Origin of the sequence: Xanthomonas prunicola (assembly GCF_002846205.1) — a bacterium.
Lineage (GTDB): Bacteria > Pseudomonadota > Gammaproteobacteria > Xanthomonadales > Xanthomonadaceae > Xanthomonas > Xanthomonas prunicola.
The window spans coordinates 1199118-1254884 of sequence record NZ_PHKV01000001.1 but is presented as its reverse complement, the minus strand read 5'-3'; the positions used below and the strand labels follow the sequence as shown (position 1 = coordinate 1254884).

Annotated in this window: 52 protein-coding genes (2 of these 52 running past the window's edge); 23 read left to right on the top strand and 29 right to left on the bottom strand. The window is 64.5% G+C overall.

Going from position 1 to position 55767, the window contains the following annotated elements; genetic code table 11:
• The 3 genes in view from XpruCFBP8353_RS05575 to XpruCFBP8353_RS05565 are tightly spaced (at most 10 nt apart) and all read right to left on the bottom strand, a layout consistent with a single transcriptional unit that may run on beyond the window.
• On the bottom strand, positions 1 to 656 hold the 5' portion of the coding sequence (locus XpruCFBP8353_RS05575) for an OmpA family protein (protein ID WP_101362263.1). It extends 19 nt beyond the left edge of the window; the window shows 656 of its 675 coding nt (coding positions 1-656); the start codon lies at positions 654 to 656; its stop codon lies off the left edge, out of view.
• Positions 653 to 3310, bottom strand: a complete 2658-nt coding sequence (locus XpruCFBP8353_RS05570) for a DUF802 domain-containing protein (RefSeq protein ID WP_101362262.1) — start codon at positions 3308 to 3310, stop codon at positions 653 to 655. Before XpruCFBP8353_RS05570 ends, XpruCFBP8353_RS05575 begins: the two co-directional genes overlap by 4 nt.
• Positions 3311 to 3320: 10 nt before the next feature.
• Positions 3321 to 4058: a DUF3348 domain-containing protein gene (locus XpruCFBP8353_RS05565; protein ID WP_162300949.1), complete on the bottom strand. Its 738-nt coding sequence runs from the start codon at positions 4056 to 4058 to the stop codon at positions 3321 to 3323.
• A 347-nt stretch (positions 4059 to 4405) separates the two neighbouring features.
• On the opposite strand from XpruCFBP8353_RS05565, the gene XpruCFBP8353_RS05560 reads away from it, so the two are divergent.
• Complete coding sequence (locus XpruCFBP8353_RS05560) at positions 4406 to 4663, top strand: hypothetical protein (protein ID WP_101362260.1); 258 nt, start codon at positions 4406 to 4408, stop codon at positions 4661 to 4663.
• Between the two features lie 376 nt (positions 4664 to 5039).
• On the opposite strand, the gene XpruCFBP8353_RS05550 is transcribed toward XpruCFBP8353_RS05560, so the two are convergent.
• Both XpruCFBP8353_RS05550 and XpruCFBP8353_RS05545 read right to left on the bottom strand, forming a co-directional pair.
• On the bottom strand, positions 5040 to 5261 hold the full coding sequence (locus XpruCFBP8353_RS05550; protein WP_101362258.1) for a hypothetical protein: 222 nt from the start codon (positions 5259 to 5261) through the stop codon (positions 5040 to 5042).
• Between the two features lie 9 nt (positions 5262 to 5270).
• A complete protein-coding gene (locus XpruCFBP8353_RS05545; protein ID WP_101362257.1) occupies positions 5271 to 5621 on the bottom strand; it encodes a YkgJ family cysteine cluster protein in 351 nt (116 codons plus the stop codon).
• A gap of 356 nt (positions 5622 to 5977) precedes the next feature.
• Here XpruCFBP8353_RS05545 and XpruCFBP8353_RS23905 point away from each other — a divergent pair, with 356 nt between their 5' ends.
• The gene (locus XpruCFBP8353_RS23905; RefSeq protein ID WP_165786135.1) at positions 5978 to 6145 is read left to right on the top strand and encodes a hypothetical protein; all 168 of its coding nucleotides are present in this window, start codon (positions 5978 to 5980) and stop codon (positions 6143 to 6145) included.
• An 87-nt stretch (positions 6146 to 6232) separates the two neighbouring features.
• On the opposite strand, the gene XpruCFBP8353_RS05535 is transcribed toward XpruCFBP8353_RS23905, so the two are convergent.
• The gene (locus XpruCFBP8353_RS05535; protein ID WP_101362255.1) at positions 6233 to 7396 is read right to left on the bottom strand and encodes a zinc-dependent alcohol dehydrogenase; all 1164 of its coding nucleotides are present in this window, start codon (positions 7394 to 7396) and stop codon (positions 6233 to 6235) included.
• 267 nt (positions 7397 to 7663) lie between these two features.
• Between XpruCFBP8353_RS05535 and XpruCFBP8353_RS05530 the strand changes: the two genes are divergently transcribed.
• Positions 7664 to 8278: a DUF4142 domain-containing protein gene (locus tag XpruCFBP8353_RS05530; RefSeq protein WP_101362254.1), complete on the top strand. Its 615-nt coding sequence runs from the start codon at positions 7664 to 7666 to the stop codon at positions 8276 to 8278.
• Positions 8279 to 8678: 400 nt separating this feature from the next.
• Here XpruCFBP8353_RS05530 and XpruCFBP8353_RS05525 read toward each other — a convergent pair whose 3' ends face one another.
• Entirely contained in the window at positions 8679 to 9545 is an 867-nt protein-coding gene (locus tag XpruCFBP8353_RS05525) for an SDR family oxidoreductase (protein WP_101362253.1), read from the bottom strand.
• A gap of 227 nt (positions 9546 to 9772) precedes the next feature.
• Here XpruCFBP8353_RS05525 and XpruCFBP8353_RS05520 point away from each other — a divergent pair, with 227 nt between their 5' ends.
• Complete coding sequence (locus tag XpruCFBP8353_RS05520; protein WP_101362252.1) at positions 9773 to 10414, top strand: DUF6766 family protein; 642 nt, start codon at positions 9773 to 9775, stop codon at positions 10412 to 10414.
• A 172-nt stretch (positions 10415 to 10586) separates the two neighbouring features.
• The gene (locus XpruCFBP8353_RS05515) at positions 10587 to 10772 is read left to right on the top strand and encodes a hypothetical protein (RefSeq protein WP_101362251.1); all 186 of its coding nucleotides are present in this window, start codon (positions 10587 to 10589) and stop codon (positions 10770 to 10772) included.
• Between the two features lie 86 nt (positions 10773 to 10858).
• Here XpruCFBP8353_RS05515 and cydB read toward each other — a convergent pair whose 3' ends face one another.
• The 3 genes from cydB to XpruCFBP8353_RS24605 all read right to left on the bottom strand — a co-directional run bounded on the left by cydB (position 10859) and on the right by XpruCFBP8353_RS24605 (position 13783).
• Positions 10859 to 11881 (bottom strand): cytochrome d ubiquinol oxidase subunit II, encoded by a 1023-nt coding sequence (gene cydB, locus XpruCFBP8353_RS05510; protein ID WP_101362250.1) that lies wholly within the window; start codon positions 11879 to 11881, stop codon positions 10859 to 10861.
• Positions 11872 to 13281, bottom strand: coding sequence for a cytochrome ubiquinol oxidase subunit I (locus XpruCFBP8353_RS05505; RefSeq protein WP_101362249.1), 1410 nt, complete (start codon positions 13279 to 13281; stop codon positions 11872 to 11874). Before XpruCFBP8353_RS05505 ends, cydB begins: the two co-directional genes overlap by 10 nt.
• 310 nt (positions 13282 to 13591) lie before the next feature.
• Positions 13592 to 13783, bottom strand: coding sequence for a hypothetical protein (locus tag XpruCFBP8353_RS24605; RefSeq protein WP_101362248.1), 192 nt, complete (start codon positions 13781 to 13783; stop codon positions 13592 to 13594).
• A gap of 382 nt (positions 13784 to 14165) precedes the next feature.
• Here XpruCFBP8353_RS24605 and XpruCFBP8353_RS05490 point away from each other — a divergent pair, with 382 nt between their 5' ends.
• Positions 14166 to 15449 carry a sigma-54-dependent transcriptional regulator gene (locus XpruCFBP8353_RS05490; protein ID WP_101362247.1) on the top strand — a complete coding sequence of 428 codons (1284 nt, stop codon included), beginning with the start codon at positions 14166 to 14168 and terminating at the stop codon, positions 15447 to 15449.
• Complete coding sequence (locus XpruCFBP8353_RS05485) at positions 15446 to 15691, top strand: hypothetical protein (RefSeq protein ID WP_162300948.1); 246 nt, start codon at positions 15446 to 15448, stop codon at positions 15689 to 15691. The genes XpruCFBP8353_RS05490 and XpruCFBP8353_RS05485 overlap by 4 nt, the downstream gene beginning before the upstream one ends.
• A gap of 100 nt (positions 15692 to 15791) precedes the next feature.
• Here the strand turns inward: XpruCFBP8353_RS05485 and XpruCFBP8353_RS05480 are convergent, their stop codons facing one another.
• A complete protein-coding gene (locus XpruCFBP8353_RS05480; protein WP_101362246.1) occupies positions 15792 to 16691 on the bottom strand; it encodes a manganese catalase family protein in 900 nt (299 codons plus the stop codon).
• A gap of 131 nt (positions 16692 to 16822) precedes the next feature.
• Positions 16823 to 17329 carry a YciE/YciF ferroxidase family protein gene (locus tag XpruCFBP8353_RS05475; protein ID WP_101362245.1) on the bottom strand — a complete coding sequence of 169 codons (507 nt, stop codon included), beginning with the start codon at positions 17327 to 17329 and terminating at the stop codon, positions 16823 to 16825.
• Positions 17330 to 17785: 456 nt separating this feature from the next.
• Here XpruCFBP8353_RS05475 and XpruCFBP8353_RS05470 point away from each other — a divergent pair, with 456 nt between their 5' ends.
• A complete protein-coding gene (locus XpruCFBP8353_RS05470; protein ID WP_101362244.1) occupies positions 17786 to 17980 on the top strand; it encodes a hypothetical protein in 195 nt (64 codons plus the stop codon).
• Positions 17981 to 18300: 320 nt separating this feature from the next.
• Here the strand turns inward: XpruCFBP8353_RS05470 and XpruCFBP8353_RS05460 are convergent, their stop codons facing one another.
• Complete coding sequence (locus tag XpruCFBP8353_RS05460) at positions 18301 to 19509, bottom strand: FAD-dependent oxidoreductase (protein ID WP_101362243.1); 1209 nt, start codon at positions 19507 to 19509, stop codon at positions 18301 to 18303.
• 323 nt (positions 19510 to 19832) lie between these two features.
• Between XpruCFBP8353_RS05460 and XpruCFBP8353_RS05455 the strand changes: the two genes are divergently transcribed.
• The 4 genes from XpruCFBP8353_RS05455 (at position 19833) to XpruCFBP8353_RS05440 (ending at position 24218) form a co-directional block, all read left to right on the top strand.
• Positions 19833 to 21128, top strand: coding sequence for a sensor histidine kinase (locus tag XpruCFBP8353_RS05455; protein WP_101362497.1), 1296 nt, complete (start codon positions 19833 to 19835; stop codon positions 21126 to 21128).
• Positions 21125 to 21901, top strand: a complete 777-nt coding sequence (locus XpruCFBP8353_RS05450; protein WP_101362242.1) for a LytR/AlgR family response regulator transcription factor — start codon at positions 21125 to 21127, stop codon at positions 21899 to 21901. The genes XpruCFBP8353_RS05455 and XpruCFBP8353_RS05450 overlap by 4 nt, the downstream gene beginning before the upstream one ends.
• Positions 21902 to 22082: 181 nt before the next feature.
• Complete coding sequence (locus XpruCFBP8353_RS05445) at positions 22083 to 22457, top strand: hypothetical protein (RefSeq protein ID WP_101362241.1); 375 nt, start codon at positions 22083 to 22085, stop codon at positions 22455 to 22457.
• A gap of 165 nt (positions 22458 to 22622) precedes the next feature.
• On the top strand, positions 22623 to 24218 hold the full coding sequence (locus XpruCFBP8353_RS05440) for an APC family permease (protein WP_101362240.1): 1596 nt from the start codon (positions 22623 to 22625) through the stop codon (positions 24216 to 24218).
• Positions 24219 to 24403: 185 nt separating this feature from the next.
• Here the strand turns inward: XpruCFBP8353_RS05440 and XpruCFBP8353_RS05435 are convergent, their stop codons facing one another.
• Entirely contained in the window at positions 24404 to 25090 is a 687-nt protein-coding gene (locus XpruCFBP8353_RS05435; RefSeq protein WP_101362496.1) for a hypothetical protein, read from the bottom strand.
• Positions 25091 to 25562: 472 nt separating this feature from the next.
• Here XpruCFBP8353_RS05435 and XpruCFBP8353_RS05430 point away from each other — a divergent pair, with 472 nt between their 5' ends.
• Positions 25563 to 26489 carry an oxygenase MpaB family protein gene (locus XpruCFBP8353_RS05430; RefSeq protein WP_101362239.1) on the top strand — a complete coding sequence of 309 codons (927 nt, stop codon included), beginning with the start codon at positions 25563 to 25565 and terminating at the stop codon, positions 26487 to 26489.
• 241 nt (positions 26490 to 26730) lie between these two features.
• Here XpruCFBP8353_RS05430 and XpruCFBP8353_RS05425 read toward each other — a convergent pair whose 3' ends face one another.
• The 6 genes from XpruCFBP8353_RS05425 to XpruCFBP8353_RS05405 all read right to left on the bottom strand — a co-directional run bounded on the left by XpruCFBP8353_RS05425 (position 26731) and on the right by XpruCFBP8353_RS05405 (position 32827).
• On the bottom strand, positions 26731 to 28800 hold the full coding sequence (locus XpruCFBP8353_RS05425) for a M13 family metallopeptidase (protein WP_101362495.1): 2070 nt from the start codon (positions 28798 to 28800) through the stop codon (positions 26731 to 26733).
• A 150-nt stretch (positions 28801 to 28950) separates the two neighbouring features.
• Positions 28951 to 29646, bottom strand: coding sequence for a glycosyltransferase (locus XpruCFBP8353_RS05420; RefSeq protein WP_101362238.1), 696 nt, complete (start codon positions 29644 to 29646; stop codon positions 28951 to 28953).
• An 88-nt stretch (positions 29647 to 29734) separates the two neighbouring features.
• Entirely contained in the window at positions 29735 to 29875 is a 141-nt protein-coding gene (locus tag XpruCFBP8353_RS23690) for a hypothetical protein (protein ID WP_157935115.1), read from the bottom strand.
• A 50-nt stretch (positions 29876 to 29925) separates the two neighbouring features.
• Complete coding sequence (locus tag XpruCFBP8353_RS05415) at positions 29926 to 30921, bottom strand: aldo/keto reductase (RefSeq protein WP_101362237.1); 996 nt, start codon at positions 30919 to 30921, stop codon at positions 29926 to 29928.
• Positions 30922 to 31061: 140 nt separating this feature from the next.
• Positions 31062 to 31631 carry a flavodoxin family protein gene (locus XpruCFBP8353_RS05410; RefSeq protein ID WP_101362236.1) on the bottom strand — a complete coding sequence of 190 codons (570 nt, stop codon included), beginning with the start codon at positions 31629 to 31631 and terminating at the stop codon, positions 31062 to 31064.
• Positions 31632 to 31930: 299 nt separating this feature from the next.
• The gene (locus tag XpruCFBP8353_RS05405; protein ID WP_101362235.1) at positions 31931 to 32827 is read right to left on the bottom strand and encodes a LysR family transcriptional regulator; all 897 of its coding nucleotides are present in this window, start codon (positions 32825 to 32827) and stop codon (positions 31931 to 31933) included.
• Between the two features lie 106 nt (positions 32828 to 32933).
• Between XpruCFBP8353_RS05405 and XpruCFBP8353_RS05400 the strand changes: the two genes are divergently transcribed.
• The 4 genes from XpruCFBP8353_RS05400 to XpruCFBP8353_RS05385 all read left to right on the top strand — a co-directional run bounded on the left by XpruCFBP8353_RS05400 (position 32934) and on the right by XpruCFBP8353_RS05385 (position 37407).
• A complete protein-coding gene (locus XpruCFBP8353_RS05400) occupies positions 32934 to 33344 on the top strand; it encodes a DoxX family protein (protein WP_101362234.1) in 411 nt (136 codons plus the stop codon).
• A 28-nt stretch (positions 33345 to 33372) separates the two neighbouring features.
• Positions 33373 to 34191, top strand: coding sequence for a dioxygenase family protein (locus XpruCFBP8353_RS05395; RefSeq protein WP_101362233.1), 819 nt, complete (start codon positions 33373 to 33375; stop codon positions 34189 to 34191).
• A 207-nt stretch (positions 34192 to 34398) separates the two neighbouring features.
• Positions 34399 to 35643: a putative DNA modification/repair radical SAM protein gene (locus XpruCFBP8353_RS05390; protein ID WP_101362232.1), complete on the top strand. Its 1245-nt coding sequence runs from the start codon at positions 34399 to 34401 to the stop codon at positions 35641 to 35643.
• A gap of 318 nt (positions 35644 to 35961) precedes the next feature.
• Complete coding sequence (locus XpruCFBP8353_RS05385) at positions 35962 to 37407, top strand: UdgX family uracil-DNA binding protein (RefSeq protein WP_101362231.1); 1446 nt, start codon at positions 35962 to 35964, stop codon at positions 37405 to 37407.
• A 501-nt stretch (positions 37408 to 37908) separates the two neighbouring features.
• Here XpruCFBP8353_RS05385 and XpruCFBP8353_RS05380 read toward each other — a convergent pair.
• Positions 37909 to 38466 carry a fasciclin domain-containing protein gene (locus tag XpruCFBP8353_RS05380; protein ID WP_162300947.1) on the bottom strand — a complete coding sequence of 186 codons (558 nt, stop codon included), beginning with the start codon at positions 38464 to 38466 and terminating at the stop codon, positions 37909 to 37911.
• A 436-nt stretch (positions 38467 to 38902) separates the two neighbouring features.
• On the opposite strand from XpruCFBP8353_RS05380, the gene XpruCFBP8353_RS05375 reads away from it, so the two are divergent.
• From XpruCFBP8353_RS05375 to XpruCFBP8353_RS05360, 4 genes are all read left to right on the top strand, one after another.
• Positions 38903 to 39511, top strand: coding sequence for a hypothetical protein (locus XpruCFBP8353_RS05375; protein WP_243391044.1), 609 nt, complete (start codon positions 38903 to 38905; stop codon positions 39509 to 39511).
• A 466-nt stretch (positions 39512 to 39977) separates the two neighbouring features.
• A complete protein-coding gene (locus XpruCFBP8353_RS05370; RefSeq protein WP_101362230.1) occupies positions 39978 to 41615 on the top strand; it encodes a Na+/H+ antiporter in 1638 nt (545 codons plus the stop codon).
• A 270-nt stretch (positions 41616 to 41885) separates the two neighbouring features.
• Positions 41886 to 42830 (top strand): ABC transporter ATP-binding protein, encoded by a 945-nt coding sequence (locus tag XpruCFBP8353_RS05365; RefSeq protein WP_101362229.1) that lies wholly within the window; start codon positions 41886 to 41888, stop codon positions 42828 to 42830.
• Positions 42827 to 43588, top strand: coding sequence for an ABC transporter permease (locus XpruCFBP8353_RS05360; protein ID WP_101362228.1), 762 nt, complete (start codon positions 42827 to 42829; stop codon positions 43586 to 43588). The genes XpruCFBP8353_RS05365 and XpruCFBP8353_RS05360 overlap by 4 nt, the downstream gene beginning before the upstream one ends.
• Positions 43589 to 43731: 143 nt before the next feature.
• Here XpruCFBP8353_RS05360 and XpruCFBP8353_RS05355 read toward each other — a convergent pair whose 3' ends face one another.
• Positions 43732 to 43998, bottom strand: a complete 267-nt coding sequence (locus XpruCFBP8353_RS05355) for a DUF3297 family protein (RefSeq protein WP_101362227.1) — start codon at positions 43996 to 43998, stop codon at positions 43732 to 43734.
• Positions 43999 to 44161: 163 nt separating this feature from the next.
• Here XpruCFBP8353_RS05355 and XpruCFBP8353_RS05350 point away from each other — a divergent pair, with 163 nt between their 5' ends.
• Positions 44162 to 44698: a DUF6630 family protein gene (locus tag XpruCFBP8353_RS05350; protein ID WP_029217742.1), complete on the top strand. Its 537-nt coding sequence runs from the start codon at positions 44162 to 44164 to the stop codon at positions 44696 to 44698.
• A gap of 57 nt (positions 44699 to 44755) precedes the next feature.
• Here the strand turns inward: XpruCFBP8353_RS05350 and XpruCFBP8353_RS05345 are convergent, their stop codons facing one another.
• The 3 genes from XpruCFBP8353_RS05345 to XpruCFBP8353_RS05335 form a co-directional block, all read right to left on the bottom strand.
• The gene (locus XpruCFBP8353_RS05345; protein ID WP_101362226.1) at positions 44756 to 46861 is read right to left on the bottom strand and encodes a protease pro-enzyme activation domain-containing protein; all 2106 of its coding nucleotides are present in this window, start codon (positions 46859 to 46861) and stop codon (positions 44756 to 44758) included.
• 100 nt (positions 46862 to 46961) lie between these two features.
• Positions 46962 to 48869 (bottom strand): S8 family peptidase, encoded by a 1908-nt coding sequence (locus tag XpruCFBP8353_RS05340; RefSeq protein ID WP_101362225.1) that lies wholly within the window; start codon positions 48867 to 48869, stop codon positions 46962 to 46964.
• Positions 48870 to 48916: 47 nt separating this feature from the next.
• Positions 48917 to 51928, bottom strand: coding sequence for an adhesin (locus XpruCFBP8353_RS05335; RefSeq protein WP_101362224.1), 3012 nt, complete (start codon positions 51926 to 51928; stop codon positions 48917 to 48919).
• Positions 51929 to 52133: 205 nt separating this feature from the next.
• Between XpruCFBP8353_RS05335 and XpruCFBP8353_RS05330 the strand changes: the two genes are divergently transcribed.
• Positions 52134 to 53510, top strand: coding sequence for a sensor histidine kinase (locus XpruCFBP8353_RS05330; RefSeq protein ID WP_101362223.1), 1377 nt, complete (start codon positions 52134 to 52136; stop codon positions 53508 to 53510).
• Here the strand turns inward: XpruCFBP8353_RS05330 and XpruCFBP8353_RS05325 are convergent.
• From XpruCFBP8353_RS05325 to motB, 4 genes are all read right to left on the bottom strand, one after another.
• Positions 53492 to 54181, bottom strand: a complete 690-nt coding sequence (locus XpruCFBP8353_RS05325; protein WP_101362222.1) for a response regulator transcription factor — start codon at positions 54179 to 54181, stop codon at positions 53492 to 53494. The two genes, XpruCFBP8353_RS05330 and XpruCFBP8353_RS05325, sit on opposite strands and share 19 nt — an antisense overlap.
• Before the next feature lie 215 nt (positions 54182 to 54396).
• Complete coding sequence (locus XpruCFBP8353_RS05320) at positions 54397 to 54681, bottom strand: DUF4031 domain-containing protein (protein WP_010372155.1); 285 nt, start codon at positions 54679 to 54681, stop codon at positions 54397 to 54399.
• 8 nt (positions 54682 to 54689) lie between these two features.
• On the bottom strand, positions 54690 to 55259 hold the full coding sequence (locus tag XpruCFBP8353_RS05315; RefSeq protein WP_101362221.1) for a hypothetical protein: 570 nt from the start codon (positions 55257 to 55259) through the stop codon (positions 54690 to 54692).
• A gap of 242 nt (positions 55260 to 55501) precedes the next feature.
• Positions 55502 to 55767 carry the final stretch of a flagellar motor protein MotB gene (gene motB, locus XpruCFBP8353_RS05310; RefSeq protein ID WP_101362220.1) on the bottom strand. The gene runs 874 nt beyond the window's last position, so only the last 266 of its 1140 coding nucleotides appear in the window; its start codon lies beyond the right edge, outside the window; it ends in the stop codon at positions 55502 to 55504.

Below are 55767 nucleotides of genomic sequence, written 5' to 3'. Positions count from 1 at the left end.
GCTGCGGGCCGAGTCGATGCCCCTTTGCGCGACGATGACGGCCGCGCGATCGGCGCGATCTCCACGCGTCGGTTCTTTGCGCGGCGGGTTTCGTCGGCGTTGGAATCTACCGGTTGCTGCGAGCCGAATGCGGCCGCAAACACAGAGGATGCGGGTACGCCTTCGGCGATCAAGGCACGCGTGACCGTGAGCGCGCGTTGCGCGGACAATTCCCAGTTGTCGGCGTAGCGACGGTTGCCGCCCAGCACCGGGCGGTCGTCGGTAAAGCCGCTGACCATCAGGATCTCTTCGCGCGCGCGCAGGTAGTGCGCCAATGGCGCGGCGAGCGACTTCAACACCTCGCGTCCTTCGGGCTGCAGTTCATCGGAGTTGAACGCGAACAGCACATTGCCGCGAATGCCGATACGGCCATCGACCAGGGTCACGCGGCCGGCGGCCAGCGGTGCGGCCAGTGCCTGTTCCAGCGTCTGGCGACGTTGCGCTTCGGCCTGACGTTGTTTGACGGCTTCGTCCAGGCGGCTAGACAGCTGCAACTGCACACCGATCACGCCGACCAGGATCAGCACGAACGCGCCCAGCAAAACCGACATCAGGTCGCCGAACGCTGCCCAGATCGGGGTGCCCAGCTCGCCGTCGTTTTCGATCTCGTCGCTCATGCTGTTTCTGCTTCGCCGGTCTCGCTACGTCCGCGATCGAGCTGGCGCAGTTCTTCGATGATCTGCTTCTGCGACAGCATGCTGAGGTCGACCACTTCGCGCGCCTGCGCAACGTAATAGGCAAGCTGGTCGTCGCTGCGTGCCAGCGACGCATCCAATGCAGTGGCGACATGCTGTAGCCGCGCGTTGAGCTCGCTGGTGGTGCCACTGAAGAGCTGCACCGCCATGCCGAAGGCTTCGCCCAGGCTGGCGACTTCCACCGCACTGCCGCTGACATGTGCGGCCACCGCGCCGAGCTTGCCGGTTTCGCTGCCGATCTGCTCGGTGAGCTGGTTGCCCACGCGCTGCAGTAGGTCGGCCGAGGTGGTGACCAATGCATCCACCGCTTCGCGTTGCTCGGTCGAGGCGTGATTGACCGCGTTGAGCAAGGTGTCCAAGGTCGCAAGCAGCTTGCTGCGTTCTTCCAACATGGCGACGTCGCGCACCATGCTTTCGGACAGGCTTTGGCGTAGCTCGGCGACGACGTCGGCTGCGGCTTTCGGCGCTTCGGAGGCGATCTGCATCAGGCGTGACACTTCGGTGATCGTCGCGCTCGCCTGTGCCTGCGCCTGCGTCGACAGCTCGCTGGCGGTGCGGGCCAGGGTGTCGCAGATGGCTTGCTGTTGCTGGGCGACGCGCTCGCCGGTCTGTTCCCATTGTGCGGTCAAGGCGGTGCTCATCGCGCCGAAGCGCTCGCTCCACAACGCCAGGCGCTCGGTGTCACGGGTTTCCAGGGCCGTCTGCAGGTCGGTGTGCGATTGCTGCAAGGTGCCGACCAGGGCCGCCGCATGCGTGTCGAAACTGGCGGTGGCCGCGGCCAGTGCGCTGTGGTGTTGGCTGGACAACGTCGCGCTGGCCTGTTGTTGCTGGGCCAGTGCATCGCTCCACACGCTGGCGGTGTCGCTGCTGGATTGTTCCATGCGCTGTGAGACCGCATCCACCAACGCGGCGGAACGTGCCTCGAAGGTGCTGACGAATTGCGCGAGCGTGTTTTGCAAGTCCTGGGTGAGCGCGTGATTGGCGCGCTGCTGTTCGGTCACCGCGGTCGTCCATGTTGCCGCTGCAGTGGCGGTGCTGGTTTCGAAGCCGCTGCTCAACCCGTCCAGCTGCTGCTGCACGGCCTGCTGCACGCCTTCGTGCAATGCGCTGGTTTGCTGCGCCAGTTGCTCAAGGGTGGCGTGCAGTTGCGTGCCGAGCGCTTTGGTGGCGCGTTGCTGTTCGGCAAGCACGGCGGCCCAGGTGTCGGCAGTGGCCGCGGTGCTGCGGGCAAAACCATCGTCGAGTGCGCTCAATTGCTGCTGCACGGCCTGGGTGACGCTGTCCTGCACGGCAACGCTGCGCTGGTCGATCTGTTCCAGCGTGCCCTGCAACTGCTCGGTCAATGTGTGCTGCGTGCGTTCCTGCGCGGCCAACGCCACCTGCCAGTGTTCGGCGGCCGTGCGTGCGCTCTGCTCGATGGCTGCACTCACCCCGAGCAACTGCTGTTGCACGGCGCTGCTCACGCCCTCCTGCAAGGCAACACTGTGCCCGGCAATCTGTTCCAGCGTGGTCTGCAGCTGCGCGTTGTGGGTCTGCTGGGCGCGCTCCTGCGCAGCCAGTGCCGTACTCCAGTGCTCGGCTGCAGTGCTGGCGCTGGTCTGGAAGCCATGGGTGATACCGTCCAACTGTTGCTGCACGGCTTGGGTGACGTGCGCCTGCAATGCGGCGGTGTCGCGCGCGATGCTGGTCATGGTGGCTTCCATCGCCGGCTGCAACGCCGCACCGACGGCGCGTGCGCTTTCGGCGACACCGGCCTGCAGCGATTGCTCCATTGCGGTGGCCAGCCGCGCATAGGCCGCTTCGCTTTTTGCGTGAAAGTCCGCCTGCTGTGCGGCCAGGCGTTCTTCGGCAGCAATGCTGTGCTGCTCGATGTTGTGCATCAGCGCCTGCAGCCGGTCGATCAAGGCCGGCATCAAGGCGCTTTGCTGCTGCTGCAGCTTGAACGCTTCGCCACGTTGATGCGCATCCGAATGCGGATGCAGCTCGGAGGCGATTTTCAGATCCAGCCGCTGCACCGCCTGCAGGCGCTCGCGCCGGCACAGTGCCGACAGCAGACCCAGCATGGCCGATGTCGCCACGCCGGCAATCGAGGTGCCGAATGCAAATGCCAGGCCTTCCACCGGTGCGGCGAGCGAGCCGCGGATGGCCTGCAGGTCGGTGGCGCTCTGCAATGCAAAACCGGTGCCCTTGAGCGTGGCCATCATGCCGAGCAGCGTTCCGAGCATGCCGAGCAACACCAGCAAGCCGACCAGATACGGCGTCAGCGCCGGTGCCGGCAACGCGACGCGCTCGCCCTTGATGCGCAGGCGCACGGCATTGCGCAGGCTCGGGTGAACCGCCTGCAGCCATTCGCTTAATGCCGAAGGTGCAGTGATCAGTCCGTCGACTGCCGCTTCCAGCGTCGCAGTGGCCTGGCGGTAGCGATACAGCTCCAGTGCGCCGGCCACGTAACAAGCGCCGATCACCGCTGCGACGCAGGCGCCGAGCGGGTTGGAGCCGAGATAGCCGATGCCGACCCAGCAAACAGCCAACAGGCCGACGAGAAACACACACACGTGTACGAGAGTTCTGAACATGACGTCCCAGTTAGCGGGTACGAAGCGCTGCAAGCAGGCCTTCGATCGGGTGAAAACGAACATCCAGTTCGGCGAGCAACACGCTCTGCATGTCTTTGCGGAAGACCTCCAGCCAGCCATCGGACACCGCGCGTGGTGCGGCATCGTCATCGGCTGGCGGGTAGTGCGCCGGCGCCGCATCGCGCAAGCGTTCGAAATGTGCGCCAAGCAGGCTCGGCACGGTGTTCAACAAGCTCTGCTCGCGCGGGCTCAGGGTCAGCTCCATCACCGCGTCCACTTCGGCCAGCCGAGCCATGTCGGTGGAGACCACTGCAAGCAGATCACGCAGGCGCCCGCGCAAATCGCCGGTGGCGGTGCGCATGGCGCGTTGCATGGCCAGGTAATGTTGGCGGAACGGCGCGTAGTCGGGCGAAGCGGCGGGTGCGTCTGCGACTACGGCATTGCGGGCCTCGGCACGCATGCGCACAACCAGCGCGTCCAACTCGGCCACGCTGCTGGTGGCCAGCCCGCTGCGCACGCGTGCGCAAGCCTGCGCATCGAGCGGGCGCGGTTCGGGCAGGTCGTCGGTGTCGGGGAGCTTGCCGTCTAGCGCCTTGGACACAGCAACTGCCCGCGTCCAATCGATCCACTGGCTCAGCCTGTCGGCCAGCGCATGGTTGGATTGGGCGATGTGCGCATCGCTGAGGCGAGCAAGCAGGCGAATGAACGCCGGGCCCGACAAGGGCGCCCGTGGAGAAACTTTCGCCATTCTTCCGTTCAAAAACCGGGCATTTTACACGGGAATGCGCACAGCTCGGCCTGGTGCGCGGCAGCTGACGACAAACCGCAGGGGCCACCTGTGGTGGCATTCAGCCGTTCAGCCGAGCTGGTGTGGGGCGGCGAGCGAACATGTGGCGGCCGGCTCGCCCCCTGCGCGACACTCGGCCGGCCCGCACTGGCGGTGGTATAGGCAGCCCCAACCGCAAGGCGCCGCGGCAAACACCTGTGAGCTCCGTAACCAATTCAGGTTCAGATGTGCTGCCGTTTGGCTGACCCGGTTTTGTAAGGTGAACAGGTATAAGCTGCGGTCCGGGAAATCCCCAACGAGGTAACCTAATGGACCGCTCCGACAGACAACTGTCCGATCTGCTGGTCTTGGAGCTGCAAGGGTTCCACGATGCCTATGGCAATGGGCCGGACTTCTGGGACGCATATCAACGCATCATGGGCATCGCGGCGCAGGCCGGCGGCAACATGATCGCACTGGCCAACGAAATGGCCTCTCTGGCGCAACGGCTTGGCGCGACCAAGCGCGCAGAGCTGCTGTCACCGTCGATTCCTTCGCGGGATGGCTGCGCCTACACCGAAGCATGATGTTTGAGTTCTGGCTGCTGCGGTAGTGGCGTGCTCGTGCAGGTGCCTGCAGGGTGACGCAGATCAGCAGCTGCCGTCGTCGCGTTGTTGTGGTGATCGCTATGCCTCTCGCATCTGCTCTGCGATCGCGGCGGGATGCGACTACGCTCCCGAGATAAACCCGGTGACGCAGCACGTGAGGCGCTGTATCGATCTGCATGCAGCGGCAAATGCGGGGCAGATCGCCATCGCCGACGTCCCTGCAAGGCAGGCATTGGACCAGGTGATCAGGGCGCTGCACCGTGCGATGCGATCCCTGCAGTCGCCCAGCCGGTGTTGTGCTGCAGATGGTGCAGCTGAAGCGACAGGCGCAGCACGCCTGCTCCCCCTGCGCCGCTTACTTGGCGTCGGCTTCGACGGCCGGTTTGATTGCAGCTGCCGGCGCAGACTCTGGCGCGTCGCGCTTCTTTTCGCGACGCAGCGGTGTATCGCCTAATCGTTCGATTGCGCCACCGGATTGCTGAAACGCTGCCAGATCGGCGGCTAAACGCTGTTCCGACAAGCGCGGCTTGCCTGGCTGGTTACTGACGGTCATCGACTGGCGGCGGGAATTATTCATCGCGAATCCTCATGCGTTGTACAGCGTCAAGGGAATGCCCCGGCGGCGTTGGTCGTCGTAGGTGGCACGCACGTCGCGGCAATACGGGCCGGACATGACGAAACGCCGACAGATCGCCGGCCGCGTCTCGTAGATCGAGCAACACATGCGCGCAGCGTCGATGGCCACGCACCAGCCTTCCTCGTCGCGCGCCATCACGTGCCAGCCCTGTGGCGTCACGCTGGTGAGATGCTGTGGAATGCGGTCGGATGGATCGACCATGACGGTGAGCCGGCAACAGACGGCGTCGCAGCGTTCGCAGAGATTGTCGATGGAAAAGGCCAGATAGAATGAGGGCGACACCGGATTCCGGCCGCCTATGCACCATACACCCTGGACGCGTCAGGGTGTGAACCGACGCCGCGCAGCAGCAGGTGTGCTGGGCAACTGGATGGTCCGCGCTGTTGGGAGCCGGAATTTCCAGGCCATTGCTGCCTGCGGCAAGCAACATACCTGCAGGCGGCGTTCCGTGTGGAAGCACAGCCCAGCAACGATGCGCCGTTTGTCCGAGATGGCCGCCTGGCTGTGCCGCATCCGGCGGTAGTGCGTCGCCGCAGCGGTTGCAGTGCGTGTGGCGCATCACGTTGCCTTTGTCGTTGATGCGCGAAGACGCTTTCACCTGTGCCAACACGGCGCGCCGTAGCGTGGACATCCGCATCACCCATCAGGAAAGCGCAATGCGTACATCCAATCAGATTCCGTCCACGCACGATCAAGCCAACGGTCACGATCAGGCGCAGCACGACAAGAAAAAGCAGGACGCGCTGCAAGACGAAGCGGTGGAAGAAACCTTCCCGGCCAGTGATCCCGTATCGCCGTTCGTGCCGGCCAAACCGCTGGATTGAGCCTGTTCGGCAGCGCGCAACCGCAGTACAGAAACGCAGACGGCGCACTCGATGACCGCGCCGTCTGCATCTGCAACATTGCTGCGCTTACGGCGTGAGCACGACCTTGCGGCAATCGTCCTGTTTCTTGTCGAATAGTTCGTAGCCACGCGCTGCGTCAGCCAGCGGCATGCGGTGCGAAATAATCGAGCTGGGCTTGAGCTGACCATTGCCGATGCATTCCAGCAGATGCGGCATATGCTTTTGCACATGCGTCTGGCCCATCTTGAAGGTCAGGCCCTTGTCGAACGCATCGCCAAACATGAAGGCGTGGATGAAACCGGCATACACGCCCGGCACGCTCACCACACCGCAGCGACGGGTCGCGGCAATGCATTGCCGGATCGCCACGCCGCTGCTGCCTTCCAGCTTCAAATTGGTGAGCGCTGTTTCGATTGCGCTGCCTTCGGCTTCGAAGCCGACCGCCTCAATGCTGGCGTCCACGCCGCGGCCATCGGTTTGCGAGACGATCACATCGGCCGGATCGTCGATGTCGTCGAAGTTGATCGGAATCACGCCATAGGTCTTGGATGCGAAGTCGAGGCGATACGCGTGTCGGTCGACCATGAAGATACGTTCGGCCCCCAGCATGCGGCAACACGCTGCGGCCATCAGGCCGACCGGACCCGCGCCGAAGATGGCAACGGTAGAACCCTGTTTGACGCCGGCATCGATCACCGCCTGGTAGCCGGTCGGCAGGATGTCGGACAAGAACAGCACCTGCTCGTCGTGCAAGGCATCCGGTACCACCAGTGGGCCGACATTGGCCTTGGGCACGCGCACATATTCGGCCTGGCCACCGGATAAACCACCGTACAAATGGCTGAAACCGAACAGCGCTGCAGGCGGGCGCATGTCCTTGTGATTGAGCGCAGCGCCCTTGCCGGTATTGGTGGTTTCGCAGGCCGAAAATTCCTGCAGAACGCAATGGAAACAGCGCCCGCAGGCGACTACGAATGGAATGACCACGCGGTCGCCGGGTTTGACTGCCGTGACATCCGGGCCAACCTCTTCGACGATGCCCATGAATTCGTGGCCAAGGATGTCACCGGGACGCAGGTCGGGAATCTTGCCGCGGTACAGATGCAGATCCGAACCGCAAATGGCGGTGGCGGTAACGCGCAGGATCAGGTCGTCGCGTTCGACCAATAACGGATCGGGCACGGTTTCGACGCGCACATCGTGTGCGCCGTGGTAGTTGAGGGCAAGCATATCTATTGTCTCCTGTGGACGTGAGGACGCGGCAACGACCTTCAGTGTTTGTGCGATCGCGTTAAGCCTGTCAGCACGGCACGTGGGCGCGGTGTGCACGCGCTCGCTCACCGACGCCCCGTTGATGCGCAGGTCACGTCTGGATAACTCCCGCGCTCGCACGCTCATTCGACGCGCTGGAACGCGGGCATTTAGCTGACGCAACCATGCGGACTCGACAATCACCGACCAAGCGCGAGGAAAGCGCGCGATCAACAGGAGACAGCAATGGGAATTTTCAAGATGGTGACGGCAGGCGCAGTGGGCTACGTCGCGTACAAGGCTTGGCAGCGTCGTCAGGGCCTGGCAAGCGATGCACAGGGCCGGCAGCAACATGCAGTAGCGGTGGTCGGTGCAACGCCACCGCACGGCGATCCGTTGCGCGACAGCGTGGACGACTCGCGCGACCGCAAGCAGGCGCTGGGTGCGCTAGCCGTGTTCAATGAGAACGAGCGCACGCTCGCACAGCTGGCGGTGGTGAAGGGAGTGGAAGGAGAGGTGCTCGCGTTCGCGCGCAAGATGGATGAGGCCCATAGTGCCGCGCTGACCGACCTTAGCCGTTTTGCTCCGGACCGAAATGGCACGCTTGGCCAAGCCGCCGCCGTAGGCGCAGAGGGTGCGCGCAAACGCCTGCAAAATCTGCATGGGCAGCAGTTCGCATCGCAGTATCTGCAGTCCAGCGTGGAAAGCCACGAGCAGGCCTTGGCCTTGCTCGATACGCAGCTGAGCAGCGAGCCGGGCTCCAGTGACCTGGGCAAGGAGTTGCAGCGCGCACGCGAAACCATTGCCGAGCATCTGGAACACGCCAGGGCGCTGCGTGCCAAGCAAGGCCAGCCGCACTGATCGCGCGTCATGTCGGAGATCAGAACGATGGCGCAGCCTGCTATAAACGCGCTACTCGTACGCGCTGCGCAGATTCGGCAACGTGATCACTACGTTGCATGATGAATGACAACCGGGCTGAATGATGTATGCGAGAACCAAGACAGGCAGCGAACGTTGCCTGTTTTTTGGTGAAAAACCGAGAGGAATTACACGGTTGAGTTGTTCTTCAAAGACTTCGAGCCCAGCGTGTTGCGTCTGCTTGGTCACCCGGCACGCAACTGCGCTTATAGTGCTACGTATGCAAGAGAAGGCGGCACCAACCATGCTAGTGATCGCCAAAGGTTAGACACGCGAAGCGAAAAGCCCGCATCGCTCCAGAAGCGACACGGGCCTGGTAACAGTGCGGCGGCGGGCGGCGTTACAGCGTTACCGCGCCACCAGAGATCGTCAGCAAGGTGCCCGAGGTGTAACTGGCCGTATCGGCCGCCAGCATGACGTAAGCCGATGCCAGTTCAACCGGCTGACCAGGGCGCCCCATCGGCGTTTGCGAGCCGAAGTTTTCAACCGACTCTTCGTCCATGCCGGAGGGGATGAACGGCGTCCAGATCGGGCCCGGCAGCACCGCATTGACGCGGATGTTCTTGTCCGCCAACACGCCGGCCAGGCCGATGGTGAGGTTGGCCAGCGCGCCCTTGGTTGCGGCATAGGGCAGGATATTCGGAGTGGGTTTCTTCGACTGCACCGAGGCGGTGTTGATAATGGATCCGCCATCGGTCATCAATGGCACCGACAAGCGCACCAGGTTGAAGACCGCATGCACGTTGGTGTCGAACGTTTTGCGCCACTCGTCTAGAGTGATGTCGTCGAAACTTTCGAAATACTTCTGGTAACCGGCGTTATTGACCAGAATATCCAGGCCGCCCAGTGTGCTATTGACCTTGTCGATCAATCCTACGGCCTGACCGGGATCGCTGATGTCGCAGCCCACCAACAGTGCCTTGACGCCGGCCTTTTCGATCAATGCGCCGATCCGCGCTGCATCTTCTTGCTCGTCGGGCAGATAGGCAATTGCCACATCGGCCCCTTCTCGTGCATAGGCAATGGCGACCGCGGCGCCAATGCCGCTGTCGCCGCCCGTGATCAACGCGCGCTTGCCCTTCAGCTGGCCGTGGCCCACATAGCTATCTTCGCCATGATCCGGGCGCGGGTCCATTTTTTCGGTGCGGCCGGGAAAGCTCTGTTGCTGCGGCTTGAAGGGCGGGCGTGGATAGGTGGGTACAGGCATTGTTGTCTCCTGACGGTAGGATCGTTGATGAGCCTCAGTGTGGTCACGCAAACGTAAACATCCGGGCTAGGCGATGTCGGCGTCGTGTGTGTGCCATATCGCGGCATGCCCGCTACATCCATCTCATCGAGGATGTTGGTGCGAGCGGTGCAAGGTGGATGCACACAAACTTCATGCGTTTTTTGCCGACGACGCTCGATACTGCGCGCATCGTCAGGAGGTCATCCATGTTCTTGCGCCGGAATGGGCTGTCGTTGTGTCTGCTTGGGCTGACCGTGTTCTTTATTGGGTGCCAAATCTACGCGGGGCTGCACGCTTACAATGACGAGTTACGCGAACAGGGGCAGCCCACGCTGTTGCTCTTTGCGTATCTGCACAGCCCGCATTTCATGTCTGCACTGTTCGAGAACTGGGAGAGCGAATTCTTGCAGATGGGCATGTATGTGTTGCTCACCGTGAAGTTGCGTCAGGTGGGCTCTGCCGAATCGCGTCCACTCGATCCTGCCGACGAAACCACCGAGATCAAACCCGGAGCCACGCCCTGGCCGGTGCGCGTCGGTGGATTGTGGCGACGCCTGTACGACCACTCGCTGGCGATCGCGTTTGGCGCGTTGTTCCTGATGAGCTTCGTGCTGCACCTGGTGGGGAGTTGGCGGCTGGAGGTGCTGGAACATGCGCAGAAGGGGTTGCCACCGCTCACGATTTTCGCGCACTTCACCAGCGCGTCGTTCTGGTTCGAATCCATGCAGAACTGGCAGAGCGAATTCCTGGCGGTGTTCTCGCTGGTGGTGTTGACCATCTGGTTACGGCAAAAAGACTCTCCGCAGTCGAAGCCGGTGGAGGCGCCGCATTCGCAGACTGGCGGGTAGAGCAGCAATCACATCTGTAGCGCGGTCGCCAGACGCTCGTAGCAGGGCATCTGCCTTCATGTGATCACCACATCAATCAGCACGCACTTCACGCCGCCACCTGGCTCCGTTCACTACGGTGCAATGCCTGCCCGCCTAGCGTTGGATCACAACGAACAGTCAGGAGAAGAGCGTGGGTAGCGAACCGAAGAAGCCGTGGGGTCCGGCGGATGATCAGAAAAAGCCGTTCACGCCGCAGGAGCGTCGCAATGAGGATGTCGAATGGAAAGCGCATGACATGCCCGACGAAGACCGTGACGTAAACAAGGCCGACCCCGAGCACGACTATGAGCGACCGGATGGCTCGGAAAAACGCTGACGCACATCAGCAGCATCACCAGCGCCCGCATCTGTGTGTGTGCCTGTGCGTATTGCATCTTGCACGTGTCTCAGTCCCGCACCATCTCAGTGGTGATGGTGATAACCGACGTCGGCGGCGATCTTGCCGCGGAACACACGGTACGACCACACGGTATAGCCGAGCACCAGCGGTAGCAGGATCACCAGGCCCACCATCGGGAAGATTTGCGACGACGGTGGCGATGCTGCCTGCCAGATGGTGTAACTCGGCGGCACCAGGTAAGGCCACATCCCCAGCACCAGGCCGATAAAGCCCAGCACGAAGATCGCCAGGGTGAGCAAAAACGGCGAGGCATCGCTGCGCGAGCTGGCGCTGCTGCGCCACAGTGCGAGCGCGACGACCGCGGTGATCAGCGGAATTGGCGAGAGCCACCAAAAATTGCCGTGTTCGAACCAGCGCGCCATCACATGCGAGCTCAGGAACGGCAACCACGCGCTGACCAGCACCACGAACGTCACCACCACACCCACCAGCGGTTTGGTCAGTTGCCTTGCCAAGGTGTGTGTGCGGCCTTCGGTCTTGAGAATCAGCCAGGTGCTACCGAGCAGCGCATAACCAAACACCAGCGCGGCACCGGTGAGGATGGTGAACGGGCTGAACCAGCCGAACACGCCACCGGTATAGCGCCCGTTCTCCAGCGGCATGCCTTCCACCAGCGCACCCAGGATGATGCCTTGTGCGAAAGCGGTCAGGATCGAACCGGCAATAAACGACAACGTCCACAGCCGACGCGAGCGCTGCGCCTTGAAGCGGAACTCGAACGCCACGCCGCGGAACACCAGCGCCATCACCATCAACAGCACCGGGAGATACAGGCCGGACAAGATCACCGCATACGCCGTGGGAAAGGCGGCGAACAGACCAGCACCGCCAAGCACCAGCCAGGTCTCGTTGCCGTCCCAGATCGGCGCGGCCGTGTTCATCATCAGGTCCACTTCCTGCTCGTCACGCGCGAACGGTGCCAGCATGCCCAGGCCGAGCACGAAGCCGTCCAGCACCACGTACATCAGCACGCCGAAGCCAATCACGCCGAACCACACCACCGGCAGCCAGTAACTCAGTTCCATGGCGTGTTCTCCTGTTCCAGTGACGTGTCTGCCGCAGACAGCGGGCGTGCCGGCGTGTGCTCGCCACCGGCCACATCCGGACCGCCGCGGCTCGCTTGCGGCCCGGCGCGCACCAGCTTGGTCAGATAAAAGATGCCGAAGCCGAACACGAAGGCATAGCCCAAGACGTACACCAGCAGCGACACCGCCACCGTCACAGGCGACTGCGGGCCCACTGCATCGGCAGTGCGCAGCAGCCCGTACACCACCCATGGCTGGCGCCCGATCTCGGTGACAAACCAGCCAGCCACCAACGCCATGAATCCGGCGGGCAACATGAGGTTCCAGGCCAGGATCAGCGCCTTGGCATGCAAGCGTCCGCGCCACCACGCAAGGGCCGAGATCCAGGCCAGCACCAACATCGCCATGCCCAGACCCACCATGATGCGGAAGGCGAAGAACACCGGCGCCACCGGCGGCCGTTGATCGCGCGGCACCGAGGTCAGTGGCGCGATGTCGCCGTCTGCGCTATGGGTCAGGATCAGGCTTCCCAGTCGCGGGATGGCCACCTCGTAATCGTTGCGCTCGGCCTCGGCGTTGGGCAGCGCAAACACCACCAACGGCACCCCGGCACCATTGCCTTCGCTATGCCAGTGCGCCTCCATCGCGGCCACCTTGAGCGGCTGATGTTCCAGCGTATTGAGTCCGTGCTGGTCGCCCACCAGGACCTGGATCGGAAGCACGATGGCGGCAAATGCCACAGATAAGCGCAACATGCGCGCGCCTGCATCCACATGCAGTCCCTTGCGCACGTAATGAGCGCCGACGCCGCCAACCACGAAGCAGGTGGTGATGAACGAACCCAGCGCCATGTGCACCAGTCGATACGGAAACGACGGATTGAAGATGATCTGCATCCAGCTGACCGGCTGCACGATGCCGTTGACCAGCGCGTAGCCGCGCGGGGTGTGCAGCCAGCTGTTGGACGACAGGATCCAGAAGGTAGACACCAGCGTGCCGATCGCCACCATGCAGGTCGCGAAAAAATGGAGACGCTCCGAGACGCGGTCCCAGCCGAACAGCATCACACCCAGGAAGCTGGCCTCCAGGAAGAACGCAGTAAGCACCTCGTAGCTCAGCAGCGGACCGATCACACTGCCGGCGATGCGGCTCAGCTCGGGCCAGTTGGCGCCGAACTGGAACGCCATCACGATGCCGCTCACTACGCCCATCCCGAACGACACCGCAAAGATCCGCAACCAGAAAAAATACAGTCGCTTCCATGCTTCCTCGTGCGTGCGCAGCCAGCGCCATTCCAGAAAGCCCAGCAGATTCGCCAGACCAATGGTGAACGCGGGAAACAGCACATGGAAGGAAATGACGAAGGCGAACTGGATACGGGACAGCAGCAGCGCTTCCACAGGTCTCTCCTAACGCCGGGCGGTGTGGCGGCCGTGCCAGCACAGGGGCAGCGGCATGGGCGCCAGCCGGGTGATGACACGCGTAACTGGCAACGGTAGCGTGCGCGAGCGGGCACGCTTGGCGGCGAATGCAAGCCACCGCATTGCGCCGCTTGCAGCGGATAGCGACGAGCCTGCGCGCATCACGCGCAAAAAAGAGTGACCGAGCGCACCGTGCGTAACGGCGCCGGCGCGCTAGGCACACCAGGCAGTCTACGAGTGCGATGCGCGAATCAAGCAAATATAACCGCAAGTCGCATCATGCTCCGCGTCAATGGCGCAGGCAGCGCGGCACCAGCCAATCGGCGAGGATGGCATTCATCGCGTCCGGGATCAGGCATAGGGCGTCGTGTACCGCCTTGATCGCTTCTGCGTCAGTCAGGTGGGCGCGCGTTGCACGCAGCAGGCTGTGGATAAACCAGCGTGCCCAACACGGTTTTCTGACGGGTTCATGCGGTATCACTGTGGCGTCGGCTTATGGCGGCCCCGGCTGATATCCTGGCACCAATGCACACACGCAAGCGAGCTGAACCCGCGCTCGACCAGCGCGGCCCCTGCCTTCGGACTGGTTTGGTTGCCGCTGCAAACCTTGCACTCCTTGGCGTTTCGGCATTTTCGAGACGGCAACCAGTCACGACCATGACGCTTGGCACTAGCGCAATCGAGCGCTTCCATGCGTACTTCGCCCACAGTCATCACGGCGGGCTCGACTTGGGGGAGAGCGCTGCACCATTCACAGACCGTGACAGCAGCATGCAATTTCCGATGTGGTGTGTCAGCGTATTTCCTGCGGCCGTCACAATTCTCAACTGACCATCTATTAGTCATTTCGGACAGAAGCGCTCATGGACCGTCTTTCCTGCGCCATCATCGACGACGACGTGGAGTTCTGCGATCAGGTGGTTGAACTCGCCACCGATAGCGGCTTCCGTGCCAAGGGCATCCACACCCTTGGCGAAGCCAGCCGCTGGCTGGACAGCAACTTTCCCGACCTGTTGGTGGTGGATGTTGGCCTGCCAGACGGCAGCGGTTTCGATCTGATCGAACGGCTCGACCCGGATCACACCCCACAGATCGTCGTGGTGTCGGGCGATTACGCTCGCGAAACCCAGGGCCGTGCAAAGCAGTTCGGGGTGAGCGAATTCTTGACCAAGCCATTCGCCCCGGAGCGTCTGGAGCGTGTGCTTGGCGGGTTGCGCGAAGCGCAACAAGGCAACCTGGGCATTGTCGGCAACAGCGACAGCATCGCGATGCTACGCAAGGACATCGTGCGTGTCGCGCCGACCGATTTGAATGTGCTGGTGACCGGCGAAACCGGTACCGGCAAGGATCTGGTCGCACGCGCCATCCACCGCGTGTCCGGTCGTAGCGGCCGCTTCGTGCCAGTCAACTGCGGCGCCATTCCGGAGGAGTTGCTGGCCAGCCAGTTGTTCGGCCACGAGCGCGGCAGCTTCACCGGCGCCGACCGTCGGCACGCCGGGTTCCTGGAGCAGGCCGCAGGCGGCACGCTGTTCCTGGACGAAATCGGCGAGATGCCCAAGCGGCTGCAGGTGTATCTGCTGCGGGCGATCGAATCGCGCAGTTTCATGCGCGTGGGCGGCAACGAAGAAATTGCACTGGACGCGCGCATCGTGGCAGCGACGCATCAGCATGTGCAGCGCGAGCAGGCGGTGCTACGCGAAGACCTGTTCTACCGTCTCAACGAATATCCGATCCAGGTGCCGCCGCTGCGCGAGCGCCGTGGCGATGCGCGCCTGTTGGGGCTGCGCGTGATCGACGAGCTCAACGTCAAGTACGGCAAACGTAAATTGCCGACCAAGTCGCTGCTGCGCTATCTGGCGTACCACGCCTGGCCGGGCAACGTGCGCGAGCTGCGCTCGTTTATCCACTATCTGTATCTGCGTTCCGACGGCGATCTGTTGAGTGCGCCGGATGTGGAGCAGACCGTGCCGCAGGCCGACGAAGACGGCTTGCTGATTCCTGCCGGCTGGACCATGCGTCAGGCCGAAGACGCCATGATCGAATCGGCATTGGCACGCACGCGCTTCAACAAGAAGGCGGCGGCGCGCGAACTGGGCATCAGCGTGCGTACGCTGCACAACCGACTGAGCGACAAGGACGCGTCGTGAACGATGCTGCATCGCAGGGGCGGCAGCGCGCGCTGCTGCATGAGCTGCGTAACCGTCTCAACGTGATGGGCTTTGCGCTGTATGCCTTGCGAGGCGACACCTCCAAACCGATGGAGACGCTACGCACGGCGCATCAATCGGCCACTGCCTTGCTCAACCAGTTGGGCGAGCAGGAGCGTGCGCAGGCGCAGGGACGTCAGGCGCCGGACGATGCGCCGCCGCGGGACACCGTGGATCGATAACGCTGGATGCCGGTGCCGGGTCCAGTCGTTGGCGCAGCGGACCACTTGCGGTGTCGCGCCGGTGGCCGACCGAAGGTGGGCGCCGTGGCACCCACCGGATTCAGCGCTGAATGTCGCCGGTCGTCGAACCGGCACCCGGGCCCGCGCCCAGATCCGCACCGGTGACGCGGTCCAACTCTGGGTTGGACATCAGCCGTTGCGACATGGCTGCCACCGCCCTGGCCTGGGTTGCATCCAGCGCCACCGATGCGGTGCCGTCGCCGCCGTCCACGCAGGCCTGTTCGTCGCGGTCGGCCACCATCTCCCACTGCTCGCCGGAATTCCATGGGCCGACCTTGTCGCCCTCGCCTTGGGACATGTTGTAGTAGATGTCGGTGAAACGCGGATCGCCCGGCAACTTGCCCGGGGGGAAGTTCGGCTCGATCGCATACAGCGCCTTTTCGAACGACTTCTGATGCGCCACTTCGCGTGTCATCAGAAAGCGCAGGGCATCGACGATGCCGGGGTCGCTGGTGACGGTGATCAAGCGCTCGTAGACCAGCTTGGCGCGCGCCTCGGCGGCGATGTTGGAGCGCATGTCGGCGGTCGGACAGCCGATCGAATCCACATACACGGCCGTCCACGGCGTGCCGGCCGAGTTCACCAGTGCCGGCCCGCCACCGTACAGGATCTGCTGGGTGTGGCTGGTACTGTTCTGGGTCATGCTGCGCATGTCCATGGCCTCTTCCATGCCCTCGGACAGCACCGCCTTCGGCCCCTGATTGAGCATGGCGATGATCGAACCGATGATTTCCAGATGGCTGAGTTCTTCGGTGGCGATATCGAACAACAGATCCTTGCGGCCAGGATCGCTCTCGCCCAGCGCCTGGGTGAAGTAGCGCATCGCAGCGGCAAGCTCGCCTTGCGGCCCGCCGAACTGCTCCAGCATCAGCGTGGCCAGCTCCGGATTGGGCGCGGCAACGCGCACTGTGTACATCAAACGCTTGTTATGCATGAACATGAAGTGTTCCCTGGCTGGCGCTCCTGCAACTACGCCGCCTTTGCGGCGTGCAGATACGGGGAAGCGGTGGCTTAAAAAGAGGCCCGCATGGGCTGCGGGCCTGTGCTGGGCGGTAGGCCCTACGCAGTGGGTCAGGCGGCCTTGCTGGCCTTGGCCGCTTTCTGATTGCCGCCTTGCTCTGCCAGCAGGGTCAGTTTTTCATCGGTGGCTTTTTCTTCTTCCAGCGTTGCCAGCAGCAGCGGCAGCGCATCGGCATAGCCGAGTTGCCTGGCCATCGCTGCGATGGTGCCGTAAGAAGCGATTTCGTAATGCTCCACCTTCTGCGCCCCACCAATGAGCGCGGCATCGCGGACCGGGCCGGCTTCGATGTCTTCGATCACCTCGCGGCTTTCTTCGACCAGGCCTTCCATTGCCGCGCACCTGATGCGTTTGAGCTTGATGCCCAGCACCTCGACCACCTGGTCGATGCGTTCGATCTGGCCCTGGGTTTCTTCCAGATGGGTTTCGAACGCGCTTTTCAATTTCGGTTCGGTCGCCGCACGTACCAGGCGCGGCAGCGACTTGGTGAGTTGTTTTTCGGCGCTGTAGATATCCGACAGCTCGTGGATGAAGAGTTCTTCGACAGTCTTGATCGCCATGGGTGATTCCTGATGTTGGTCAAAGGTTGAACATGGCGGTCACCGCTGAGCGGTAAAGCGTTCTGGTTGTTCGCGTTCGATAAAACGCGAGCACGATTGCTTTCCGGCGCGCGATCTCCACTGTGGGATGGCGCGCTTGCGCCCGGCCGTTACCGCGTAATCGCCAAGCTAGTCCTGCGAGTGTTAGTGCTATCGGTAGGCAGGGTGATCCCGATGCGAGAACGACCTGTGCCATAACGCCCTGCGTACACGCATCGCTCACGCAGGTGCCAGGCAGCGCCCGCGTTGACTGGCAGTGATTGCTGCGTGGGCGGGGCGCATCGCGGTCGCCTGCGCTGGGCCGCAGGAATGCGCAGCGGCGTTACCACGGATGCGTTCTCGCCGAGAGATGGATCGGCCGCGCGTGGGCAACGCCGATGGGTTACAACAGTGAGCGAACTTTCTGCGAGACACGCGATGACGCCGTTGGACAAACCATTACGCCGCGAACTGCAGATCGGCGAGCAGGCATACACCTTGATCATCGATCCGCAAGGTTTGAAGTTGGTTGAGAAAGGCAAGCGCAAAGGCGTGACCTTGCGCTGGGACGATCTGGTCAGCGGCGATGCCGCGCTAGCCAGTGCATTGCAGGCGTCGCTTGAAGACCATTAGCGCCGCGATGCGGAACGGCATTTAGAGCGCTGACAGAACACCTGCACACACCGCCAGGCGAGCGCGGCGGGTGCTGAGTGCAGCATGTATGACGCATGCACTGCGATTCGCGCGCGCCGTACATGCATACCTGCAGAGGGATTATCAGGTGTTTAGCTGCTCTTGGCGTCTATCGATCCTCAGACGACCAGCGCAAGCGCAGTGGTCGGCTTGGCATGACCCTCCGAAGCGGCGGCGTCTGGCAGACGCCACTGCATATCCCAGCAAGCGCACACACCTTGGTGCACTCCGCACGCAGTCCATCGATGCGTGCGCACCGCTCAGCCTGTTGCGAACAGCTTTGCCAGCTCGCGCACCGCCGCTTCCGATGCTGCGCGATCAGGCGTGCCGTCTGCATTATTGAAGTCGTGCGCGCCTTGCGCTTGCACCAGCAGGCCGTCGCGCCGCGGCACCACGTTGAGATTGTGGCCGCGCCAGACCAGCCCATAGGTGACTTCCGGTTGCGGGATCAGGCGCGCTGTCTGTCCGCGCACCGGAATCACGCTCTCATCGCCCAACAAGGCGCGCGCACCGTAACCGGTGGCGTTGATCAGAATCTTCTCGTGCAGGTCGCCGAACTGGCGCGGGTGCTCGAACTCCCGCGTGTAGAGCTCGCCGCCTGCCTGCAGAAAATCCTCCATCAACAAGCGTGCGTAGGCGCTAAGGTTGAAGGTGAGCTGGCTGTAGCGGCGCACGAACGGCACCGGAAACGGATGGCTGCCGGCCGCCACCGGTTGCGAGTCCGGGCCGAGATCATCGATCAGGTCGCGTTCCAGCGACGGATAGTTCGGTTCATGCGCTTCGGTAGAGACGACGGGTTGATCGAACGGCACGTCCGAGAGCACGTAGCCATCGCGCCATTCAATCGGCTCGCCGGGCAGGCCCAGTAAGGTTTGATAACGGCGAAACGACGTGCGCGCCATCTCTTCCCAACGCGTCTTGAAATCGGCAGTGGCGTATTCGCTGGTGCAGACGCGCGAATCCGGCGACCACACGCCGGTGGCATAGAACGAGCGCACTTCCGGAAGCCGCTCGCGCGCATAGATGCGCACGCGCAGGCCGGAGCGCTGCGCCACCAGGGCGGTGGTCAGGCCGATCGCGCCGCAGCCGATCACCGCCAACTCGCGCGCAGCGGGGTCGGCCGCTCGCACCAGCCGCAGCGCCTGTTCGGCCGCGCCCCAGGAGAGCGACCACCCGCTGCCGCCATGCCCGTAGTTGTGCACCACCGTCTTGCGGCCGATGCGCTCGGCTTCGATCCGCGGCCCCTGCGCACGGAATGGGCGCGTGCAACCGTTGATGGCGATGATGCGGTCGACCGAGGCGCGTATCGGTGCCAGTGCAGGTGCGGTAGCGAACGGCAGCGGCAGTGCGCCGGATGCCGGCAACGCAATGGACGGCGCGATGGCAGCCTTGCCGGTGGCAGCCCAGCTGCCGGTCGAAGCGGCCGCAAGCGCAAGGCCTGCGCTGTGCAGAAAATGACGGCGGTGCATGCGACTCCTGCGAGGTGATGTGGAGGTGGGTCGACCCGCTGCGATGGGAGCGGCGCCGGCATCCAGCGGCAATGCCGGCCGACGCCAACGCATCGCCGCTGGCAGCACAGCGTGCTCGGCCGCACGCAACCCGGCAAGCGTCTGGTTGCCTGCCTCTGGCGAGCATACCGCGCAGGTCCCGGCCTGCGGACCGGCCAGGCCAGGTTTCGTCCTGCGATCCCGGCATTTGAGGTGACGTTGGGGGCCATTCGTCGCCGGGGGCTTTCGCAGTGGCACGCGGCGGCTATGCTCGCTCCCGTCCCATCTCCGACGAGTTGCCGCCTGTGTCTGCCAGCGTCTTTCTGATCGTGCGTATCGTGTTCGCCTGGGCCGCCGCGTTGGTGGTGGCCGGCATCATGTGGGCGCAGGTGTTCGGCTCGGTCGGCCCGGTCTTTGCGCTGGCCTGCATGGTCTTGCTGACGCTGGCATTGATGAGTTCGATCACGCATGTGCGGCGGGTGCGCCTGATCGCCGATCGGCTGGATCACACCACCTTGTCCACCCGTCAGCGTCGTCAGATCGAAGTGCCGCTGGATGTGCAGGCCAGCTTTGCGGTCATGGAAGAGGCGGTGCGTGCACTGCCACGCGTACAGGATATCGAGTGTGCGCCGGGTAGCCTGCTGATCCGTGCCAAGGTGCGCCGCATCGACCCGTATGAAGGACGCCAGCCGTCGCGCTGGAATCTGTTCGCGCGCTTTGCCATCACCCACAACCAGATTCTGACCACGATCACGCCGGGGCAGGGCACCAGTAGCGTCACGGTGCTGTGCGAGCCCGACGCCGGCGCGTGGGTGGACCTGTTTGCGGTGGACGAAGGCAGCAATTACGAAAACGCCGAGGCGATCAATCGTGCGGTGGTGCGCCGGGTCGGTGAGCAGCGTCGTGACGAACAGGCCGCCGCCGAGCAATCGGTGATGGAAAAGGAACTGGCCGTGGCGCGCCTGAATCTGCTGCATGCGCAGGTCGAACCGCACTTTCTCTACAACACGCTGGCCAGTGCGCAGGTGCTGGCGCGCACCGACCCGCCGCGCGCCGACATCATGATCGGCCATCTGATCCAGTACCTGCGCAGCTCGCTGCCCAGCGCCGACGGCGCCATCGCCACCCTGGGCGAAGAACTCGAACGCACCCAGGCGTACCTGGAGATCCTGCGTATTCGCATGGGCACGCGGCTGGCCTTGCAGGTCGAAGTGCCCTACGAACTGCGCGCGCTGCCGCTGCCGTCGATGATGTTGCAGACGCTGGTGGAAAACGCGATCAAACATGGGCTGGAAGCCAAGCCCGGCGGCGGCACCGTGTGGATTCTGGCGCGTCGCCATGACGACCATGCCACGCTCACCGTGGCCGACGATGGTCAGGGCTTCAACACGCATAGCCAGGGCACCGGCATCGGCCTGAAGAACCTGCGCGAGCGGCTGAAGTTGATCTATGCCGACAAGGCGAGCTTTGCCATCGTGTCCAATTTCCCCAGCGGGGTGGCTGCCACGATCAGTCTGCCGCTGCCTGCGCAGCTGGTTGCCGCGCCCTCACCGCCGCCGGTGTCCACTGCGGCCGCGTACGCTCCGCAGGTGCAGGCATGAGCGCGCTGCGTGCGGTGGTTGCCGAAGACGAAGCGTTGCTGCGGCAGTCCTTGCTCGCGCTGCTGGCCGAGGTGTGTCCGCAGCTGCAGGTGGTGGGTGAATGCGAAGACGGTGCCAGCGCGCTGGAAACCATCGCCACCCAGCAACCGGATGTGGTGTTTCTGGATATCCGCATGCCCGGCCTCACCGGCATCGAAGTGGCACGCGCGATGCGCGAGGTCAGCCCGCGCACGCAGGTGGTCTTCGTCACCGCCTACGATCAGTACGCCATCGACGCGTTCGAACACGGTGCGGTGGACTACCTGCTCAAGCCCATCAGCCGCGAGCGCCTGCAGGCCGCCTGGCAGCGCGTGCAACAACGCGCCGCTGCCGGTCAGCCGGATGGCGCGCTGTTGGAGGCCTTGCTGCAGCGTCTGTCGGCACGCCCGACCGCCACGAACGCTGCACCGCCGCTAGCCTGGCTCACCGCCAGCAGCGGCCGCGAGACACGCTTGATCGCGCTGGAAGAGGTGGCGTATTTCCAGGCCGATCAGAAATACACCACGGTGATGACCGCCGCCGGCGAAGCGGTGTTGCGCACGCCGCTGCGCGAACTGCTGGATGTGCTGGACCCGCAGGTGTTCAAGCAGATCCACCGCTCGACCATCGTCAACATGAAAGCAGTGGCTTGCGTGGTGCGCGACGACACCGGCAAGGGCCGGCTGGCGCTGCGCGGCCGCAGCGAAACGCTGACTGTCAGCCAGCCGTTCATGAGCCTGTTCCGCGGCATGTAGGTGCGGTGAGCAACACGTTGCGGGCGGTCGTCAGGCAGGTGCGGACCGCCCGCTCAACCCGAAGTGCAAGCGTGAGTGGTCCATCCGTTTCCGCGCAGCGTCCGCATCCGTCTGACGTCTCGCAGTTGTGGTGCCGGCCATTCCGATTTCCCCCGTTCGCATCAATGAAAGGACTTCCTCCATGCGCCTGATCGCCTCCCTGGTGTACTGCCTGCTCGCCCTGGCCGGCTGCCATGAACGCAATGGCACCACCTCGATCACCCGTGCCACCAGCGATGGCCGCGATGTGATCTTCAGCAAGACGCTGACCACGGCGACCACGACCAACGTGCATTGCCTGGCCAGCAATTCCGGCCACTGCTATTACCTGATCTACGAAGAACAGTGCGCGACCCGCAGCGCCGGCGGCGGCACCGCCAGCGCGCCGGCCTGCGCCCGCAAGACCCTGGACAGCTTTGCACTGGCGCCGGGGCAGATGCGCGAATTACGCGGCGTCTCCGGCCAGGCGCACACCTGCGTGGCCACCGCGGCACCACGTGCCGATTGCGACGGCTGAGCGCCATCGGCTGACGTGTGCGGGCGGGCCGCGCGGCACAGGATCAGCGGGACACGCATGGCAAGGACTCCAGTGAGCCTGAATACGCACTGACGACAAGCGGTCGCTTCTGCGATCATTACAGGCTTGTTGCCGGTTCACGGCGTCCTCACTGCCAGGCTTCTCATGTCCGAACACTCGCTACGCCGCGACGTTGGCCCCTTTGCCCTCATGCTGACTGGCTTGGGCTCGATCATTGGCTCAGGTTGGTTGTTTGGCGCCTGGCGCGCGGCCGGGCTGGCCGGTCCCGGTGCGGTCTGGGCATGGGTGCTGGGTGCTGCGATCATCACCACCATCGCGCTGTCCTATGCCGAACTGGGTGCCATGTTCCCCGAATCCGGCGGCATGGTGCGCTACAGCCATTATTCGCACGGCTCGTTGGTCGGCTTCATCGCCGGCTGGGCCAACTGGATTGCCATCGTCTCGGTGATCCCGGTCGAGGCCGAGGCCTCGGTGCAATACATGGCGTCCTGGCCGTGGGCCTGGGCGCAAGGGCTGTATGTGCAGGCGCCTGGCGGGGCAGGCGAGTTGTCGGTGCCTGGCCTGCTGATCTCGGCAGTGCTGGTGCTGGTGTATTTCTTCCTGAATTTCTGGAGCGTCAAGCTGTTCGCGCGCTCCAACACCCTGATCACGGTGTTCAAGCTGGTGGTGCCAGCCGCCACCGGTGTGGCGCTGATCGCCAGCGGCTTCCACAGCGAAAACTTCAGCGTCGGCATCCATGGCGATGCGCACGTGCTCGACCTCGCTGCAGTGCTCACTGCGGTGGCCACCGCCGGCATCGTCTTCAGCTTCAACGGCTTCCAGAGCCCGGTGAATCTGGCCGGCGAAGCGCGTAACCCCGGTCGCAGCATTCCGTTCGCGGTGCTGGGTTCGATCGCGCTGGCCACGGTGGTCTACGTGATCCTGCAGGTGGCCTACATCGGCGCAGTGCCGCCGGATCTGCTGGCCAAGGCCGGTTGGCACGGCATCGATTTCCGCTCGCCGTTCGCCGAACTGGCCATCATCGTCAACCTGCACTGGCTGGCGATGCTGCTCTACATCGATGCGTTCGTCAGCCCCAGCGGCACCGGCATCACCTACACCGCGACCACCGCGCGCATGGTCTACGGCATGGAAAAGAACGGCACCATGCCGGCTGCGCTGGGCAAACTGCACCCGGTCTGGGGCGTGCCGCGCATGGCCATGTTCTTCAACCTGGCGGTGTCGTTCGTGTTCCTGTTCTTCTTCCGCGGCTGGGGTACGCTGGCGGCGGTGATCTCGGTGGCCACCATCATTTCCTACCTCACCGGCCCGATCAGCGCGATGGCGCTGCGCCGCCACGCCCCGGAACTGCACCGCCCGCTGCGCATCGCCGCGCTGCCGGTGCTGGCCGGCGTGGCCTTCGTGATGGCCACCGAACTGCTGTACTGGGCACGCTGGCCGCTGACCGGCGAGATCATCTTGCTGATGGTCGTGGCGCTGCCGGTGTACTGCTATTACCAGGCCAAGCAGGGCTGGCCGGACCTGCGCCGCAACCTCAAGGGCGCTGCCTGGATGATCTGCTATTTGCCGATGATCGCGCTGCTGTCCTGGGCCGGCAGCAGCGATTTCGGCGGCCACGGCTATCTCAGCTACGGCACCGATCTGGCTGTTGTCGCCGCAGTAGGCGTGGTGTTCTACATCTGGGGCGTGCGTAGCGGTTGGCGTACCCCGTCGGTGGAGAAGGCGGTTGCGCAGGCGTAGCTGATTGCGCCTTCGGGTGCGCTGCTAGCCGGCGATCACGACCGTAAACCGGCGGGCAGCAGCGGCTGGGCATAAAACAAAACGGCCGGTGCATTGTGCGCCGGCCGTTTTTGCATGCAGCGGAATCGTCGCTGCAGGTGGATGTGGCTGGGTCAGCGCTTCACCGCATCCACCGCTGGCGCTTGTCAGGAATTAACCACCAGCCGTGGTGCGCCATCGAAGCGATCGAGGTCGCGCAACAATTCGGTGTAGCGGCGCAAGCGCCCCATTTCGCGCATGTTGACGATGTCTTCGTGGCGCAACTCGCGCTTGGAGGTCACCTCCTGCTTGTAGCGCAGCACTTCCGGGTAACGGCGCGTCATGTCCAGCGCATCGGCAACGCACTCGACCGAGTCTGCATCCGGCGTCACCCGCGCGCGGCTGTTGAAGGCGCGTAGCCAGCGTTCGAAACCGGCGCTGTGGTCGAACAGGTCGGCGATGTACCACATCACGAACAGGATGGACGCCCACGAGGTGAAAATGATCACCACGCGGCTGAAGGTGAGGTGGTAGTCGTTCTGCCATAGCTGGTGGGTGATCACGCCCAGCAGCACCAGCGAAATGGCCTGCCAGCCGATGATCGAGGCGATCACCCACTGTTTCTTGGCCACCTTGAGCAGATCGAGCTCTTCGTCGAGCTGGGCATCGGTCTTGTCGCGCCAGTAGACGACCTGTTCGTCGAAGGAGCGCCGATGGAGTGCGTTGTCCTGCAATAGCAGGCCTAAACCCTGGAACAAAGCGATCATGACAAGCTCCTGACGGATGGCTGGTACGAACGACTTGCTGCACTGGCCGCGGCCGGTGCCCTGGAGCGTCCGCAACGTGCTGGCGATGCAGGGCGTTGCGGACGGTCTTAGTTCTAGCACTTTCGCTGTGCATGGCAATGCCTCAGGTGAAGCCGTAGTCACGCAATTCTGCGCATGCGCGCACAAATTGCTGAATTCAGGCGGATTTAGCGCACTGTCGCCGAGGCCTGCCTGCGCTCCATCTCCGATCTTGCTGCACTGCACACCTGATGCTGCGGCAATCGCCACGTGCGAGGGGGTGGGGAAGCCGGCTTGCCTGGCATGTTGAAAGCGATGACGCAGGGCGTTTGTGCAACGCCGAGCCGGCTCGCAGAAAGGGGGGCATTGATGAGTGACTGGCCGATCGCTGCACCATGCAGATGCCAAGCCACCGCCCCGTATCCCCGCGGCCTCACCACGACCGTCTCCAGATGGCAGTCGTCATCGCTGACGTACGAGCAGATGCCTGGTCGGCAATGCGCTGATCTGGTGTTGCAGATGACCTGCGTATCATCGCGGCATGTCAGCCGTCCTGCGTACGCTCACCGCCCCCGCCGCCAAACAGATCCACCGTTGGGTGCTCGGCGCCTTTCCGCGTGGGCAGAGCACCATTGAATACGATCAGCCGCTGGGCGATCCCGGCATCTTCGGGCCCGCTAGCATCACCTGGCGCATCCATTCCGAATTTCCAGGCATGCTGTCCGGCGGTTTGTGCGCATTGATGCTGCAGTTGTTGCATCCGCGTGCGCTGGCCGGGGTGTACGACCACTCCAACTTTCGCACCGACCTGATCGGGCGGCTGCGGCGCACCACCAACTTCGTCGCCGGCACCACCTACGCCCCACGTGCGGAGGCCGAACAGCTGATCGTCCGCGTGCGCAAGATCCACTCGCATATCCGCGGCCACACCGCTGACGGCGTGCCCTACGACGCCAACGACCCGCAGTTGCTCACCTGGGTGCATGTCACCGAAGCCTATGGGTTTTTGCAGGGATGCCGGCGCTATTGCCGCGATGTGCCCACTGCCATCGCCGACCGCTATTACGACGAAGCGCGACGCGTTGCCGAAGCGCTAGGTGCAGCCGACGTGCCTGCCAGCGAGGCGCAGGTGGATGCGTATTTTGCGTCGGTCCTTGGAGAGTTACGCATGGACGCGCGCTCGCGCGAAGTGCTCGACATCCTCACCAGTATCCAGCTACCGGTGCCCGCGGCAGGCCTGTCGCGGGGCGTATTTCTCGGTGCCGGCACGGCCTTGCTGCCAAGTTGGGCGAGCGACATGCTCGGCCGCACCACCACGCAACGCGCGCTGGCGCGCGCATCGGCACGTCTGCTACGCAGCATGTCGCCGCTGTTCCGCACGGCCTTGCCCGACGGACTGTCTGCGCGCGCGTGCAGGCGCATGGAATTACCGCCGGCGATGTTGCTGGAGTGGCCTGGCAAAGCGTAATGCTGGTGGGGCGAAGTGACAGGGCGTTGCGCAGTGGCAAGCCGCACGAGATGCCCCCGGTGGCCGCATTTTGATCGCAGACACCCATGATGTGTAAGAGCGTGCAGCGTGCAGCGGCATCGTACTCTCCCCAAGTTCTCTACCGGGGTGAGTGGACTTCCCAGTATGGGTAATTGGCATTCAGCGCTAGCTCGACCATCGCGTCGAGAAACTGCGTTGCAGTCACCAGCACCGACACCACCTACCAAATCTTGACCCGCTGTTCCGGCGCCAGATACAGCCGCTGGCCCTGCGTCACATCGAAGGCGGGGTACCACGCATCCAGATTGCGTACGGTTTGCGCGCGGAAGCGGCCGGGTGCGTGCACGTCGGTGAGCACGATATTGCGCAGTGCCGCGTCGCGATATTTGCTGCGCCAGGCCTGCGCAAAACCGAGGAAAAAACGCTGATCCGGGCTGAAACCGTCGATGGTCTGCGGTTGCTTACCCTGCAGCGACAATTGGTAGGCGTCGTATGCCGTGGCCAGGCCCGCGACGTCGGCGATGTTTTCACCCAGTGTCAGCTTGCCGTTGACCGACAAATCGTCAAACGGTTTGTAGGCACTGAACTGCGCGGCCAGCGCGTTGCCGGCGCTCTCGAACTTCTTCAGGTCTTGCGGCGTCCACCAGTTGTGCAGTTCGCCGTGTTCATCGAACAGCGCGCCCATGTTGTCGAAGCTATGGCTGATCTCGTGCCCGATCACCGCACCGATCGCGCCATAGTTCACCGCATCGTCGGCGGCTGGGTCGAAGAACGGCGGTTGCAGGATTGCCGCCGGGAAGATCAGGCGGTTTTCCAGTGGCACATTCAGCGCGTTGACTTCCTGCGGCAGCATGTACCACTCGCGGTGATCGACTGCCTTACCCAGCTTGGCCAGATTGCGGCGGTACTCGAACAATTGGGCACGTTCCACATTGCCCAGCGCATCGTCGCGACGCACGTCCAGCCCGCTGTAGTCGCGCCAGGTGTCCGGATAGCCAACTGCCACCGTCAAGCCGGCGATTTTCGCTTTGGCGTGCTGCTTGGTCTCGGCACTCATCCACTGCAGTGCATCGATGCGCTTGCCGAACGCGATGACGATGTTCTTGACCATCTCTTCGGCGCGCGTCTTGGTCTGCGCGCTGACGTACTTCTGCACGTAGCGCTTGCCGACCGCTTCGCCCAATGCGGCGTTGGTCGCGTCGATGCCGCGTTTCCAGCGCTGGCGCTGCTGCGGGGTGCCTTCCAACGTGGTGCCGTAAAACGCGAAGCGCTCGTCGGCGAAGGCCTTGGACAGATACGGCGAGGCGCGATCCAGCGCGCGGAAGCTCAGATAATCCTTCCAGGTCTGCAGCGGCTCGGACTGCACCAGCGCCGACAACCCGCTCACTGCGCGCGGCTGCCACACGATGAAATCCTGCTGTGCGCTCAGACCGGCGGCGTCGAAGAACAGCGCCCAGTCCAGGCCGGGAGCATTGTGCGCGAAATCGGCCTGTTTCCAGGCATTTGCGCCGGCCTGCACATTGTTGGTCTGCTCAGGCGTGGCGTGCACGCGCGCCATGGCGATTTCCAGTTCCAGGATGCGCTCGGCCTTCGCGGGCGCATCGCTGATGCCGGCCAGCTCCAGCAGCGTGACAATGTGCGCGCGGTAGGCCTCGCGCAGCTGCGCCATGCGCCCACCGTCCAGGTAGAAACTGCGCTCGGGCATGCCCAGGCCGCCTTGCACCAGATAGGGCACGTAGCGACCTGGATGATGCAGGTCCTGCGACACCCACAGGCCGAACAGTCGGTCGGTATAGAAATTGGTGGAGTTGAGCAAATCCACATCGGCGCGCAGCTGGCCTCCCAAGGTGCGCGCTAGCGCCTGCTTGTCGTCGAGCTGGGCGATCGCATCCAGTTCCGGTTGCACCGGGCGCACGCCCTTGGCCTCGATGCTGGCTTCATCCATGTAAGCGGCGTAGTAGTCGCCGATCTGCTTGTCTTCCCCGGTGACGCGGTCGTTGGCGGCAGCGCCTTCGATGATGTCGCGGCTATGCCGCTCGGTCTCGATGGCGATGGAGACGAAGCTGTTGAAGCTGGAGCGGTCTTCCGGAATCTGCGTGGTCTTGACCCAGTTGCCGCTGGCGTACGAGAAAAAGTCGTCGCCCGGCGCCACGCTGCGGTCCATGCCGGCCACATCGAAGCCGAAATCGCCGAGCTTGGGCTGACTCGGAGGCGGCGTTGGCTGCGTGCTCGCGGCCGGGGTCGCGCCATCACGGTGGCACGCTGCGGTGGTCAGCAACGCGGCAGACATGGCAGCGATCAGGACGGGGCGATGCAAAAAAGCCATGCGGCGCAACTCGTATAACCGAAACAGAAAGCACAGTGTAAGTGGCCTGCGGTGCCACGTGCCGGTTCGAGGGCAGGCGACGCTGCGGATCGTGGCAGTGCGGACACGCTCGGTTCAGCGCCGGCGTTGATACCAGAAGCCGAGTGCATCGCGGGTCTGCAGCATGCGTCGTCCACGCCACAGGAATCGCAGCAGCAGACCGAGGTGTTCGCGCTTGGAAAAGCTGCGCAATTTGCGGTCGGAGGTGTGCACGGTCTGGCGCAAGATTACAAAGCGTCCGCAGCGCGCCAGCGCCCGACTCAGGGCCACATCTTCGCCGGCGTAGTAACGCGTGTCGAAGCCACCCGCGCTGACGAATGCCATCCGCGTGCAGAACAGAAAGCACCCGGGCGCAATGCCGGACACACGGAAAAACCAGCCAAAAAAAGCCTGCGCCACGCGCTCGGACCACACGCGCTTGCCCTGCAAATGCACTTGCGCACCGCCGCCCACCGCGCCGGCATCCAGTGCAGCCAATGCGGCGCCAACAACTTGCGGATTGATCAAGGTGTCGGCATCCAGAAATAACAAGCGTTCGCCTTGTGCGGCCTGCGCGCCGGCATTACGTGTCGCGGCGATGTGGCGCAGCTGTACCTCCAGTACCTGCGCGCCATGGCTGCGTGCGATGGCCGCAGTGGCGTCTTCGCAGGCATCGGCCACCACAATCACCTCATAGTCCAGCTGCATCGCTTGCGCGCAAGCATGCAGGCACTGCAGCGTGTCGCCGATCAGGGCGGCCTCGTCATGGGCGGGAATCACGAAGGACAGCATGGGCGTGGTTCGTGTGGGCTATGCCCAGTCTGCAAGGTGCAGCGACGCGATGATGTGAGCGGGAACGGTCAAGACGATCCACTCGGGATCAAGCGAGCACTGCGACGCAGGCACATGCCACTTCATCGCGCGTGATGTCTTGGATGGCGGCATTGGTAGGCAGCAGGCTCACCAATGCCAATGCCAATGCCAATGCCAATGCCAATGCCAATGCCAGTGCCAGTGCCAACGCAGTGTCGCAACGATCGCTGCGGCCACTGCGGTGACGACCAGTGCGGCTCAGCGGTTGACCGCACCCATCATCGCTTCCGGATAGCGCGTGCCGGCCGCGGCCTGCGCCGGGAAGATCGCATCAAGACGTGCCAGCTCGTCCGGCATCAGTGCCACATCCAGCGCCGCGATGTTTTCTTCCAGATAGGCCAGCCGCTTGGTGCCCGGAATGGGGATCAAGTCCTGGCCCTGCGCTAACACCCAGGCCAGCGCCAATTGTCCGGGCGTGATGCCCTTGTCGGCAGCGATCGCCTTGACTTGCTCCACCAGCTGCAGGTTGCGGGTGAAGTTGTCGCCCTGAAAACGCGGCGAATGGCGGCGGTAATCGTCGGCATCGAAATCGTCTGGCGACGAAAACGCACCGGTCAAAAATCCGCGGCCGAGCGGCGAGTAAGGCACGAACCCGATGCCGAGTTCGCGCACCGTGGCAAACACGCCGTTATCTTCCGGCTCGCGCGACCACAGCGAATATTCGGTCTGCACCGCGGTGATGGGATGCACCGCATGCGCGCGGCGAATGGTGGCTGCGGCCGCTTCCGACAAACCGAGAAAGCGCACCTTGCCCTGTTCGACCAGGCGCGCCATCGCGCCTACGGTGTCTTCGATCGGCACGTTGGGGTCGACGCGGTGTTGGTAATACAGGTCGATATGTTCAACGCCCAGCCGACGCAGACTGGCCTCGCAGGCGGACTGCACATACGCCGGGCTGCCATCAATGCCACGCACGGACGGGTCACTGGGATCGAGCTTGATGCCGAATTTGGTGGCCAAGAACACTTCATGGCGGCGCGAGGCAATCGCCTTGCCGACCAGCACTTCATTGGTGTGCGGGCCGTACATGTCGGCGGTGTCGAGCAGGCTGATGCCACGGTCGAGCGCGCGGTGGATCACCGCGATCGAAGCGGCCTCGTCGCTGCGGTCGCCATAGAACGCGCTCATGCCCATGCAGCCAAGGCCGAGCGCCGAGACGGTGGGGCCGGAACGGCCAAGCGTGCGGGTTTGCATGGTGGGGGACTCCGTGCAGCAAAAGGTCGGGGAACAATGGCGTGCAAGGCGTTAGCGCGATGTGGCCCACACGCTAACGCACAGCCCGCGCAGCTCGGCAGGCAACGCTGCCGAGCTGCGCGGGCTGTTGTGACGTGCGATCAGCCTTTGAGCTTGGCGGCGAATTCGGCAACGCGCTTGCCGAACAGCTTGGCCGTTTCCAGATCGCCGCTGCGCGGTGCTTCGTCCGGCGATGCGTCCGACGGCGAAATCGCCAGCGCGCCGCCCCAACCGCCCGTCCAGTTCACGTCCTGCGGTCCGTGTGCCTTGGTGTTTGCTGGCGGCAGCCCGGTGCCCACCCAGATCTGACCATGCTGCTGCGACAGTGTCCACAGATACTGGATGGTGGTGGCCTTGTCGCCGTTTGCCGAGGCCGAGTTGGTGAAACCGGCAGCGACCTTGTCCTGCCATGCCTGCGCAAACCACGGCTTGGAGCTGGCATCGGCAAATTTCTTGAACTGCCAGGCCGGGCCGCCCATGTAGGTGGGGCTGCCGTAGATGATGGCGTCGGCGGCACCGATCGCCTCCCAGGCGTCGTCGGGCAGGTTGCCGTCCTGGTCGATGCGGTACAGCGTCGCCTCGCCGACACTGGCGGCCCCTGCATGCACGGCTTCGGCCTGCTTGGCGGTGTGGCCGTAGCCGCTGAAATACACAATGGCGATCTTGCTCATGGACACTCCTGGTGAACGAGGAAGCGGATTGTGCGCATACCGATCACGACAGCAGAATGACCACGCACGGGACGAACTGTTGCCGCGGGTGTTTCCTCGGGCGTGTGAACGGTGATGCGCCTGCCGAGGCGGTGCGTGTGGCCGGGGTGCGCCTGCCTGCGTCACGTCATGCGCCAGCGATTGTTATCTCTGCGTCTGCGTCACTCGGCCTCGGCCTGCATGGACTGCTTGCCGACGAGCGGCTTTGATTGCATGCACGTGCCAGATGCGCGAGGTGTTTTTGGCATCGCCCGCAGCGCTCAACCGGGTCCGGGCTCGGCCATGCACTCGATCAGGTAATCGATGAAGCTGCGCACCTTCGGCGCCAGGTGGCTGCGACTGGTGTAGACCGCAAAGATGCCGATTTCACCAAGGGTGTATTCGGGAAGAATGCGCACCAGGCGCCCGGCGGCGAGATGCGGTTCGGCCAGGAAATCCGGCTGCATCACGATGCCCTGTCCTGCCAGCGCGGCAGCGTTCAGCACATGCCCGTTGTTGGCGCGCAGGCCGCCGTGTAGGCGCACATCGATATCGCCCTCGGGGCCATGAAAGCGCACCTCATCGCCGCTGGGCGAGTAGTGGTAGAGCAAGCATTCGTGGCCGGCCAGATCGGATGGGTGCTGCGGCGTGCCCACACGCGCCAGATAGGCCGGCGATGCACACGGCAGTATCCGTACCTTGCCCAACTGCCGTGCGATCAGCATCGGCGCCGGCTGGCGAGTGATACGAAGGGCGACATCGAAGCCTTCTTCGACCATGTCGACCAAGCGGTCGGACAGTGACAGGTCCAGCTCCACCTGCGGGTAGCGGGCGCGAAAGCCCGGCAGCAACGCGCCCAGGCGCTCGATGCCATAACTCACCGGCGCATTCACCCGCAGCACGCCGGCCGGCTCCAATGCCTGCGCGCCAATGGTGGCTTCCAGGTCGTCCAGATCGGCGAGCAGTTGCAGGCAGCGCTGGTAGTACGCACTGCCGGCACTGGTCAGGCTGACCCGGCGGGTGGTGCGGTTGAGCAGTCGGGTGCCGAGCCGCTGTTCGAGCGCAGCAACCTGACGGGTGACGCTGGCGGTGGAGCGGTCCAATGCATCGGCGGCGGCGCTGAAACCACTGCGCTCGGCCACGGAAGTGAACACGCGCATCGCATCGAGGGTATCCATGACAACTCCGATTATTTCATTTAGTGAAATAAATTATCTGAAGCGCGCCTATTTATCATATTTTTGTAAGGAATAGGCTGTGGTGGTCCTCAACGGAGTCCATCCCATGACCACGGCCTTCGCAACTCCACGCACCGCCGCCTACGGCACGGCCGTGCTGCGCATCAGCCTGGGCCTGCTGTTTCTGGTGCATGGTTTGACCAAACTAGTGGTCTGCACGCCAGCCGGCACTGTGGGGTATTTCCAGTCGCTCGGCCTGCCCGCTGCATTGGCGTATGTCAGCATGACGCTGGAACTGGGCCTTGGCGTGTCCTTGTTGCTGGGCATCTATGCGCGCTGGGTCGCGCTACTGGGCGTGCCGCTGCTGTTGGGCACGATTGTGACGGTGCATGGTGCCAACGGGTTCGGTTTCTCCAGCCCGGGCGGCGGCTGGGAATACCCGGCGTTATGGACGGTGCTGCTGATCGTCCAGGCGTTGCTCGGCGACGGCGCGTTGGCGTTGAAGCCGTCGCGCTGATGCTGTTTCATCCACCAAGGAGTTGTCCATGACCCGCTTGCCTTCCCTGTATATCTCGCACGGTTCGCCGATGACTGCACTGCAGCCGGGGCAGGTCGGCGAGCGGCTGGCCGACTTGCGGCGAGCATTGCCACGGCCGCGCGCGATCGTGGTGGCGAGCGCGCATTGGCTGGGCCGGCGCCCGCTGGTCAGTGGTGCGGTGCGGCCGCCCACCATCCACGATTTTGGCGGCTTCCCGGCACCGTTGTACGCACTCGACTATCCGGCGCCTGGCGAGCCGGCGTTGGCGCAGCAGATCCTGCGCCGGCTGGAACAGGCCGGCCTGCATCCGCACCTGGATCCGCAGCGCGGCTTCGACCACGGTGTCTGGGTGCCGCTGCGTTTGCTGTATCCGGATGCCGACATCCCGGTAGTGTCGCTGTCGATCCAGCCCGAGCTTGGTCCGGCGCACCAGTTCGCCGTGGGCCGCGCGCTGGCGCCGTTGCGCGATGACGGCGTGCTGGTGATCGGCTCGGGCAGCATCACCCACAACCTGCACGATGTTCGCCACGGCTACAGCACCGAGCGCGAAGCGCCGTACGTGCGGCCCTTCATCGAATGGACCGAGCGCAAGCTGCTGGACAACGACATCCCCGCGCTGCTGGACTACCGCCGCCAGGCACCGCACGCCGAGCGCGCGCATCCCAGCGACGAACACTTGTTGCCGTTGTACGTGGCGATGGGTGCGGCCGGTGCTGACCGACTTGGCGCGCAGCGCATCGACGCCGGCATCGATGCGGGGTTTCTGGCAATGGATCTCTATCGGTTCGACGGCCATGCAGCGGTCGCTGACCCGGTGGCTGCATAGCACTGGACGCCAGGGTGGGCGCGTTGGCATCTTTTCCTTCAGTGCTGATCAGCGACCGGCGTCGTCGCGCGTGTGAAAGCGGGTGTGGCCGCGCATGCCGACGTGAGCGCGGCAGGAACCACGTTCGTGTCGCAACGCTCTGAAGCATTCACGATCGGGTGCGGGCGAATCTCATAGGCTGAGACGCCACCGCTGCATGCTGCCCGTGTGAAAATCCTCGACAAGCTCGCTGTCCTCGCCGACGCTGCCAAATACGACGCCTCCTGTGCCTCCAGCGGTGCCAACAAGCGTCATTCGCTGGGCACCGGCGGCATCGGTAGCACCGAGGGCATGGGCATCTGCCACTCGTACACGCCCGACGGCCGCTGCGTGTCGCTGTTGAAGATTCTGTTGACCAATTTTTGCATCTTCGACTGCGCGTATTGCGTCAATCGCGTGTCCAGCAACGTGCGGCGCGCACGCTTCACGCCGGAAGAAGTGGTCACGCTCACGCTGGACTTCTACAAGCGCAATTACATCGAAGGCCTGTTCCTGTCCAGCGGCATCATCCGCAACTCCGACTACACCATGGAGCAACTGGTGGAAGTGGCGCGGCAGTTGCGCGAGGTGCACCATTTCGCCGGCTATATCCATCTCAAGACCATTCCCGATGCGACGCCGGAATTGCTGGCCGCAGCCGGGCGTTACGCCGATCGCCTGAGCATCAACGTAGAGTTGCCCACCGAGCAGGGCCTGACGCTGCTGGCGCCGGAAAAAAGCGTGGGCGGCATCCGCTCGGCAATGGGCGAGCTGCGTTGGCGTATCGAAGAAAATCAGCTCGAACGCAAGGCCGAAACGGTGCGCCGTGCCAAGCCGCCGCGCTTTGCACCGGCCGGGCAGAGCACGCAGATGATCGTTGGTGCCGACGATGCCAACGACCGCAGCATTCTGGATGCCAGCCACAATCTCTACGGCAATTACCGCATGCGCCGGGTGTACTACTCGGCCTTCAGCCCGATCCCGGATGCCTCGTCCAAATTGCCGTTGCAGGCACCGCCGCTACAACGCGAGCACCGCTTGTATCAGGCCGACTGGTTATTGCGCTTCTACGCGTTCAGCGTGGAAGACATTGCGCCGGCGCAATCCAGTGGCATGCTCGATCTGGACGTGGATCCCAAGCTGGCTTGGGCATTGCGCAACCCGGAGCGATTCCCGGTGGATTTGAATGCGGCGCCACGCGAGATGCTGCTGCGCGTGCCGGGCCTGGGCACGCGCAACGTGGAGCGTTTATTGCTGTCGCGGCGGCATGCGCGGTTGCGTATCGGCGATCTGGCGCGGCTGCGCGTACCGATGAAAAAGCTGCTGCCGTTCGTGAGTGTGCTCGATCACCATCCGCGGCAACGGCTGGACGACCCGGTCAGGTTGCGTGCGCAGTTGGCGCCAGCGCCTAGGCAGGCGAGCCTGTTCGACTGATTGTGCGCACACATGCGCCGGTGCCTGCTCCTTCTTAGCTTGAAAGCAGCGCTGTTGCATCCTTCTCGCCTCGGAACATAGTCCCCCTTCATCGGGAGAAGGTGCCTGAAGGGCGGGTGAGGGTGCGGCTCCCGCAGCGGTGTTGATCAACGTCAGTCCTGACACGAACGGTACAAGCTTTTGCACATTCCCACGCCCCAATCCCACTCAACGAGCTTCCACCCCTTCCTGCGCAGCTAACGTGCCTGCTGGCAAACGGCCGTGCACGGCCGTGCGCATCGCAAGCGTGCGTCGGAACCCACACCAGATAGGTCAACGATGTTCAGTGCTGAGGTGGAACCACCGTGGAGTTTTGACGCGTGGCGTGCGTTGGCACGAGCGGGGTGGTGCGCGCAGGTCGAGCCGGATGATGTGGCCTGGAACGGTGGTGCGCAGGGCGGGCTGTTAATGGGGCAAGGGCTGCTGGAGCTGCCGGCCCTGGTGCCGCCACCGCGCGTCTCGGCAGAGTTCATGCAGTTGGCGGCATCGGTGCTGTGTCACCGCGATGCGCAGCGTCATGCCGTGCTGTACCGGTTGTTGTGGCGCGTTGCCTCCGGCGAGAAGGCATTGCTGGAACGCGCCACCGATGTGGATGTGCACCGGCTACGGCAATGGCAGAAGGCAGTGCAGCGCGATACGCACAAGATGAAGGCCTTCGTGCGCTTCCGCCGCTTGCCCGGTGAAGAGGAGGACTTCGTTGCCTGGTTCGAGCCCGAACACTGGATTGTGGACCGGGTGGCACCGTTTTTCGCGCGCCGTTTCGCCGGCATGCGCTGGGCGATCTTGACCCCGTACCGCAGCGTGCGCTGGGATGGCGAGGCGTTGAGCTTCGGCGAAGGAGCGGTGCGCACGCAGGTACCGGCCGATGATGCGCAGGAAGCACTGTGGCGCACCTATTACGCCCATATCTTCAATCCGGCGCGGCTCAACCCGACCATGATGCGGCAGGAAATGCCGCAGAAATATTGGAAGAACCTGCCCGAAGCCGCTTTGCTGCCGGAACTGATCCGCGAAGCCGGCGTGCGCGTGCGCGAGATGGCCGAGCGCGTGCCTGAGCCGGTACGCCGCCGCGTGCCGGCGACGCCTGCGCCACTGCCGGACGTGGCAACCCAAAGCCTGGCGCAGTTACGCAGCGCTGCACGGGAGTGCCGGCGCTGCGAACTGTGGCAACCGGCGACGCAGACGGTATTCGGCGAAGGGCCCGACGATGCATCGGTGATGGTGATCGGCGAACAGCCGGGCGATGAAGAGGATTTGAGCGGCCGCCCGTTTGTCGGGCCGGCAGGGCGCCTGTTCAACATGGCGCTGGGTGAGCTGGGTGTCGATCGCGAGAAGTTCTACGTCACCAATGCGGTCAAGCATTTCCGTTTCGAACAACGCGGTAAACGGCGGCTGCACCGCAATCCGGAGCGTGCGCACGTGCAGGCATGCAGCGGGTGGTTGCAGGCCGAACGGGCGCAATTGCGTCCAGCGCAGATCGTCTGCCTGGGGGCGACTGCGGCACAGGCGGTGTTGGGAAGCAGCTTCCGGTTGATGCAGGAACGCGGGCAGTGGCAGCGCCTGGACGATGGCACGCCGGTCTTGACCACCGTGCATCCATCCTGGGTGTTGCGGCAGCCCTCGACGGATGCGCGCGAAGAAGGCTACCGCGGATTTGTCGAAGATCTGCGTCAGTTGCTGGACCCGCCGCAGGCGCTGGAACGATCGCTGGGCAGAGAACGGTAACGTGCGAGACGGGCAAAAAATACGCGTGCAAGGGCACGCGCACGGTGTCGGAGAATCAGGACACCAAGCGGAGCCATCGGCACGCCGGTGACTCCCTCACCGCCGCTTCGCGGTTGGGTGACGGTTGCTGAGACTGACGCCAGCAACGCGCCGCATGGTTGAATGACGTCTTGCATGCACCGGCGTGCTAGCGGATGCATTGCAGATCTCTTACATGCATGTGCCGATCAGCAGTCGCGAACGGGACATGCCGGGCAGTTGTCAGGCGTTGCGTCATAGGCGGCCGACGTCGACATGGATGAGACGTCTTCTATGTCGATGTCGAACGCCGTCTACGGTTACACGACGGTTGTGCGATGGATTGCCAATCGCTCCAGCTGGCGCTTGCCGATGCGATCACGCTCCTGCATAAAACCGCTGCGCCATCGGCGGAAAAACCGCATTCCGCCGATGGCGCATGCACGCGTCAGCAACGACGCATTGCAGTGCGGGGGCAGGCAGTTACGGCATCAACACCTTGTCCACCACGTGGATCACGCCATTGCTCTGCATGACATCGGCAATGGTGACAGTGGCGGTATTGCCCTTGACGTCGGTAATGGTGACCTTCTTGCCATTGAGCTTTGCGGTAAGCGGTTCGCCCTGCACGGTGGTCAGCGTGGCGCTACCGCCGCCGGCCTTGATCTTGGCGATCAGCGAGGCGGCGTCCACCTTGCCCGGTACCACGTGATAGGTCAGCACCTTGGTCAGCGTCGCCTTGGATTCGGGCTTCAACAAGGTATCGACAGTGCCGGCCGGCAGCGCCGAGAAGGCCGCATTGGTCGGTGCGAACACCGTGAACGGGCCCGGGCCCTTCAGCGTCTCGACCAGGCCGGCGGCTTTGACGGCAGCCACCAGCGTGGTGTGGTCCTTGGAGTTGACCGCGTTGTCCACAATGTCCTTGGTCACCAGCATCGGCGCGCCGCCAACCATCGGATTGGACGCAGCGTAGGCGGGGGCCATGGCGCTGGTCAGGGCAATGGCGGTGGCAACGGCAAGCGACTGGAATGAAGTCTTCATGAGGCATCGATCCTTTGGGTGAGCGATTACCTGGATGGCAATCGTGGATCTGGATACGCGGCCAACTGCAGCGCGGATGCATCACGCAGTTTTTACATGAAGATGCTGCGCCGCAACGGCACCGCATCTGCGTCGTCGCCTCGCCATGGTTGAGTCTGTTCGATCAGCGACCTCGATGCAGGCCGAGCGATCGTGTTGAAAACGCGACGGTGCGACTGCACTGCAGGCGATGCGCGATCAGACCGTTATCAGGCTCAGCGTCGTTGTCGCCAGTGTCACGGCCGCCCGAAGCGGCACGAATGTTCGCCATTGGCAGAAGCGACGCCGGCCAGTGCCGTTATTGTCCATACCCTTGCGTGATCACCAGTTCTCAAGGCTGTAGAACATGAAGTCCAAAAAGAGTGAGTTCAATCGATTGCTACTGCCGACAGTGGTGATGGCAGGCACGCTGGCGTCATTCGGTAGTGCACAGGCATCCGGTAGTGCACAGGCATCGGCCATCACGCCAACGCATGCGTTATCAGCGGCCGCTGCTGTCCCTGCGCGTGACATCTATCGACCAGGGCAGAAGTGGATTGTCCCGGGGGAGTGGGAATTCACCGTTGATTCCGCGCGCGTGGCCAGGGTGAACATTCCCAACCATGGCGGCGGCTCCTGGGTGCCCACGCAAGTGATCGTGCTGAGCTACAGCTACAAGAACATCGGATTCGACGATAGCGCCAACTTCAAGGACGGCGGCCCGTCGACACTGGCGTTTTCGAAAGCACATATCGAGGTGTTCGACGCCAACGATGCGGACAACGGCGGCGCAGGCAATTACCCGGTGCGCATCAAGCTCGTCGAAGACGCTGACGGTCAGAAGCCCGGGCAGGAGATGGTGGGCGCGCAATGGCCTTACGCCTTCAAGAAGAAGGTCAAGGCGGTCAAGGTGACGGTAAGGCACTACGATTCCAGGCTGAAACTGCATGAAGCGAGCTTCCTGGTCCCGGTCGGGGGCGTCCGACAATCGAAGCCGCACGCGAACAAGCACGTTCACCACAGCTGATCTGCGTTCGGCTGATCTGCGCGAGCATGCCGCCGGCATGTCCGACAGCGCGAGCGATCACAGTGCCGGCTGCTCTCGACGGCAGGTGAGGTCCGCGCGATCGAGTGACTGCTGGCCTTGGCGATGGATCCATCGCCTGCCCGCCGCCCGCATGCGCATTGCGGGCCTGTTGCATCGCCACGATGGTGCTGCGGTTGCTCGTGCTGTGGGCAATCCATCTTGACCAAGCACGGCCGCCTCTTCGTCTCGGCCTGTCCACCCGGCAGCCATCGTGTCTGATCGACAGACACCCGCCAAAGCGCTACCGCACCACACCGCTGCGGCGGTCGCCGCACAGGACCGCGCCCAGGCCCAGGTGGTGCGGTGGTTTCATCACCGGTTGCAAACCGGTATGTTCCCGTCGGTGCGTTGTTGTGCGTCGCAAGACGATGCCGCACGTGTTGCCGTCTCTTCCTCCCGGGTTTTTATGCATTCGATCGATGTCGTCCTCGCCATGTTGCTGGCGGTCGCGGCCAGCGGTTATCTCATCCGCATTCTGCCGTTTTCGCTGCCGTTGCCGTTGGTGCAGATCGCGCTAGGCGCGGTGGTCTCCGGCGTGTTCGATGCGGGGCACGAACTGGAGCCGGAGCTGTTCTTCCTGTTGTTCCTGCCGCCACTGCTGTTTCTGGATGGCTGGCGCATTCCCAAGCAAGGCCTGTTCCGCGACAAGGCGGCGATTCTGGAGCTGGCGTTGGGGCTGGTGATCTTCACTGTCGTCGGCGCCGGCTTCTTCATTCATTGGCTGATTCCGGCGATGCCGCTGGCAGTGGCGTTCGCGCTGGCGGCGATCATTTCGCCGACCGACCCGGTGGCGGTGTCGTCGATCGCCTCCAAGGTGTCGATCCCCAAGCGCCTGATGCACATTCTGGAAGGCGAGTCGCTGCTCAATGACGCCTCCGGCCTGGTCTGTTTCCAGTTCGCGGTGGCGGCAGTGTTGACCGGCACGTTCTCGGTCGCGGCCGCTTCGCTGACCTTCCTGTGGGTGGCGCTGGCCGGTCTGGCCTTGGGTGTGGCGACGACCTTCGGGTTGAGCCGCATCCAGGCCTGGATCTGGCGGCACTTCGGCGAGGAGCCCGGTTCGGCGATCCTGGTCAACCTGCTGACCCCATTCGCTGCGTATCTGCTGGCTGAAGCCTTCCATGCCTCGGGCATCCTGGCCGCGGTGGCCGCCGGCATCACCATGAGTTACGTGGAAATGGCCGGTAATGCGCCGGGCAATATGCGCCTGCAGCGTTCGGCGGTGTGGGACACGGTGCAGTTCACCTTCAACGGCATCATCTTCGTGCTGCTGGGCGAGCAGTTGCCGGGCATCCTGGACGGCGCCGTGCGCAGCGTGCAGGAGGCAGGCCACCTCAATCCGTGGTGGCTGGCGGTGTACGTGGCCACCATCAGCGCCAGCTTGATGGCGTTGCGCTTCGTGTGGGTGTTCCTGTCGCTGCGCTGGAATATCTTCAAGGCGCAGCGACGCGGCGAGGCGCATGTCAGCCCGCCGTGGCGGATCGTGGTGGCGGTGTCGCTGGCCGGCGTGCGCGGTGCGATCACCCTGGCGGGCGTGCTCACGCTGCCCTTGATGCTGGAGGACGGCTCGCCATTCCCGGCCCGCCAATTGGCGATCTTCCTGGCTGCCTCGGTCATTCTGGTGTCGTTGCTGGTGGCCAGCATCGCGTTGCCGCGCCTGTTGCGCGGGTTGGAATTGCCGGAAGAAGAAGACGAGCAGCTCAAGGAAGACCTGGCAGTGAAATCTGCTTCGCAGGCAGCGCTGGATGCGGTGGAAAAACTGCGGCAGCGACTGGTCGATGGCAGCAAACATGCCGAGCGCTACAACGCAGCGGCCAACCAGGTCAGTCAGCGCTATCAGCGCAAGCTCGGCGCGGTGGACATGGCCGAGACCGATCCGGAAGAGGCGGTTGCCTACGAAAAAGCGCTGCGGCAGTTCCGGCATGCGGCATTGGTGGCCGAGCGCAACGAGTTGTTCAAGCTGGCGCGGCGCCGCGAAATTTCCGACGAGCTGTCGCGGCGGCTGGTGCGCAATCTGGATCTGATCGAGTCGCGCAAGCGTGCGTGAGCGCGCCCAGGCGCGTGGGACTCGGGATTCGGGACTGGGGAATCGTCACCGCAACCGCATGCCTGGTGCCGTGAGGGTGTCCGAGCGCGCTTGCGCGCGACGGCGTTTTCGTCGTGATGCCCATCATGCGCAGGCGCATTTCGGCTGACCTGCGTATTGGCTCGCCCACATCCGCGGCGGGTATCGGGAGACACCATCCCATCAGGGCCACTCCCATCGTCACGGCGCACCGCCTACCCTGTGGCGCTTATCGTCTTTCGTATCAGACCCATGACTTCGATCGTTTCCATCCAGGGCTTGAGCAAGACCTACGCCGGCGGTTTCCAGGCGCTCAAACAGGTGGATCTTGAAATCCAGCGCGGCGAGATCTTCGCGCTGCTCGGCCCTAACGGCGCCGGCAAGACCACCTTGATCAGCATCATTTGCGGCTTGATCAACCCCAGCACCGGCACGGTGATGGCCGACGGGCACGACATCGTGCGCGACTACCGCGCCGCGCGTGCCAGCATCGGCTTGGTGCCGCAGGAACTGGCTACCGACGCGTTCGAAACGGTGTGGGCCACGGTGCGTTTCAGTCGCGGCCTGTTCGGCAAGCCGGCCAATGCGGCGTATCTGGAAACGGTGCTGCGCGAGCTCTCGCTGTGGGACAAGCGCCACAACAAGATTTCCACGCTGTCCGGCGGTATGAAGCGGCGCGTGCTGATCGCCAAGGCGCTCGCCCACGAGCCGCGCATTCTGTTTCTGGACGAGCCCACTGCCGGTGTGGACGTGGAGCTGCGACACGACATGTGGCAGATGGTGCGGCGGCTGCGCGAACAGGGCACCACCATCATTTTGACCACTCATTACATTGAAGAAGCCGAAGACATGGCCGACCGCGTCGGTGTGATCAACCGCGGCGAACTGGTGCTGGTGGAAGACAAGCACACGCTGATGCGCAAGCTCGGCAAGAAGCAGCTCACGCTGAGCCTGCAGGCGCCATTGCAGGCGCTGCCCGCCGCGTTGGCCGATCTGCCGCTGGAGTTGGCTGCCGATGGCAATAGTGTGATCTACACCTTCGACACCCAGGCCGAGCAGACCGGCATCGGTGCGTTGCTGCGCCGGCTCAACGAGCAGGGCATCGATTTCAAGGACCTGCATTCCAGCGAGAGTTCGCTGGAAGAGATCTTCGTCAACCTGGTGCATGGCGCACGTCAACAGGAGGTGCGCGCATGAACGTACATGCGATTGCGGCGATCTACCGGTTCGAAATGGCGCGTGCGTTCCGCACGCTGACCCAGTCGATCGCCTCGCCGGTGTTGTCGACGTCGCTGTACTTCGTGGTGTTCGGTGCGGCGATCGGTTCGCGCATGGGCGATATCGACGGCATCAGCTATGGCGCTTTCATCATTCCCGGTCTGGTGATGTTGTCCTTGCTCAACGAGAGCATCTCCAACGCGTCGTTCGGCATTTACATGCCGCGCTGGGCGGGCACCATTTACGAGGTGCTGTCCGCGCCGGTGGCGTGGTGGGAGATCGTGATCGGCTACGTAGGCGCGGCGGCGACCAAGTCGGTGATGCTGGGACTGTTGATCCTGCTCACCGCGCGGCTGTTCGTGCCGTACGAGATCGCGCACCCGGTGTGGATGCTGGGCTTTCTGGTGCTCACCGCGCTGACCTTCAGCCTGTTCGGTTTCATCATCGGCATCTGGGCCGACGGCTTCGAAAAATTGCAGGTGATTCCGCTGATGGTGGTGACGCCGCTGACCTTCCTGGGCGGCAGTTTCTACTCGATCAACATGCTGCCGCCGCTGTGGCAGAAGGTCACGCTGTTCAACCCGGTGGTGTATCTGATCAGCGGCTTCCGCTGGAGTTTTTACGGCAGGGCCGACGTGCACATCGCGGTGAGCACCGGCATGACCTTTCTGTTCCTGGTCGTGTGCCTTGGCGTGGTGGCGGCGATCTTCCGTAGTGGGTATCGGCTCAAGGCCTGAGTCGCGCCGATTCCGGTACCGCCGGAAGCGTGCGTTGTCGCGCGCCGATGCCATCCAGCGCCGCGATCGACGGCGCTGGATGGCATCGGCGCAGTGGCTGCGCTGGTGCGAATGTGCGGCGCGGCGGTGTCTGCGTCGTGCGGTTACTCGACGGCTGGTTGCGTGTCGTTTTTGGTGTCCAGGTAATAGGCCGCCACTTCGCCCTTGATCTTCATCGTCATCGGGTTGCCGCGACGGTCGCGCGCCTTGCCGACCTGCACCTTGATCCAGCCTTCGCTCACCGAGTATTCCTCCACGTTGTCGCGTTCGACACCGTTGAAGCGCACGCCCACGCCGCGGTTGAGGGCATCGGCATTGTGAAACGGGCTGCGCGCGTCGATGGCCAGGTGATCGGGAGGGGTATCGCTCATGGGAAAGGCGTCATGGCGGCCGGGAGAGCCGTCTTCGGCCCCACAGGATACGGGCCTGCGTCGTGAAGACCAGCCCCGGGACGCAGTTGCGTGCGTCAACCGGTTTGCTTGCGCGCCATCAGGCCTCACACTTCCGCCTTGCAACCCTGGACGTGAGACCGTGATGCCCGACAACAGCGCCGACTACGATGAACCCGATGACCTGAGCGCCGACAACGACGACGATCCGGACACCCATCAGGGGCTGGTCTGGAACCTGTTGCTGCTGATCAATCCGGGCGACGAAGAAACCGCGCTGCGCCAGTTCGATGCCTATCGCGAGAGCGCCGGCGAGACCGATGGCGATGCGTGGTTATGGGCGCTGAAGGATGCGATCGACTGGAGCTCGGGGTTCTACGTGGATGGCAGCGACAGCGAAACGCTGATCAGCGCGATCGACGAACTGGCCGCCCGCTGGAACTTGCGCATCGACTGGGGCGGCGACATCGACGATGACGACTTCCTGGCCGCCAACGACACCGCCGCGCTGCTGACGGTGGCCTACGACCGCCTGCGCGAATACGGCTACACCCTGTGGTGCTGGGATACCGGCAGCGACGACCGTGCCGGCTGGATGGCACTGAGCCGCAACGATGAGGACATGCAGCGGCTGGCAGCGATCCTGGGCGCGGATCTGCGCCCGGGCAGCGATCCGTTCTAACCCTCTTGCCTACGACTGCCGCCCGGGCCACGGCCAGGGCGGCGTTTGCTGCGTAGTTCAGCTCTTGGCCGTCTTGACGATCGCCGGCGAGCCCACGGTGGCCCCACCCTTGTTCAATGCGACCACGTACATCGTGTAGAACGTGTTCGGCTTGAGTCCGCCGAGCGTGTAGCGCGTGCCGCGCGAGACCGCGTAGGAGGTGTACGCACCGGTGGCGTTGTCCTGGGCGACGATCGCATAGCCGGTTGCCGTGTTGGTGGCGGTCCATTGCACCGTGCTGGTCGTGGCCGTCGTGCTGGCGTGCACGCCGCGCGCTTGATTCGGTGGGGGCGTGCTGCCGTCATGAACCTCCAGCAGGGAATCGAGCAGCAGAGAGGACGGCAGCATCGACCCCAGGCCGGTGACATTGTCGTAGCCCTGGCCGGCGTTGAAGCCCGCCACGCCGCCGAACAGGTTGGCATTGCCATTGCTGCCATCGAGCACGTCATTGGTGTCCAGGGACACCGTGGCCTCAAGATCCTCATACAGGAACGGATTGGCGAAGCCGATCCGGCCCAGTCCGGCGGCCTGGTGTGCCTGATCGGCGATGGACATGAAGCTGGCCCAGATCGGCGCCGAGACGCTGGTGCCGCCAAAGTTGACCCAACCGCCGTCCAGCTCCGAATACACTGCCACCGGCGTCGTGGGGCTGGCCACGGCAGCCACGTCGGGCACATTGCGGCGCGTGGACGAGCCCTGGTTCGCTGTGGCGATCGACACCGGTTTGCCATCGGTGCCGGCGATCAGCTGATAGTCCGGCAGTGGCCAGTAGCTGCTGATACCGCCGCCGGTGGCCCCGTAGCCGGCACCCAGCAGGTTCCAGGCCTCTTCGCCGCCGTAGCCGCCGGTACGCTCGGTAAACAAGGTCGTGCCGCCGACCGAGGTCACCAGCGGCTGGCTACCGGGATCTTCGACATGCAGGCCGCTGCCGCTGCGCCCATAGGCGCCCTGATCGCCCGAACTGACATACACCCCCTGGCCTTGCGCCACCATCTGCGTCAGCACCTGGCCTTCTGCGGCCAGCGCAGCGTCGCCCATGAATTCCTCGTCGATCCCATAGGAGATGCTGACCGTCTGCGCAGTGTTGTCGTCGGCCATGGCACCTAACGAGGCCAGCAGCGCGACCGGGAACGGATCGTCGCCTTCCTCGTAGACCTGGATCTGGCGCAATTGCGGGTTCACGGCGATCGCCATGTCGATGTCCAGCGCCGCCTCACCGGCCACGCCGGAACTGTTGACTGCGCCGGCATAGCCGTTGACGTTGCGTACCTTCACCGGCACGTTCGGTAAGCCAAACTGTTTGACGTAGGCGGCGATGTCGCTGGACAGGAAGCCGCCTTGCTCGAACAGCGCCAGCGTTTCCAGCTTGCCTGGGCCTAGCTGCTCGGGAATGGCATAGGCACGGCGCAAGTCTTGCGGGCTCAGGGCGCCGTTGGGGCCGTGGCCGGTAGCCTGGGTGGCGTCCGGCCGGCCGCGGCGGGCGCCGTCGTTGGCAATCGCGGCGCGTGCCGCCGGATTGGTGGGTGCGCGGATGGCCAGGGGTGCGAAGCGGACGGCGTCGTGCAGGCCGACGATGCCGCCGACATGACCGGCCAGTGCGCTGGGTAATTGCGGCTGTCGATCAGCCGAAAAGAACGTCTTGCCATCGCTGCGTTGGTAGCGATTGAACGCCACGCCCAGATGCTGTGCGAACGTGGCCGCCGGTGCCTTCAAGGTAATCAGCGAGCCCGCGCCGCCGACACTGCTGACCTGGATGCCATGCGCCTGCGCAAAGGCCTTGACCGCGGCGACGTCGTCCTCGCGCGCACCGAAGCGGGCGGTGAATTCCGCCGGTGTCAGATAGTGGCCATAGAGCGCATCGCCTGGATGCGAAACGTGCATTGCATAGTCGTAGGCGCCTGCGCCGTCCTTCAACGGTACGGTCATCACCAGGCTGATCGCGGTGCTGGGTGCCAGCACACCGAGTTTGCGCGCGCTGCGCAGCTGCGCAGGCACCTGGGCGAGCGGGGCGGCCGTCTGAAGCGCGGCCGATGGTGCGGCAATCGCCGGTGCGGCGACGCCGGCAAGAACGGCGAGGCCGGCCAGATGCAACGGCACGCGATGAAATCCAGAACGTTTCTGCATAGCCAAATCCTCGGTTGCTGATGAGAACAACGTTGCCGAACGGCATGCATGGCGCGATCTGCTCCTCCACGCCCGCCGTGCTGGAGCGATGCCGGCTAGATCACTGCCGGGCCATTAAGGACACATTGCTGAAACCACCGTCTCCGCCGACCAGCTTGATGAAGTAGGTGCCGGCCTGTGGCGACGGCAGGCGCACGGTCTGTGCATTGCCGGCACGGACCGAACGCAGGTCGTAGCTGCTGGTGGTGGGCTCGGCGCCGAACTTCACGTACAGGGCGACATTGCCGCCGCCGCCGTAGGAGAGCACGTTCAACGGCGTCCCCGCAGTGGCGGTGAAGCTATACAGACGCTCCTCGTCGACGCCGGCAGTTTGCGCGGTGAGCGGCGTGCGGTTGCTCAGTGCGGTGGTCACCGGCTTGCAGCTGCTGCCGCTGCAACTGGTGCGGACATAGTCCATCGCTGCCGTCGCATCGACGATGCCGCTGCCGATCGGGGTCGCTGCCGGCGGTGGCACCGGAAACGCGCGCGCGGTCTGCTTCAAGACCGCCTGCAGTTGCGATGGGCTCAGCGGTGTCTTGCCAGCGCTCGCCAACGCGCTTTGCACCAATGCAGCCACGGCCGCGACGTGCGGCGTGGCCATCGAGGTTCCGGCATAGCCGCGATAGTTGTACTCGCCCGACGTCGGCGTGGTCTTGCCGCTATAAGCGGTCGACAGCACCAGTCCGTCCCAACCGCCGTTGCCCGCGTCCTCCTTCCCGCCACCACCTGGTCCCGCCACGTCGACGACTGATCCGAAGTTGGAGTAGTACGCAATGCCCCCTGTGATGCGGGTTGCACCCACGGTGATCACGTTGCTGCAGCTGGCCGGGGTGGATTGCGCCGCATCGAGGGAATCGTTGCCGGCGGCCACCACGACCGTGGTGCCGTTGGCGACGGCTGTATTGATCGCTTGCTGCGTGGTGCTGTCGCAACTGCCGGGGCCCCCCAGGCTCAGGCTGATCACTTCGGCCGGATGGGTATTGTCCGGCACGCCATCGACGTGTCCGCCCGACGCCCACACGATTGCATCGGCAATATCCGAGGTCATGCCGCCGCATTGGCCGAGCACGCGGATCGGCAGGATCTGGGCGTCGTGTGCGGCGCCGACGCCACCAATGCCGTTGTTGGTCAGTTCGCCGATCGTGCCGGCCGTGTGGGTGCCGTGCCAGGAGCTATCGCGCGCACTTTGCGCACAGGGGTTGTCGTCGGCTATCCAATCGCCATAGTCGAGCGCGCCGGGCACCCGATCGTCGGTGGCGCGACGGGACACGATGGCATTGGTGATGAAGTCGTAGCCCTGCAGGACGTGGTCGTTGTGCTTCAGATCCGGATGGTCGGGCAGGATGCCGGTATCGATCACGGCCACCACCACGCCGCTGCCGGTGGAGGTCTCCCAGGCCTTGGGCGCGCGGATTCCGCCCGTGCTGTCCTGCATATGCCATTGATACTGGGTGTAGAACTTGTCGTTGGGCACTGCCGGATCGGTGGCCTGCGCCGTTGTACGCGCCTGTGCCGGCAGTGCGGCCGACCCGACCCGGTCGAGTACCGGCTGCATCATCCGATCGAATTGCGCGTATTCGACGGCCGGATCGGCACGCAGTTCGGTCAGTAGCTTGGTCTGCTCGGCAGCAGTCAGGTGGCCGGTCAGGCGCAGCACGCTGGCGCCGGTGCCGGTGGTGCGCAGGACGCGCGCGGCCATCGGCGCGCTACGGGCGGCGTTACTGCTGAGCGGCAGCACGTTGGCGCGGCGTGCGGCCGACGACAGGATGGACTCGCGCAGCGCGTTGGAGCCGATGGTCGGTTTGTACTTGACGATGAGGCGGCCGGCCGCGGGGGAGCCGGCAGGCGCCGGGCTGTCGACCAGGCCACGTTGTTCCAGCAGATCGTTGGCTGCATGCAGCTGGAAGGGGGCGGTGGCGAGCAGGGCGCTCAGCAACAGCGTCCGGAGCGGTGGAGAGGCAGTGTTCATGGGCGCAATTCCAAGAAGAAAGGGGATGGCGGTGCGTGCGGACAGGCTCACAAGTCCACACCGAAGCCCAGACCGGCGGAGGAGTCGCTGCCGCTGAAGGCGCCGCCCAGGCTGAAGGAGCCGCGCTCGCCGATCTTGCGGGCATAGCCGATCGACAGCGCACGCTCGCTGCTCTGGAAGCCGGCGCCGACGGAGATGCGTCCACGTTCGCTCTGCGTGCCGGCCGCATTGCTGGCCATGTTGAGCATCGCCGCGCTCATCGCGCCGAGGCGGTCGATGCGGCGATCCATGTTCTGGAAGCGGCGCATGCTGTCGTCGTGCAGCTGGCTGAAACTGTCGCTCAGGGCCGAGACGCGGCTGTCGGTATAACTGTTGGCCGAACTCAGCGTCCGTGCGTCGCCCGAAGAGACCTGGGCGACGTTGGCCGCGTCGGTATCGGAACGACCGGCGGCCACGTTGATGATCTGCCGCTCGGCGCCGGCGCTGCCCACCGAGACCGCGTTGGCGCGGTCGGCCACCGAGCCTTGGCCCAAAGCGACGGCGCCTTGCGCGGTGGCATGCGCGCCCTGCCCGATGGCCGTGGCCGAGGCCGCGCTGACCTGTGCGCCCTCGCCCATCGCCACCGCATTGGTCGCCACTGCGGCGATCTGCGTGTTGGCGCCGACTGCGGTGCTGCCATCGGCATTGACGCGCGCATTGCTGCCGATCGCGGTGTCGTTGGGGCCGTGCGCGTAGGCGCTGCCACCGATCGCCGTTCCGGTGACATCGTTGGCCACCGCCGCGGAGCCCATCGCCGTGGACGTCGCGGCCACCGTGCTGGCGCTGGCGGCCGCCGGCGTCGGCGTGCCTTGCAGCTCGCTATCGCTCCCCTCGGCTGTCGCAACCGCAGAGGTTGCAGGCGCCAGTACTGCCGACACGCCGGCACTGCGCAACGCGGCTGTCCGCAACAGCGGCGTGCCACCCATGCGTCCATCCAGCGCGCTGACCTTGCTGTCCAGCGCGGTCAGTGCGGCACCGACATTGGTGTAGCTGGCACCCTGGATCACGTAGCTCGGCGCAACGAATACGCCTTGTGCGCCGATGGCCGCGCCACCGCCCAGGAAACTGGCGGCATTGCTCAGCGACTGGAACAACTGTCCGCCGGTGATCGCCTCGCTACTGCCGTCGGCGATCGCGCCGGCGCCCAAATTGACGATGCGCCGCGTCGCCGGACCACCGCGACCGTTGCCGCTGCCCACCGCGACCGTATTGGCCTCGTAGGTGCGCGACCCCGAGCCCAGCGCCACCGAATCGGCTCCGCTGGCACCGGCATTGGCACCCAACGCCACGCCGTTGACGCCGCTGTGGCGCACGAAGCTGTTGTAACCCAGCGACAGCGCGTTCTCGCCGATGGCATTGGTCTGCCGCCCCATCGCCGTGCTGTTTACGCCGCTGGCGTTGCTGTCCACGCCCAGTGCGCTGGCGCCGCTGGCGCTGGCACGACTGCCTGCCGCCACCGCCACGCTGCGCGCTCCGCTGGCCGAAGCGCCGGCACCGGCCGCCGTGCTGCGCTCGCCGATCGCGCTGGCAGTGCCCTCGCCGTTGGCCTGCAACATGCCGCTGGTGGACTGCACATCTGCCGCCAATGCATCGAGCTGGCCCTTGTTGACCGCATCGGTGGCTTCGGTGCCGGCCGCTACGCTGGTGATCTGCCGTGTCAGCCCGGATGCCACATCGCCCACCGCCACGCTGTAGCTGCGGGTTGCGTGCGAGAAGGCGCCCAGCGCCACCGCGCTGACCGGAGCGCGGTTCCAGGCATCGTCCACCCAGTTGCCGACCTTGGCGCCATAGCCGATCGAGGTGGCATCGACGCCGTCGGTACGGGTGGCCGCACCCAGGGCGGTGCTGTTGGGGTTGTACCAGGAGCTGACGGCGCCCGAGCCCAGGACCACGCTGTTGGCGGTCAAGGCCCAGCTGTTGTGACCCACGGCGATCCCGTCCTGGTCCGATGCCAAGGCATAGGCGCCCAACGAGACCGTGTTGGGGGCGAACGAACCGGCGCTATGGCCGATCGCCACGGAATCGGTGTTGCCCGGCAGATTGGGGAACACGTTGGAGTTGTAGCCGATGGCGATCGCGTAATCGGATTGCGTCACCGCACCCGCACCCAGCGCGACGCTACCGACACCGGTGGCCGCGGTGAGGCTGCTGCTGTTGCCAGCCGACGCCGCGGCAGTGCTGACGCCGCCGATGGCCACGCTGTCGATCCCGCTGGCCAGGGAGGTGTTGCCGATCGCTACGCTACTGGTGCCGGTGGCGCGGGCGAAGTAGCCGTTGGCAGTGGACAGATAGCCCGAGGCCACCGCCAAGCCGCCGACCGCGGTCGCTCCGTCTTCGAACGCGCGGGCGCGGTAACCCAGCGCCGTGCTTTGCACATTGCGTGCTTCGCTGCCGCTCCCCACTGCAGTAGACAGCGCCGCAGTGGCCTTGGCGCCGCCACCCAGCGCCACCGCGCCGAACCCGCTGGCCTCGGTGGAATCCTGGTGACTGCCGATGATCTCGCCGCCCTCGTTGTAGTCGAACACCTCGGTCGTGCCGCCGATGGCGATGGCCGATTCGCCGCTCGCTGACGCTGCGTAGCCGGTGGCGATGGCGTTCTTGGCCGTCACCGTGGCACCGGCACCCAGTGCAATGCCGCCTTCGCCGAGCGCATTGCTGGCCTCGCCGATGGCCACCGCATAAGGCTCGCCGGCGAACGCGCCGACGTCTTCGGACGGGTCGCTGCCACCGACGATCTGCAGATGCTTGCCGATATCGTCGGCCGCGTCTGCTGGCGCCGTAGAGTCGTCCTGCACCGTGTTGTCGGTGGTGCTTGCCTGGCCGTTCGGGCTTGTCGCCTCTGGCGCCGGGGGGGCGGCGTGTGCAGTCGCGAGACGACTGGCCAGAAACAGGAGGGTGACGATGGCGCGCGTGAGCGACCGCCGCGGTGGTGGTGCGATGCAGGCAGTGCTACTAACGGGGCGGAAAACGGCGAGGCGGGCGCGGTGCTGGCCCGGTACATGGTCAGGCAGAAGGCTCATCGGTGTCCCCAGGACGTGGTGGGCGGAGCGACTGGCGCAGGCCAAACTCCAAGGCATCCCCCTGTCGATGCGGAGTTCTGTCGGCGTGCGCGAAGTGCGTCAAAAATTTGTCACGCTACCTGGGGGCTGTCACCAAACGACGATTGCATCCACTCACCACCGATGTGAGCATCCGAAGTTGTCGCGGTCGCCGGTTGCCAGTTCTGTGAAATTCATCCACGTTTTGCACTGTTTGCAGCCACCGACGTCTGCCAGTGCCAGCGACCAGCGGCATGCGGCGTTCCTGCAAGTGCTGCTGGCGGCGATCGTGCTCTATACCGCCGGCGACATCGGCCTGTTTCTCTACGTGGCTGGCGCGGCGCGCTTGCTGAGCCACACGGACCTGTTGTTTGCCCTGGTGGGTAGCGTGCTCACTGCGGCAGGCGCGGCGATGGGCGTGTGGCGCGTGCGGCGCGGCGACACTGCAGGAGCGGTGCGGACCTACGTGGCTGCGACGTTGATCGGCGTGTTGGTCACCTATGTGCGGGTGGACATTTACGACCTGTTGACCAACCCCATGCCCTTGCTGGCGCTGGTGCTCGCCGGCATGGTGTTGGGCAGTCGCGCACTCTGGCGGGTGTTTCTGTTGCTGGCGGCCGCCGCGTTGCTGGGCGTGCTCGCACAGGTGATCTGGCCGGTGCCCTGGCGCTCGGTGCGCGGCAACATCGGCCTAGGCCTGGTGACCGTCGGCGCCTATCTGCTGATCACCCTGATCCTGGATCGCACCATCGCCGCATTGCGCGACAGCCTGCTTGAATCAGAGCAACGCCGATGCGAACTGGAGCAGCTCAATCGCCGTCTGCTGCAGGAAATGGCCGAGCGCGAACGCGTGCAGGAGCAACTGATCCACACCCAGAAAATGGAGGCGCTCGGGCGTCTGGCAGCTGGCGTCGCGCACGATTTCGATAACCTGATCAACGTGATCATCGGTTATGCGCAACGGCGCGATGCGCTGGAGGGCTATGGCGAAGCGCCACTGCTCAAGACGCTGGAAAACATCGAGACCGCCTCGCGGCGTGCGTTGACTGTCAGCCGGCGCATCCTCAATTTCGGCCGCGCCGAACCCGGCCTGCCGACCCTGTTCGATGCCCGCGTCGCACTGCGCGATGCCGAACCCACCTTGCGCCAGCTATTCGGGCACGAGATCCGGCTGGAGTGCCTCGCGGCCGGGCCGCCACTGTGGGTCCTGATGGATCGCGATGATCTCGAATTGGTGTTGCTCAACATTGCCGCCAACGCACGCGATGCAATGGAGGGGCAGGGCGTGTTCCGCATCCAGGGCGAGTTGCGCGAGGCCACGGTGTGCTTGCGTTTCTGCGATACCGGTCCGGGCATTGCACCGCATCTGCTGGCGCGCATCCTCGAGCCGTTCTACACCACCAAGCCGGTCGGCAAGGGCACCGGGCTGGGCTTGTCGGTGGTGCAAGGCATCATCGCCGCGGCCGGTGGCCAGGTGACGGCGAGCAATGGGCCGCAAGGCGGGGCCTGTCTGTGCCTGCAATTGCCGCTGGCGGCAGCGCCGCCTCAGTCGGCCAGCAGGTAGCCCATACCGCGCGAGGACAGCAGCGGCAGTGCCGGTGTCTGATCGCTGGCGATGCGTGCGGCCTTGCGCCGCAGACGATGGATCAGCATTTCCAGCCGGTGCAGGTCGAAGTCGCCGGCGGTGGCTTCCAATGCCGATACCAGGGTCTCGCGCTCGATCGCCTGGCCGCGCTGCGCATCCAGGCAGCGCATCAGACACCGCTCCAGGGAGGTCAGCACCATGACCGTGCCGTCCGGCGCCAACAGGCACCAGCCGTCTGATTGCAGTCGCCAGGCCTGCCTGGGCGCGGTGACGCTGATGTTGGCCGTGCGCAGACGCTGTGCCAGGTTGCGCAAGGTCAGTGCGAGGATTTCCGGATCGGCCGGTTTGCGCAGGAAGGCGTCGGCACCGCCGTGCAAGGCGCGTACGTGGTCGTTGCGACCGCGATTGCCGGTCAGCACGACGATGCCAAGCCCGGCGAACAACGAGCGCAGATGCGTCACCACACTCAGTCCGCATTCGTCGGGAAGGCCGAGATCGAGCACCACCAGATCGAAGGCCTGTTGCAGCATCAGCCGATACAGTTCGCCAGCGGTCCCGGCGCCGCTGACGCGAAAGCCGAACTCGCGCAACCCAGGGATGAGGATGTCCTCGCGCAACAGCGCGTCGTCTTCCAGAACGGCGACGGACAACAGAGAGACAGCATCGGTGGAGAAAGCACGGATGGACAAGACACCTCTCCCAAGCCACGTGCAGTGGTGACGGGCCGACGGTGTCGTACAACACCACACGCACGCGCGGCACGCAATGTATGTCTTTATATTGCGGCGCGAGAGTTTGATTGGCGGGCCGGCAGTTCGACCGACACGTGTGACGGGATGCCGCCTGTCAGCGTCGCAAGCGCCGCTTATGCGTGCTCGCCGCGCGCTTGCGCTCGCGCATTTGCGATCAACGCCTTGAGCAAGGCGCGGTCGGTATGGCGGGAAATGGCGATGGCGCCAAGGGCAATCGCCTCAAGGCGCAGCGGAGCGGGCACATCGTAGTGCGCCCCACTGAGTTTGTTCTGGAAGGCGCGGCGGGGAATGCCCAGCCGCGCCGCCATGGCATGTAGCTCGTCCAGCGTATCGCCCAGCAGGTGCGCCCAGCGCTGATCGCGCCACAGGTGCACCGCATCGTCGACGTAGACGGCCATCAGCCGGGTCAGGCCTTCTTGGACTTCTTCGGCTTCTTGCCGGCGCTGGCGCCCTCGGCATCGTCGCTCGCTTCAGCGTCGGCCACACTGTCATCGGCGCCGGCAGTGTCGTCTTCAGCCGTAGTGTCTTCAGCAACGGCGTCGGTGCCGGCATCGTCAGCAGCGCCTTCCTCGTCGCCGTCTTCATCCGCATCGGCGTTCTGGAACTCGGACACCAGCTTGGTCAGGTATTCCTCGGCGGTCTGGCCTTCGTCGGCGGCCAGGTCGTCGATCATCTGCTGCAGCTGGGTCGAATATTCCAGCGAGATGGTCTTGCCTTCGGCTTCCTGCAGGTTGGCCAGGTGCTTGAGCATGGCCAGCATCGGCACCGGGTTGTCGGCGCTGCCCATGGTCTGGCCGCCGATCGACAGCATCCACTCGCTGCCACCCTGCAGACCGATCGCGGCCACGACGCGACCGTCGGCGTCCTGCAGCACGGCATGGTTGGTGACCTGGGGCGCCTGGCCCAGGCGGGCGAAGGGGCGCTTGGGCTGCTGCTTCTTGCGCTTGTCGCGCTTGGCCTTGGAATTGCGGGACACGGTGTTCTCGACGCTAGGAATGGCCGGCCATTCTAGAGCGTGCGCCGCACGATGCGATGCGATGCGTCGCGGAAATGGGCACCTGGACGAGACGGGGCCGCCAGGGACGCACCGTCTTCACGGACACCGGCCCAAGCGTCGCCACCGGCGGGCCTGGCCCGAAACAGCAATGGGCCATGTCCCCGCTGCGTTTGCGTGGGAAATGGCAACTCGCCGCCTGCACGTCCAAGCCCTGCCCCGAATTACCGCTTCTCCACCGCCGCTTCGGCAGCTTTGGCGAGCGCCGTGGCAGACGCCACCTGCGCGCTGGAAGACAGACGCGGTCCTGCCGGACGGGCAGCGGTAGGTGCGGCCGATGCCGGAGTCGCGGCGGCAGCGACTGGCGAGGCCGCTGGTGGTGTTGCTTGCTTGACCGGCGTCCCCACGGTGGCCGTGCCAGTGGTTGCAGCGCCGCTCAGATCCGGCACCTGGGTGTCGGCATCGTGCACCGATTTGCCCAGCGCCACGC

Excerpts from the sequence above, each read along its gene's own strand:
- XpruCFBP8353_RS05570 (WP_101362262.1), bottom strand. The coding sequence starts at position 3,310 with ATGTTCAGAACTCTCGTACACGTGTGTGTGTTTCTCGTCGGCCTGTTG.
- XpruCFBP8353_RS05565 (WP_162300949.1), bottom strand. The coding sequence starts at position 4,058 with ATGGCGAAAGTTTCTCCACGGGCGCCCTTGTCGGGCCCGGCGTTCATT.
- XpruCFBP8353_RS05560 (WP_101362260.1), top strand. The coding sequence starts at position 4,406 with ATGGACCGCTCCGACAGACAACTGTCCGATCTGCTGGTCTTGGAGCTG.
- XpruCFBP8353_RS05550 (WP_101362258.1), bottom strand. The coding sequence starts at position 5,261 with ATGAATAATTCCCGCCGCCAGTCGATGACCGTCAGTAACCAGCCAGGC.
- XpruCFBP8353_RS23905 (WP_165786135.1), top strand. The coding sequence starts at position 5,978 with ATGCGTACATCCAATCAGATTCCGTCCACGCACGATCAAGCCAACGGT.
- XpruCFBP8353_RS05535 (WP_101362255.1), bottom strand. The coding sequence starts at position 7,396 with ATGCTTGCCCTCAACTACCACGGCGCACACGATGTGCGCGTCGAAACC.
- XpruCFBP8353_RS05530 (WP_101362254.1), top strand. The coding sequence starts at position 7,664 with ATGGGAATTTTCAAGATGGTGACGGCAGGCGCAGTGGGCTACGTCGCG.
- XpruCFBP8353_RS05525 (WP_101362253.1), bottom strand. The coding sequence starts at position 9,545 with ATGCCTGTACCCACCTATCCACGCCCGCCCTTCAAGCCGCAGCAACAG.
- XpruCFBP8353_RS05520 (WP_101362252.1), top strand. The coding sequence starts at position 9,773 with ATGTTCTTGCGCCGGAATGGGCTGTCGTTGTGTCTGCTTGGGCTGACC.
- cydB (WP_101362250.1), bottom strand. The coding sequence starts at position 11,881 with ATGGAACTGAGTTACTGGCTGCCGGTGGTGTGGTTCGGCGTGATTGGC.
- XpruCFBP8353_RS05490 (WP_101362247.1), top strand. The coding sequence starts at position 14,166 with ATGGACCGTCTTTCCTGCGCCATCATCGACGACGACGTGGAGTTCTGC.
- XpruCFBP8353_RS05480 (WP_101362246.1), bottom strand. The coding sequence starts at position 16,691 with ATGTTCATGCATAACAAGCGTTTGATGTACACAGTGCGCGTTGCCGCG.
- XpruCFBP8353_RS05475 (WP_101362245.1), bottom strand. The coding sequence starts at position 17,329 with ATGGCGATCAAGACTGTCGAAGAACTCTTCATCCACGAGCTGTCGGAT.
- XpruCFBP8353_RS05470 (WP_101362244.1), top strand. The coding sequence starts at position 17,786 with ATGACGCCGTTGGACAAACCATTACGCCGCGAACTGCAGATCGGCGAG.
- XpruCFBP8353_RS05460 (WP_101362243.1), bottom strand. The coding sequence starts at position 19,509 with ATGCACCGCCGTCATTTTCTGCACAGCGCAGGCCTTGCGCTTGCGGCC.
- XpruCFBP8353_RS05450 (WP_101362242.1), top strand. The coding sequence starts at position 21,125 with ATGAGCGCGCTGCGTGCGGTGGTTGCCGAAGACGAAGCGTTGCTGCGG.
- XpruCFBP8353_RS05445 (WP_101362241.1), top strand. The coding sequence starts at position 22,083 with ATGCGCCTGATCGCCTCCCTGGTGTACTGCCTGCTCGCCCTGGCCGGC.
- XpruCFBP8353_RS05440 (WP_101362240.1), top strand. The coding sequence starts at position 22,623 with ATGTCCGAACACTCGCTACGCCGCGACGTTGGCCCCTTTGCCCTCATG.
- XpruCFBP8353_RS05430 (WP_101362239.1), top strand. The coding sequence starts at position 25,563 with ATGTCAGCCGTCCTGCGTACGCTCACCGCCCCCGCCGCCAAACAGATC.
- XpruCFBP8353_RS05425 (WP_101362495.1), bottom strand. The coding sequence starts at position 28,800 with ATGTCTGCCGCGTTGCTGACCACCGCAGCGTGCCACCGTGATGGCGCG.
- XpruCFBP8353_RS05420 (WP_101362238.1), bottom strand. The coding sequence starts at position 29,646 with ATGCTGTCCTTCGTGATTCCCGCCCATGACGAGGCCGCCCTGATCGGC.
- XpruCFBP8353_RS05415 (WP_101362237.1), bottom strand. The coding sequence starts at position 30,921 with ATGCAAACCCGCACGCTTGGCCGTTCCGGCCCCACCGTCTCGGCGCTC.
- XpruCFBP8353_RS05410 (WP_101362236.1), bottom strand. The coding sequence starts at position 31,631 with ATGAGCAAGATCGCCATTGTGTATTTCAGCGGCTACGGCCACACCGCC.
- XpruCFBP8353_RS05405 (WP_101362235.1), bottom strand. The coding sequence starts at position 32,827 with ATGGATACCCTCGATGCGATGCGCGTGTTCACTTCCGTGGCCGAGCGC.
- XpruCFBP8353_RS05400 (WP_101362234.1), top strand. The coding sequence starts at position 32,934 with ATGACCACGGCCTTCGCAACTCCACGCACCGCCGCCTACGGCACGGCC.
- XpruCFBP8353_RS05395 (WP_101362233.1), top strand. The coding sequence starts at position 33,373 with ATGACCCGCTTGCCTTCCCTGTATATCTCGCACGGTTCGCCGATGACT.
- XpruCFBP8353_RS05385 (WP_101362231.1), top strand. The coding sequence starts at position 35,962 with ATGTTCAGTGCTGAGGTGGAACCACCGTGGAGTTTTGACGCGTGGCGT.
- XpruCFBP8353_RS05380 (WP_162300947.1), bottom strand. The coding sequence starts at position 38,466 with ATGAAGACTTCATTCCAGTCGCTTGCCGTTGCCACCGCCATTGCCCTG.
- XpruCFBP8353_RS05375 (WP_243391044.1), top strand. The coding sequence starts at position 38,903 with ATGGCAGGCACGCTGGCGTCATTCGGTAGTGCACAGGCATCCGGTAGT.
- XpruCFBP8353_RS05370 (WP_101362230.1), top strand. The coding sequence starts at position 39,978 with ATGCATTCGATCGATGTCGTCCTCGCCATGTTGCTGGCGGTCGCGGCC.
- XpruCFBP8353_RS05365 (WP_101362229.1), top strand. The coding sequence starts at position 41,886 with ATGACTTCGATCGTTTCCATCCAGGGCTTGAGCAAGACCTACGCCGGC.
- XpruCFBP8353_RS05360 (WP_101362228.1), top strand. The coding sequence starts at position 42,827 with ATGAACGTACATGCGATTGCGGCGATCTACCGGTTCGAAATGGCGCGT.
- XpruCFBP8353_RS05355 (WP_101362227.1), bottom strand. The coding sequence starts at position 43,998 with ATGAGCGATACCCCTCCCGATCACCTGGCCATCGACGCGCGCAGCCCG.
- XpruCFBP8353_RS05350 (WP_029217742.1), top strand. The coding sequence starts at position 44,162 with ATGCCCGACAACAGCGCCGACTACGATGAACCCGATGACCTGAGCGCC.
- XpruCFBP8353_RS05345 (WP_101362226.1), bottom strand. The coding sequence starts at position 46,861 with ATGCAGAAACGTTCTGGATTTCATCGCGTGCCGTTGCATCTGGCCGGC.
- XpruCFBP8353_RS05340 (WP_101362225.1), bottom strand. The coding sequence starts at position 48,869 with ATGAACACTGCCTCTCCACCGCTCCGGACGCTGTTGCTGAGCGCCCTG.
- XpruCFBP8353_RS05335 (WP_101362224.1), bottom strand. The coding sequence starts at position 51,928 with ATGAGCCTTCTGCCTGACCATGTACCGGGCCAGCACCGCGCCCGCCTC.
- XpruCFBP8353_RS05320 (WP_010372155.1), bottom strand. The coding sequence starts at position 54,681 with ATGGCCGTCTACGTCGACGATGCGGTGCACCTGTGGCGCGATCAGCGC.